General features: G+C 74.0%; 53 protein-coding genes and 1 pseudogene (2 of these 54 cut by a window edge). 21 read left to right on the top strand and 33 right to left on the bottom strand.

The window, feature by feature from the left end:
- Positions 1–334 carry the 5' portion of an STAS domain-containing protein gene (locus AB0L25_RS01695; RefSeq protein WP_500167532.1) on the bottom strand. 128 nt of this gene lie to the left of the window's left edge, so only the first 334 of its 462 coding nucleotides appear in the window; its start codon is at positions 332–334; its stop codon lies beyond the left edge, outside the window.
- A gap of 188 nt (positions 335–522) precedes the next feature.
- Between AB0L25_RS01695 and AB0L25_RS01690 the strand changes: the two genes are divergently transcribed.
- Entirely contained in the window at positions 523–837 is a 315-nt protein-coding gene (locus AB0L25_RS01690; protein ID WP_500167530.1) for a helix-turn-helix transcriptional regulator, read from the top strand.
- Between the two features lie 239 nt (positions 838–1,076).
- Entirely contained in the window at positions 1,077–1,637 is a 561-nt protein-coding gene (locus AB0L25_RS01685; RefSeq protein ID WP_500167528.1) for a hemerythrin domain-containing protein, read from the top strand.
- A gap of 57 nt (positions 1,638–1,694) precedes the next feature.
- On the opposite strand, the gene AB0L25_RS01680 is transcribed toward AB0L25_RS01685, so the two are convergent.
- Positions 1,695–2,036 (bottom strand): hypothetical protein, encoded by a 342-nt coding sequence (locus tag AB0L25_RS01680; RefSeq protein ID WP_500167526.1) that lies wholly within the window; start codon positions 2,034–2,036, stop codon positions 1,695–1,697.
- 145 nt (positions 2,037–2,181) lie between these two features.
- On the opposite strand from AB0L25_RS01680, the gene AB0L25_RS01675 reads away from it, so the two are divergent.
- Both AB0L25_RS01675 and AB0L25_RS01670 read left to right on the top strand, forming a co-directional pair.
- Positions 2,182–2,850: an NAD(P)-dependent oxidoreductase gene (locus tag AB0L25_RS01675; protein WP_500167524.1), complete on the top strand. Its 669-nt coding sequence runs from the start codon at positions 2,182–2,184 to the stop codon at positions 2,848–2,850.
- A 71-nt stretch (positions 2,851–2,921) separates the two neighbouring features.
- Positions 2,922–3,212, top strand: a complete 291-nt coding sequence (locus AB0L25_RS01670) for a Fe-S cluster assembly protein HesB (RefSeq protein ID WP_191327413.1) — start codon at positions 2,922–2,924, stop codon at positions 3,210–3,212.
- A gap of 98 nt (positions 3,213–3,310) precedes the next feature.
- Here the strand turns inward: AB0L25_RS01670 and AB0L25_RS01665 are convergent, their stop codons facing one another.
- Genes AB0L25_RS01665 through AB0L25_RS01655 form a run of 3 tightly spaced genes read right to left on the bottom strand, consistent with a single transcriptional unit; the run spans position 3,311 to position 5,647 of the window.
- Positions 3,311–3,496, bottom strand: a complete 186-nt coding sequence (locus tag AB0L25_RS01665) for a hypothetical protein (protein WP_500167522.1) — start codon at positions 3,494–3,496, stop codon at positions 3,311–3,313.
- Between the two features lie 13 nt (positions 3,497–3,509).
- Positions 3,510–4,595, bottom strand: a complete 1,086-nt coding sequence (locus AB0L25_RS01660) for an Rv3169 family protein (protein ID WP_500167520.1) — start codon at positions 4,593–4,595, stop codon at positions 3,510–3,512.
- Complete coding sequence (locus AB0L25_RS01655; RefSeq protein ID WP_500167519.1) at positions 4,592–5,647, bottom strand: phosphotransferase family protein; 1,056 nt, start codon at positions 5,645–5,647, stop codon at positions 4,592–4,594. The genes AB0L25_RS01660 and AB0L25_RS01655 overlap by 4 nt, the downstream gene beginning before the upstream one ends.
- A 97-nt stretch (positions 5,648–5,744) precedes the next feature.
- Here AB0L25_RS01655 and AB0L25_RS01650 point away from each other — a divergent pair, with 97 nt between their 5' ends.
- The 6 genes from AB0L25_RS01650 to AB0L25_RS01625 all read left to right on the top strand — a co-directional run bounded on the left by AB0L25_RS01650 (position 5,745) and on the right by AB0L25_RS01625 (position 13,137).
- Positions 5,745–6,398: an MBL fold metallo-hydrolase gene (locus AB0L25_RS01650; protein ID WP_500167517.1), complete on the top strand. Its 654-nt coding sequence runs from the start codon at positions 5,745–5,747 to the stop codon at positions 6,396–6,398.
- Complete coding sequence (locus AB0L25_RS01645; RefSeq protein ID WP_500167515.1) at positions 6,395–7,072, top strand: HAD family hydrolase; 678 nt, start codon at positions 6,395–6,397, stop codon at positions 7,070–7,072. The genes AB0L25_RS01650 and AB0L25_RS01645 overlap by 4 nt, the downstream gene beginning before the upstream one ends.
- 139 nt (positions 7,073–7,211) lie before the next feature.
- Entirely contained in the window at positions 7,212–7,412 is a 201-nt protein-coding gene (locus AB0L25_RS01640; RefSeq protein ID WP_500167514.1) for a PspC domain-containing protein, read from the top strand.
- A gap of 99 nt (positions 7,413–7,511) precedes the next feature.
- Positions 7,512–11,309: a hypothetical protein gene (locus AB0L25_RS01635; protein ID WP_500167512.1), complete on the top strand. Its 3,798-nt coding sequence runs from the start codon at positions 7,512–7,514 to the stop codon at positions 11,307–11,309.
- A gap of 61 nt (positions 11,310–11,370) precedes the next feature.
- Positions 11,371–12,459, top strand: coding sequence for a winged helix DNA-binding domain-containing protein (locus tag AB0L25_RS01630; RefSeq protein ID WP_500167510.1), 1,089 nt, complete (start codon positions 11,371–11,373; stop codon positions 12,457–12,459).
- Between the two features lie 138 nt (positions 12,460–12,597).
- Complete coding sequence (locus AB0L25_RS01625) at positions 12,598–13,137, top strand: hypothetical protein (protein WP_500167509.1); 540 nt, start codon at positions 12,598–12,600, stop codon at positions 13,135–13,137.
- Between the two features lie 123 nt (positions 13,138–13,260).
- Here AB0L25_RS01625 and lysX read toward each other — a convergent pair whose 3' ends face one another.
- A complete protein-coding gene (lysX, locus tag AB0L25_RS01620; RefSeq protein ID WP_500167622.1) occupies positions 13,261–16,491 on the bottom strand; it encodes a bifunctional lysylphosphatidylglycerol synthetase/lysine--tRNA ligase LysX in 3,231 nt (1,076 codons plus the stop codon).
- Between the two features lie 308 nt (positions 16,492–16,799).
- On the opposite strand from lysX, the gene AB0L25_RS01615 reads away from it, so the two are divergent.
- From AB0L25_RS01615 to AB0L25_RS01605, 3 genes are read left to right on the top strand one after another with little or no spacing between them, the layout of a single operon-like run.
- Complete coding sequence (locus AB0L25_RS01615; protein ID WP_500167507.1) at positions 16,800–18,629, top strand: serine/threonine-protein kinase; 1,830 nt, start codon at positions 16,800–16,802, stop codon at positions 18,627–18,629.
- A 3-nt stretch (positions 18,630–18,632) separates the two neighbouring features.
- A complete protein-coding gene (locus AB0L25_RS01610) occupies positions 18,633–20,432 on the top strand; it encodes a protein kinase domain-containing protein (RefSeq protein WP_500167505.1) in 1,800 nt (599 codons plus the stop codon).
- A gap of 22 nt (positions 20,433–20,454) precedes the next feature.
- The gene (locus AB0L25_RS01605; protein WP_500167504.1) at positions 20,455–22,113 is read left to right on the top strand and encodes a serine/threonine-protein kinase; all 1,659 of its coding nucleotides are present in this window, start codon (positions 20,455–20,457) and stop codon (positions 22,111–22,113) included.
- Here AB0L25_RS01605 and AB0L25_RS01600 read toward each other — a convergent pair.
- The 6 genes from AB0L25_RS01600 to AB0L25_RS01575 form a co-directional block, all read right to left on the bottom strand.
- Positions 22,020–22,415 carry a hypothetical protein gene (locus AB0L25_RS01600; protein ID WP_500167502.1) on the bottom strand — a complete coding sequence of 132 codons (396 nt, stop codon included), beginning with the start codon at positions 22,413–22,415 and terminating at the stop codon, positions 22,020–22,022. The two genes, AB0L25_RS01605 and AB0L25_RS01600, sit on opposite strands and share 94 nt — an antisense overlap.
- Positions 22,416–22,547: 132 nt before the next feature.
- Complete coding sequence (locus AB0L25_RS01595; RefSeq protein ID WP_500167620.1) at positions 22,548–23,042, bottom strand: DUF6230 family protein; 495 nt, start codon at positions 23,040–23,042, stop codon at positions 22,548–22,550.
- 69 nt (positions 23,043–23,111) lie between these two features.
- On the bottom strand, positions 23,112–23,741 hold the full coding sequence (locus AB0L25_RS01590) for a response regulator (RefSeq protein ID WP_500167501.1): 630 nt from the start codon (positions 23,739–23,741) through the stop codon (positions 23,112–23,114).
- A 115-nt stretch (positions 23,742–23,856) separates the two neighbouring features.
- Positions 23,857–24,522: a response regulator gene (locus AB0L25_RS01585; protein ID WP_500167499.1), complete on the bottom strand. Its 666-nt coding sequence runs from the start codon at positions 24,520–24,522 to the stop codon at positions 23,857–23,859.
- Entirely contained in the window at positions 24,519–25,817 is a 1,299-nt protein-coding gene (locus tag AB0L25_RS01580; protein WP_500167497.1) for a sensor histidine kinase, read from the bottom strand. The genes AB0L25_RS01585 and AB0L25_RS01580 overlap by 4 nt, the downstream gene beginning before the upstream one ends.
- A 58-nt stretch (positions 25,818–25,875) precedes the next feature.
- Positions 25,876–26,226 carry a hypothetical protein gene (locus tag AB0L25_RS01575; protein WP_500167495.1) on the bottom strand — a complete coding sequence of 117 codons (351 nt, stop codon included), beginning with the start codon at positions 26,224–26,226 and terminating at the stop codon, positions 25,876–25,878.
- A gap of 189 nt (positions 26,227–26,415) precedes the next feature.
- Here AB0L25_RS01575 and AB0L25_RS01570 point away from each other — a divergent pair.
- Positions 26,416–26,676, top strand: a pseudogene (locus AB0L25_RS01570) (response regulator); the annotation flags it as partial.
- Between the two features lie 277 nt (positions 26,677–26,953).
- Here the strand turns inward: AB0L25_RS01570 and AB0L25_RS01565 are convergent.
- Together AB0L25_RS01565 and AB0L25_RS01560 are read right to left on the bottom strand one after the other, a co-directional pair.
- Positions 26,954–27,601 (bottom strand): LuxR C-terminal-related transcriptional regulator, encoded by a 648-nt coding sequence (locus AB0L25_RS01565; protein WP_500167494.1) that lies wholly within the window; start codon positions 27,599–27,601, stop codon positions 26,954–26,956.
- Positions 27,598–28,329 carry a sensor histidine kinase gene (locus tag AB0L25_RS01560; RefSeq protein WP_500167492.1) on the bottom strand — a complete coding sequence of 244 codons (732 nt, stop codon included), beginning with the start codon at positions 28,327–28,329 and terminating at the stop codon, positions 27,598–27,600. Before AB0L25_RS01560 ends, AB0L25_RS01565 begins: the two co-directional genes overlap by 4 nt.
- Positions 28,330–29,007: 678 nt before the next feature.
- Here AB0L25_RS01560 and AB0L25_RS01555 point away from each other — a divergent pair.
- Positions 29,008–30,183, top strand: a complete 1,176-nt coding sequence (locus AB0L25_RS01555) for a Rieske 2Fe-2S domain-containing protein (protein ID WP_500167490.1) — start codon at positions 29,008–29,010, stop codon at positions 30,181–30,183.
- Positions 30,184–30,325: 142 nt separating this feature from the next.
- A complete protein-coding gene (locus tag AB0L25_RS01550; RefSeq protein WP_500167489.1) occupies positions 30,326–30,499 on the top strand; it encodes a hypothetical protein in 174 nt (57 codons plus the stop codon).
- 13 nt (positions 30,500–30,512) lie between these two features.
- Here the strand turns inward: AB0L25_RS01550 and AB0L25_RS01545 are convergent, their stop codons facing one another.
- The 9 genes from AB0L25_RS01545 to AB0L25_RS01505 all read right to left on the bottom strand — a co-directional run bounded on the left by AB0L25_RS01545 (position 30,513) and on the right by AB0L25_RS01505 (position 40,585).
- Positions 30,513–31,421, bottom strand: a complete 909-nt coding sequence (locus tag AB0L25_RS01545; protein ID WP_500167487.1) for a hypothetical protein — start codon at positions 31,419–31,421, stop codon at positions 30,513–30,515.
- A gap of 62 nt (positions 31,422–31,483) precedes the next feature.
- Complete coding sequence (locus AB0L25_RS01540; RefSeq protein WP_500167485.1) at positions 31,484–32,326, bottom strand: sugar transferase; 843 nt, start codon at positions 32,324–32,326, stop codon at positions 31,484–31,486.
- 4 nt (positions 32,327–32,330) lie between these two features.
- On the bottom strand, positions 32,331–33,677 hold the full coding sequence (locus AB0L25_RS01535; RefSeq protein WP_500167483.1) for a lipopolysaccharide biosynthesis protein: 1,347 nt from the start codon (positions 33,675–33,677) through the stop codon (positions 32,331–32,333).
- Entirely contained in the window at positions 33,674–35,026 is a 1,353-nt protein-coding gene (locus AB0L25_RS01530; protein ID WP_500167481.1) for an O-antigen ligase family protein, read from the bottom strand. The genes AB0L25_RS01535 and AB0L25_RS01530 overlap by 4 nt, the downstream gene beginning before the upstream one ends.
- Positions 35,023–36,246: a glycosyltransferase gene (locus AB0L25_RS01525; RefSeq protein ID WP_500167479.1), complete on the bottom strand. Its 1,224-nt coding sequence runs from the start codon at positions 36,244–36,246 to the stop codon at positions 35,023–35,025. The genes AB0L25_RS01530 and AB0L25_RS01525 overlap by 4 nt, the downstream gene beginning before the upstream one ends.
- A complete protein-coding gene (locus AB0L25_RS01520; RefSeq protein WP_500167477.1) occupies positions 36,243–37,355 on the bottom strand; it encodes a polysaccharide biosynthesis protein in 1,113 nt (370 codons plus the stop codon). Before AB0L25_RS01520 ends, AB0L25_RS01525 begins: the two co-directional genes overlap by 4 nt.
- 2 nt (positions 37,356–37,357) lie before the next feature.
- Entirely contained in the window at positions 37,358–38,500 is a 1,143-nt protein-coding gene (locus AB0L25_RS01515; protein ID WP_500167475.1) for a DegT/DnrJ/EryC1/StrS family aminotransferase, read from the bottom strand.
- 5 nt (positions 38,501–38,505) lie between these two features.
- The gene (locus AB0L25_RS01510) at positions 38,506–39,849 is read right to left on the bottom strand and encodes a YveK family protein (RefSeq protein WP_500167473.1); all 1,344 of its coding nucleotides are present in this window, start codon (positions 39,847–39,849) and stop codon (positions 38,506–38,508) included.
- 91 nt (positions 39,850–39,940) lie between these two features.
- Entirely contained in the window at positions 39,941–40,585 is a 645-nt protein-coding gene (locus tag AB0L25_RS01505; protein WP_500167471.1) for a response regulator, read from the bottom strand.
- A gap of 204 nt (positions 40,586–40,789) precedes the next feature.
- Here AB0L25_RS01505 and galE point away from each other — a divergent pair, with 204 nt between their 5' ends.
- Entirely contained in the window at positions 40,790–41,791 is a 1,002-nt protein-coding gene (gene galE / locus AB0L25_RS01500; protein ID WP_500167469.1) for a UDP-glucose 4-epimerase GalE, read from the top strand.
- Between the two features lie 37 nt (positions 41,792–41,828).
- Here the strand turns inward: galE and AB0L25_RS01495 are convergent, their stop codons facing one another.
- From AB0L25_RS01495 to AB0L25_RS01480, 4 genes are all read right to left on the bottom strand, one after another.
- The gene (locus AB0L25_RS01495) at positions 41,829–42,410 is read right to left on the bottom strand and encodes a DUF6518 family protein (RefSeq protein WP_500167467.1); all 582 of its coding nucleotides are present in this window, start codon (positions 42,408–42,410) and stop codon (positions 41,829–41,831) included.
- A gap of 229 nt (positions 42,411–42,639) precedes the next feature.
- Positions 42,640–43,371: a polysaccharide lyase family protein gene (locus AB0L25_RS01490; protein ID WP_500167465.1), complete on the bottom strand. Its 732-nt coding sequence runs from the start codon at positions 43,369–43,371 to the stop codon at positions 42,640–42,642.
- A gap of 15 nt (positions 43,372–43,386) precedes the next feature.
- The gene (locus tag AB0L25_RS01485) at positions 43,387–44,760 is read right to left on the bottom strand and encodes a hypothetical protein (protein WP_500167463.1); all 1,374 of its coding nucleotides are present in this window, start codon (positions 44,758–44,760) and stop codon (positions 43,387–43,389) included.
- A gap of 295 nt (positions 44,761–45,055) precedes the next feature.
- On the bottom strand, positions 45,056–47,632 hold the full coding sequence (locus AB0L25_RS01480) for a SpoIIE family protein phosphatase (RefSeq protein ID WP_500167461.1): 2,577 nt from the start codon (positions 47,630–47,632) through the stop codon (positions 45,056–45,058).
- Positions 47,633–47,729: 97 nt separating this feature from the next.
- Here AB0L25_RS01480 and AB0L25_RS01475 point away from each other — a divergent pair, with 97 nt between their 5' ends.
- The gene (locus AB0L25_RS01475) at positions 47,730–48,263 is read left to right on the top strand and encodes a hypothetical protein (RefSeq protein ID WP_500167459.1); all 534 of its coding nucleotides are present in this window, start codon (positions 47,730–47,732) and stop codon (positions 48,261–48,263) included.
- A 13-nt stretch (positions 48,264–48,276) separates the two neighbouring features.
- On the opposite strand, the gene AB0L25_RS01470 is transcribed toward AB0L25_RS01475, so the two are convergent.
- Together AB0L25_RS01470 and AB0L25_RS01465 are read right to left on the bottom strand one after the other, a co-directional pair.
- Complete coding sequence (locus tag AB0L25_RS01470; RefSeq protein WP_500167457.1) at positions 48,277–49,146, bottom strand: LLM class F420-dependent oxidoreductase; 870 nt, start codon at positions 49,144–49,146, stop codon at positions 48,277–48,279.
- Positions 49,143–49,673, bottom strand: a complete 531-nt coding sequence (locus AB0L25_RS01465; protein ID WP_500167456.1) for a nuclear transport factor 2 family protein — start codon at positions 49,671–49,673, stop codon at positions 49,143–49,145. The genes AB0L25_RS01470 and AB0L25_RS01465 overlap by 4 nt, the downstream gene beginning before the upstream one ends.
- A 205-nt stretch (positions 49,674–49,878) precedes the next feature.
- Between AB0L25_RS01465 and AB0L25_RS01460 the strand changes: the two genes are divergently transcribed.
- A complete protein-coding gene (locus AB0L25_RS01460) occupies positions 49,879–50,358 on the top strand; it encodes a nitroreductase family deazaflavin-dependent oxidoreductase (protein ID WP_500167454.1) in 480 nt (159 codons plus the stop codon).
- A 34-nt stretch (positions 50,359–50,392) separates the two neighbouring features.
- On the opposite strand, the gene AB0L25_RS01455 is transcribed toward AB0L25_RS01460, so the two are convergent.
- The 4 genes from AB0L25_RS01455 to AB0L25_RS01440 all read right to left on the bottom strand — a co-directional run bounded on the left by AB0L25_RS01455 (position 50,393) and on the right by AB0L25_RS01440 (position 54,864).
- Entirely contained in the window at positions 50,393–52,561 is a 2,169-nt protein-coding gene (locus tag AB0L25_RS01455) for a hypothetical protein (protein WP_500167452.1), read from the bottom strand.
- 9 nt (positions 52,562–52,570) lie between these two features.
- On the bottom strand, positions 52,571–53,476 hold the full coding sequence (locus tag AB0L25_RS01450; RefSeq protein WP_500167450.1) for an SUKH-4 family immunity protein: 906 nt from the start codon (positions 53,474–53,476) through the stop codon (positions 52,571–52,573).
- Positions 53,477–53,538: 62 nt separating this feature from the next.
- Positions 53,539–54,198, bottom strand: a complete 660-nt coding sequence (locus tag AB0L25_RS01445) for an SUKH-4 family immunity protein (RefSeq protein WP_500167448.1) — start codon at positions 54,196–54,198, stop codon at positions 53,539–53,541.
- A 42-nt stretch (positions 54,199–54,240) separates the two neighbouring features.
- Complete coding sequence (locus tag AB0L25_RS01440; protein ID WP_500167446.1) at positions 54,241–54,864, bottom strand: nucleic acid/nucleotide deaminase domain-containing protein; 624 nt, start codon at positions 54,862–54,864, stop codon at positions 54,241–54,243.
- Between the two features lie 358 nt (positions 54,865–55,222).
- Between AB0L25_RS01440 and AB0L25_RS01435 the strand changes: the two genes are divergently transcribed.
- Entirely contained in the window at positions 55,223–55,861 is a 639-nt protein-coding gene (locus AB0L25_RS01435) for a TetR/AcrR family transcriptional regulator (RefSeq protein ID WP_500167444.1), read from the top strand.
- A gap of 169 nt (positions 55,862–56,030) precedes the next feature.
- Positions 56,031–56,891: the 5' portion of a PucR family transcriptional regulator gene (locus AB0L25_RS01430; RefSeq protein ID WP_500167442.1), read on the top strand. Its footprint extends 354 nt past the window's final position; the window shows 861 of its 1,215 coding nt (coding positions 1–861); it begins with the start codon at positions 56,031–56,033; its stop codon lies beyond the right edge, outside the window.

Here is a 56,891-nt window from a genome sequence, read left to right as displayed (position 1 = left end):
AGACGATGTGCATGGTGCCCCGGGCGGCGTGCACCGCGAAGCGGGCCTTGGCCAGCAGGGCGATCCCGGCGGCGTCGATGCCGGTCAGCCCGCCGAGGTCGAGCACCAGGTGCAGCGGCTCCCTCGTGAGCACGATCGTCGACAGGATCTGCGCCTCGGCCGTGACGGCGGTCGCCGCGTTCAGGACGCCGTCCATGTGCAGGACCTCCAGCGCCCCCTGTCTCGACGTGCGGAGCACCAGTTCGCGACCGGGGCGGTCGCCGGTCGGCGCGGTGGCCGCCGGGGGCTCCGCGTCGGACGAGAAAGGCTGTGGCGCGGACGGCTTGACGAGCACGGGTCACCTGCCTCATCGGACCGAGATCATCATTGACCAACAAACTTTCGGTAAGTCTAATACGCGAAACGAAATTCGCCAAAGGGGCGTCGTATGATTGGGTGGTCAACGGACCCTCCTGCGGGCGGGGAGGCCGCACACCCCGCGTCCGGCGAGGCGGCGACCGAGAGCGATCGCGAGGTGAGCAGATGGAGACCTCATCCGAGCCGAAGAAGACGTGGACCTTCCTCACCAATCACGCCCGGGTGCTCATCCTCATCGCGCGCTCGCCCAGCATCCGGATGCGCGACGCGGCCCAGGAGATCGGCATCACCGAGCGCGCCGCCCAACTGATCATCAATGACCTCGAAGAGGCCGGGTACCTCACCCGCACCCGCGTCGGCCGCCGCAACACCTACACCGTGAACCCCGACCGGCCCTTCCGGCACCCGAGCGAGTCCGACCACGACGTCCGCGACCTGCTCGACCTGTTCACCGAGCGGGTCTCCGGCGCCGCCCGCTGACGTCCGGCCCGCGCGCCCGGCCGAGAAGAAATCCGGTGCCGCGCCGTGTGTGGGACGCGTGCACGGGGGTAGCAGGTCGCCTGCCGGTGGATCACCGCCGGGTTCGTCCCCCCGGTTCCGCCCCAGGTCGTCGGCCGAGTCCGTGACCGGGGCGGCCCCTGCCGGTCTCGTGGAGACCGCGGCCGGGCGGGCGCGGCGGTGGCACCGGCTCGTTCTGGTGGCGGACGTGGAGGCGGAAGATGGCAGAAAACCGGCGGGACGTGATCGAGGTGCTGAAGCACGATCATCGCGAGGTCGAGGAGATGTTCGACGAGCTGACGGCCGAGTCCGACGCGCGGCAGCGGCGGCGGATCCTCGACGACGTCACCATCGAACTCGTGCGGCACTCGGTCGCCGAGGAGATGTACCTGTACCCCTGGGTCCGCCGGTACGTGCCCGGCGGGGACCAGATCGCCGAGAGGGAGATCGGGGAGCACGCCGAGGTCGAGCGGCTCCTGAAGGACCTGGAGTCCATCGACACCGACGAGATCGCCTTCGCCGCCATGGTGCGGCGCCTGATCGACGACGTCGCCGCCCACATCCGGCACGAGGAGACCACGCTGTTCCCCGCGCTGGCCGAGAAGGCCGGCGCCGACGAGCTGTACACGCTGGGCGACCAGGTGCAGGCCGCCAAGAAGACGGCGCCCACCCGGCCGCATCCGGCGGCGCCGCAGACGCCGCCGCTGAACAAGCTGCTGGCTCCCGGCACCGGGCTGGTCGACCGGGTCCGCGACCACCTGTCCGGCCGCGGCGGCCACTGACCCGGGCGAGGCCGGCCGGGCCGCCCCACGGGCGGCCCGGCGGCTTCGCCGGTCCGGTCAGGCGAGCCAAACCTTCAGGTAGGTGGGATCGTCGCCGGCACCGGCGGGCTCGACGCGCAGGCCCGCGGCGGTCAGCGTCCTCCGGTAGGCGGCGAGTTCGGCGGTCGGGCTGAGGGTGCGGCGCCGGGTGCGGCTGGCGCAGGCGACGATGAAGGGCAGTCCGCCGTCGCCCCCGTCGATGACGCAGAATCCGTCGCGGGGCCGGCCGTACTCGCGGTGCCCGGCTCTGCGGAGGACGTCGCGGACGGTCTCGGCGTCGCGGTCGCGGCGGGTCCGCAGCGGCCTCCGGTGGCGTCCGTATCCGAACGCCGGCTCGTCGCTCACGCGGGTGGTGGTCACAGGACTCCTCGGAGGGTTTCCATGGGGTGCCGATCATCGTGTGTGCAGGTGGTGGGGTGCTCGGGGGAGCGAAGCGGGTCTTCCCCCACCGCGGCGTTCCAATCCGGATGTCACACCCGCGCCCCGGGGGCGCCTCTCAGGAGGCATGAAGCTCACGATCTTCGCCGCCACGGGCGGCACCGGACGGATCCTGGTCGATCTGGCCCTCGCGAAGGGCCACGACGTGACCGCGGTGGCGCGCCGGCCCCGCGACCTGCCGGACGAGGTCCGGACCGTCCGGGCGGACATGCTGGACGACCCCGACCTGCGGCCCGCGCTGGAGGGCGCGGACGCGGTGTTCTCGTGCCTCGGCGCCCGGAACAAAGCGGAGGCCCGGGCGCGGACGTGCGCGAAGGGGACCGAGGCCGTCATCGGGGGGATGCGGGCCACCGGCGCGCGCAGGCTCGTCGTGATCAGTTCGGAGTCGATGACCGTCGTGCCGTCCCCGAAGCGGCCGGACCCGCCGAAGCACGATCCGGGCGAGGGGTTCCTGCTGCGGTACGTCGTGGGGCCGCCGGCGCGGCGGTACTTCCTGCGGGAGCACTACGCCGACCTCGGGGTGATGGAGGACGCGGTCCGCGGCAGCGGGCTCGACTGGACGATCGCGCGCCCGGCCCTCCTCGTCGACCGTCCCGCGCGGGGGCGGTACCGGACGGCCGTCGACCGCAAGCCGAAGGGCGGTTTCCGGATCGCCCGCGCCGACCTCGCGGCGTTCATGCTCGGGTGCGTCACCGGGGACGAGACGATCGGGCAGGCGATCACCCTCAACTACTGAGCCGTGTTTAGCCCGCGGCGTCGGCGGGGAGGGAGGGCGGGATCCATGCAGACGACGAGTAGGAGCAGATCGTGCTCACGCTGACGAGCGGCGCGGTGCAGGTCATCCGCAACGTGACCGCCAATCCCGAGCTGCCGCCCGAGACGGGGATCCGGATCGAGTCCGGGATCGACGGTTCGGACGCGCTGCGGCTGTCGGTCGCGTCCGCGCCGGAGGCCGGTGACCAGGTCGTCGAGGAGGAGGGCGCGAAGGTGTACCTCGAGCCGGCGGCGGCGCAGCTGCTGGACGACAAGACGCTCGACGCCCAGGTCGACCCGCAGGGCGACGTGGCGTTCACCATCGCGGAGGGCACCGCGACCTGACCGGACGAACGGACGGCGCGGGGGCCGGGGCACGCGCGACGCGCCCCGGCCCCGCGTGCGTCCGGCCCCGCGTGCGTCCGGACAGCGGGCCCGCAGGGTCACGTCGCCGCGATGACGAGGGCGGCGATGCCGGCGGCGAACCCGATCGTGGTGAGGACGAGGAAGGCGGCGACGACCGCGCAGGCGAGGCCGCGCGGGCGGTCGCGCCAGGTTCCGTAGCGGTCGCGCACCTGCCGGTCCAGGGCGTCGCGGTCCGGTGCCGCGGCCTCGCCGTCGTCGGTCACGTGGGCCAGTGTGTCACTCGAACGACGGGTGCGGGCCGAGCGCCCAGTATTCGAAGAGGCCGTGGCCCGTGGTGCCGTCGGCGTACTCGTAGCGGGCGACGGAGTCGACCATGCCCCACATGCGGGCGGCGTCCTCGGGGTCGCGGGTGTCGAGGGTGACGCCCTGCACCTTGAGGTCGGGGCCCTGGTACATGCCGTGCTTCCAGTCCGGTTCGAGCCCGTAGCCGGTGCCGACCATGAGGTGGACGGGCAGGATCGGCGTCGCGGTGATCGTGAACGGGGCGCCGCCCGGCGGGGCGAAGTCGATCGCGGCGGTGACGACCTCGCGGGTGTCGGGCTTGTAGACCGGACGGTACTCGGGACGCCCCAGGTACTCGGGTTCGCGGGACGGGTCCGCCCAGACGCGCGTGGACTCTTCGAGCACGCGGCGGCCCTTCTCGTCCTCCTGGACGATGCAGAGGATCGAGTGGTCGTCGAACTGCATCGGGGCGTACATCCAGTAGAACGTGCCGGCGTTCTTCGACTGGATGCCGGGCGGTTCGGGTTCGCCGACGGGGCGGATGCCCCAGGAGCGGTCGCGGGAGCCCCACCAGACGTCGGGGGTGACGTCGACGCGTTCGTCGCCGATGGTGATGTGGCCCGTCCAGCGGCCGGTCTGGGCGATGCGCCGGGAGTCGAACATGACGCGGTCCTGCCAGCGCAGGTAGTGCGGCGGTTCGAGCGTCGCGGGGATCGCGCCGTCCCAGGTGAGGTCGAACGAGAGGCCGTGCTCGGTGGGGTCGAGGGCGACGCGGAGCCGCTTGAGCCCTTCGAGGACCTCGACCCGGAACGGCCCGACGGTCGTGTCCATGCGGTCGGCGCCGAGTTCCCGGGAGGCGCGGACGACGCGGTGCAGCGGCCCGCGCCGGACGACGGCGAACGCGTCCGTGACGCCGAGGTTCGGGTACTGGCCGACGCCGATGAGCATCATGAGGTCGTCCGAGCACGGGTGGACGTTGAAGTAGTAGCGGTCGTAGAAGTTGCGGTCGGACGTGGTGACGTGCCGCATCACCTCGGGCGCCTGGTGGACGGGGTAGTCGTCGAGGGGCGAGAGGGTCACGGCGTCTCCTCCAGGATGCGGGCGAGCAGGCGGGTGCAGTTGTTGTCGTAAGGGAACTCGCTGGTCGCGTCGATCCAGCCGAAGTCGATCATCGCCTGCCCGATCCGGGCCATGATCACCGAGAATTTGAAGCCGGACAGGACTTCGTAGTAGGCGAGGTTCCGCATCGGGCGGCCGAGGAGTTCCGCGTAGCGGGCGGCGGTGTCGGCGTACGAGGGGAAGCCGGGCAGGCGGGGGACGCCGATGCCGTCGCAGTGGTGCCGGTCGATGAACATGAACCAGGCGAGGTCCTCCTCGGGGGCGCCGAGGACGGCGTTCTCCCAGTCCAGCGCGGCGACGGGGGAGCCGCCGTCGAAGACGACGTTGCCGATGCGGGAGTCGCCCCACAGCAGGACGGGCGGGTCGGGTTCGTCGGGGCGGTTCGCGCGGAGCCAGCCGAGGGCCTTCAGCGCGACGTCCTGCGGGCCCGGGTAGGCCCAGTGGAGGTAGTGCTCGTAGTAGTTGAGGCGCTGGTCGAGGCCGGGGGCGCCCCACGCGGGCTGGTCGAGGAAGTCGAGGCCGAGGGCCCGGACGTCCAGCCGGTGCAGGCGCGCGAGGATGTCGAGGGTCGACCACCACATCGCGGCCCGCTCGTCCGGCGCGACCTCGGTGACCCAGCCGTCCATGTGGTACGGGGGCATGTCGGTGGGGACGCGGCCGTCGACGCGGCCCATGACGAAGAACGGGGCGCCGAGGACGTCGGGGGACGGCTCCCACCAGTGGACGGGCGGGACGGGCAGCTCGGTGCGGTCCGCGAGAACACGCATCAGCCGGTACTGCTCCTCGAAGCGGGGTTCGGGGAACACCTGGTAGTGGACGGGCGCGACGCGCGCGACGCACGGGTGCCGGACGCCGTCCGGCGTCTCGGCGTCGAACATCAGCGTCTCGCTGGAGAAGCCGCTGGTCTCGGGGGTTTCGAGGTGGGGGACGCGGGCGCCGGGCAGGTGCCGGTCCAGCCAGCCGGACAGGGCCAGCCGGGTCGCCTCCGGGTCGCGCTGGGTCGGAACGGGCATGGCCGCCTCCTGGCTCGCAACCAAAGTGAAACGTGTTCTATCAACGCGCCCGGGGGTGGTCAATGGGGTGTCCCGGCAGGCGTGAAAAAATCGGACGATGCGCCTCACCAAGCTCGGGCACGCCTGTGTCCAGATCAGCAAGGACGACCGCACGATCGTCATCGACCCCGGCGCGTTCAGCACCGGGGCGGAGGAGGCCCTCGCGGGCGCCGACGCGGTCCTGATCACCCACGAGCACTTCGACCACTTCGACGCCGACGCGCTGCGCAAGGCGATGGCCGCGCGCCCGTCCCTGGAGGTGTGGACGTCCCGCGTGGTCGCCGAGAACCTCGCCGACCTGGGCGGACGCGTGCACCAGGTGGGGCACGGCGACGCCGTGGCGATCGCCGGGTTCGACGTGCACGTGTACGGCGAGGACCACGAGATCCTGCACCCGGACGTCCCGCCGATCCCCAACACCGGGTTCCTGATCGACGGGGAGGTGTTCCACCCGGGCGACGCGCTGACCGTGCCGGGCGAGCCCGTCCGGACCCTTTGCCTTCCGGGTAACGCGCCGTGGCTGAAGGCGGCCGAGCTCTTCACCTACGTCCGCGAGGTCCGCCCCGAGCGGGCGTACGCCATCCATGACGGCCTGCTGAACGACATCGGCCTCACGGTCATGAACAAGAACGCGAGCAAGGCGCTCGAAGAGATCGACAGGACGTACACCCGGCTGGCCCCGGGCGAGTCCGTGGAGCTGGACGGCGCGTGACCGAGCACCCCCCGACCCCCCGGGCCGTCCAGGCCGTCTTCTTCGACATCGGGGAGACGCTGATCAACGAGGGTGAGATCTACGGGCGCTGGGCCGACTGGCTGGGCGTGCCGCGGCACACGTTCCTCACCAAGCTCGGCGCGTACCTCGCGACCGGCAAGACCCACATGGACCTGTTCGAGTACTTCCGCCCCGGTTTCGACCTGGAGGCGGAGGAGAAGGCGCGCCGCGCGGCCGGCGTCCCCAACGGGTTCGGCCCCGACGACCTGTACCCGGACGCGCGCGCGTGTCTGGCGGGCCTGCGCGCCCAAGGCCTGTTCGTGGGGATCGCCGGGAACCAGCCGGTCGAGGCCGCCGAGCAGACGGAGGCGCTCGGGCTGGACGCCGACGTCATCGGCATCTCGGACGTCTGGGGCGTGCAGAAGCCGTCGCACGAGTTCTTTGAACGCTGCGCGCAGCTCGCGGACGTCCTGCCCGAGCACGTCCTGTACGTGGGCGACCGCATCGACAACGACGTCCGTCCCGCCATCGCCTTCGGCATGCGCGCGGCGTTCCTCAGGCGCGGCCCGTGGGGGCACATCCAGGAGGACGACGGCATCTTGCGCGAATGCCAGTTCGTCTTGGACGACCTCACCGACCTCCCCGAACTCGTCCGCGACGCGAACAACCCCTAAGGGACTCCCCCTACTCCGCGAGTAGGGGGAGTGAACCGCTCCAACGGCTGATGTGGGGCACGGTGTCCGGTTTCTAGCGTGGTGGGTAACGGGCAAGGCGCCCGTGTTCACGACTCCAGGAATCGGGGAGAGAGAACCCATGAACGGCCTTTACCGACCGCGCAACCGCATGATCGCGGGGGTCTGCGCCGGGCTCGCCCGCAGGTTCGGCATGTCCGCCTTCACGGTGCGGCTCCTGTTCGTCCTGTCCTGCCTGCTGCCCGGCCCGCAGTTCGTCGTCTACATCGTCCTGTGGATCATGATGCCGAACGAGGACCGCCACCTGGCGCGGAGCCACTGACCCACAAGATCATCGAAGATCATCGATACCGCTCGACCAGCCCGGCCCGGGCAGTGTTAGATCGGTGGACACGAATCCACGGGCAGGGAGGGGACGGCGGTGTCGCAGGACGACCCGGACTCGGGCCGGGTCACCGCGCGGGACCCGGCCGGCGAGCGCGCCGCCCGCCTCCTGGGCTTCCTGCGCGACCTCGCCCGCGCCCGCCGCGACCCGGCCGCGCACCGCCGCGTCCACTGGCTCGCCGACCTGCCCGGCGACGTCTACGTCGAGACCGACGCCGGGCCCGGCGACGTCCTGTTCAGCCTCCCGGTCATCCCGCCGACGCCCCCGGCGGTGCTGGAGGAGTTCGACGGCTGGCTGGCCCTGCGCCACTGGTACCGGCTGCTGCGCGACCTCGCCGAGGACGCCGGCGACGACGAGGTCGTCCTCGGCGCGGGCCTGCTGTCGTGGCGTCCCGCGCACGGCCCGCCCGTCCGCGACCACCTGCTCGGCACGCCCGTCCGGGTCGCCCTGGACGAACGCACCGAGCGGATCGACGTCGTCCTCGCCGGGCCCGTCGCGCTGCGGGACGGCGACCTGCTCGGCGGCCGCCCCGGCTTCCGCGGCGCGGAGCGCGCCGCGGCCGCGGTCCGCGCGGGCCGCGGGTTCGGGCTGCACCCCTCGGCCGGGGACGTCCTGCGCGACTGGTGCGACGCCGCGCTCGTCGGCGCCGTCGACTACCGCGACGACTGGACGCCCGACGAGACCGGCACGCCCGTCCCGCAGGTGCGGCTCGCGCCCGCGCTGATCGTCCGGCCCCCGTCCCGCGAGCCCGTCGCCCGCTACCACCAGCGGATGATCGACCTCCTCCCGGACCTGCCCGCCGGCTTCGCCCGCTTCGTGACCGGCCGGTCGCCGCAGGTCATGCGCGTCCCCGAACGCACCCCCGCGACCGTCCCCGACCTGCTGGAAGGGCTGCTCGTCCGGGGCCGCCGCGTGCTCGTCGCCGCCCCCTCCGTGCCGGCCGCCGCCGCCCTGCACGCCGCGCTCCCGCCCGGCCTCGCCGCCCTCGCCGCCACCGACCCCGCGTCCGCCCGCACCGCCGTCGAGTGCCTGCACGCCGCCCCGCCGGACGACCTCGACACGCTCGCCGAGCACGCGGCCCGGGCCGAACGCGACGCCGCCGAACTGCGCGACCGCGCACCCCGCGCCGCCCCCCGCGAACCCGACCCCGAACTCGCGTGGATGCCCGCACGCGCCGCACTCCCGCCCGACCCGCCGATCACCGCGCGGGAGGCCGCCGATCTCGTCGCGCTCCTCGCGAGCGAGACGCCCGAACGCCGCGCCCGTCCCGAACAGCGCGACGTCGATCCCGGCGCGCTGCCCAGCGCCGCGTACGTCCGCACGCTCGTCGAGGCCGAACGGACGGCCGCCGAACGCGCCGGACGCGCCGACACCGAACTGTCCCGGCTGCTCCGCGACGCCGACGTCACGCTCGTCGCACGCCTCGACGGCGCGGCCGCCACGGTCGGCGCGGCCCTGCACGACCTCGGACTCGACGGGCACCCCGGCGGCTGGAACCCCGCCGACCTGGCCGTCCGCGCGTTCGCCGACGCCCTCGCCGAGCGCCGTCCGGCCGTGTGGGCGCGCGTCACCGAGATGACGGCCCGCGCCGAATGGGCCGACCGCGCCCTCGCCGGCATGGGCGGCCGCCGCGTCGAACTCCCCCCGGGCGAACTGCACCTGCGGCGCCTCGCCGGCGTCGCCCAGGAGCTGCGCACCTACCTCGCCGACGGCGGCACCCTCAAGCGCGGCCCGCTCCGCTCCCAGCCCCAGCGCCAGGCCGAGATCCTCCTGCAGTACGCGACCGTGGACGGCGAACCCCCCACCACACCCGAACTGCTCGACCTCGTCTTCACCGACCTCATGGTCCGGATGACCTGCCAGGAACTCCAGTACGTGTGGGAGGCCGCCGGGATCTCCTTCCCCGCCGACCTGCCGCCCGCCGAACGCGTCGACCGCTTCGTGCGCGCGCACACACGCCTCGCCCGCCTGCACGAGATCCTCCCCGCCATCAACGAGACGAGAGAACTCCTCGACCGGGCGGGCCTGACCGTCCCGCTGAACCACCCCCTCCAGTGGCACGCGTACGCGACCGCCCTGCAGGGCGCCCTCGAGGGCCTCGGCGTCAACCGCGCCGCCGCGGACCTCGACGCCCTCCGCGACTCGATCGGCCCCGCCGACCCGGCCGACCCCCCGGAACTCGCCGCCGCCCTCGCCGCGATCGACGCCCGCGACGCCGACGCCTACGGCCGCGCCCTCGCCGCCCTCGCCGAGGCCCGCCACGAGCGCGCCCTCCAGCTCCGCTGCGGCGAACTCCTCGACCGCGTCCGCGCCGTCCACCCCGACCTCGCGCACCTCCTCCTCGCGACCGACGGCGACGAGGCGTGGCGCACCCGCGTCCGGCGCTGGGACGACGCGTGGACGTGGGCGCGCGGCGCGGGCCTCACCCCCGCCGAGGAACGCCACCGCGCGGCCGTCGCCGAAGCCGAGGCCGCCGCGTCCGCCGCCCGCGCCGAACTCGCCGCCGCCCGCGCCCGGACCGCCGCCCGCGCCCGCCTGCACGCCGCCGCGTCCCCTCCGATGGACGTCGTCCCCGCGTGGATCCTCCCGCTGTGGCGCATCCCCGAGACCCTGCCGCCGCACGCCGACGCGTTCGACGCGGTCATCGTGGACGGCGAACACGGCGCGGGCGCCGAAGCCCTGTTCGTCCTGTGGCTCGCCCCCCGCGCGATCCTCGTCGGCGAGGCCGCCCGCGAACTCCCGCCCCCCGACGCCCCCGCCCCTCCCACCGCCCCCCTCGACGACCTGGCGGCCATCGTCACCCCCACGACCCCCCTCTTCACGATCCTCACCGGCGACCCCCCACCCGCCCCCGAGGCCACCACCCCCCACGAGGCAGCACCCCCCGACGCCCCCGACCCACAGGACGACCCGCCGCCACGTGCCGACGCGGGACCTCCCGGCGGGACGCCTCCACGAGAGCACTCGCCCCCACGAGGCGCCGCCACCTCCCACACAGCGTCCGAGCCCCCCGGCGCCCCCGAGCCGCACGGAGGCCCGGTGTCGCGCGTGGACGCGGCGCCTCACGGCGGGACGCCCGCCCGTGAGGGCTCGGTCCCGCGAAGCGGCGCCGCCCCCCGCGCGGAGTCCGCGCCCCCCGGCGCCGCCGGGCCGCACGATGGCTCGGCGTCGCGTGGGGATGCGGGGCTTCACGGCGGGACGTCCTCGCGCGAGAGCGGCGCTTCGCGTGCAGAACACGCGGGGCGCGGTGCGGGTGAGGCGCGTGGCGGTCCGGCTGGACGTGCGGATTCGGAGGCGCAGGGAGGGGCGGGCGCTCGTGAGGGCGACGCCTTCCGCGAGGCGGCTCGCGGTGACTGGGTGCCGCATGAGGACGTTGCATGGCGCGAGGGGTGGGGGCCGCGGGAGGCGGCCGGGTCTCCTGGGGCGCGCGACGATCTCGGTTCCCGTGGGCGGACGCCGCGGGGTGGGAGCGCTTCCCCGGGCGGGGACGCCGCGCCGGATGAGGGGGCCGGGGCGGGCCCGTTCCGTGGGGAGTCGCCTTCGCGGGCCGGGGCGGGAACCGGTGCGGGTGCTTCCCCCGAGCAGGCGGCCGGGGGGCGGGCGGCCCCGGAGAGCGGGGGGCCGCGGGTGCGGCGGGGGCGGTCGATCGCCACGTACAAGCGGCCCGAGTTGCTCGAGATCATCCGGCATGTCGCGGGGCGGGAGCCGGAGTTGAGCGACGACCAGCTCATCGATCTGGTGGGGCGGCTGCTGGGGTGTCCGGAGGACGAGGCGCTGCTCGTGGGGGCGCGGCTGCGGTACGCGGTGGAGGCGTTCCGGGAGGAGTCGGCGTAGTGGAATGAAGCGTTCCGTTTGGCTAATATGGAACGGAACGCTTCATTCTGTGGAGGTCGACATGTCGCGCATCCTCGACCGGCGGACCCTAAACCGGACGACGCTGCATCGGCAGCTCCTCCTGGAGCGGTCCGGCATGGCGGCGCCGGAGGCGGTCGAGCGGCTCGTGGCCGTGCAGGCGCAGGAGCCGAACGCCCCGTACGTCGGGCTCTGGAACCGGCTCGCGGGGTTCCGCCAGGACGACCTCACCGGCCCGCTGCACGACCGGGCGATCGTCCGCACCTCGCTGCTGCGGGGCACGCAGCACATGGCGACGACGCCGGACTTCCGCTGGTTGAAGCCGCTGCTGCAGCCGATCGCCCTGCGCGCGTGGCGGGCGGGGTTCGGGCGCGCCGCCGCCGGGTGGGACCTGGACGAGCTGGCCGCGGCGGCACGCGGGGTGCTCGCGGGGCGCACGCTCACCCGTCCGGAGATCGCGCGGGCGCTCGCCGAGCGGTGGCCGGACCGGGACCCGCTCGCGCTCCGCTGGTCCCTGCAGGCCCTCGTGTCCGTGGTGCACCCGCCGCCGAGCGGGACGTGGAACACGTTCGGCGCCACGAGGTTCGCGCTCCCCGAGGACTGGACGGGCGAGTCGCCGCAGGAGCGGGACGCGGACGAGCTCGTCACCCGCTACCTCGCGGCGTTCGGCCCCGCGTCGGCGCGGGACTTCGCGGTCTGGTCGGGCCTTCGGCGCAAGGACGTCGACTTCGATCGGCTTCGTCCGCGCCTGCGGGTGTACCGGGACGAGAACGGGGTCGAGCTGTTCGACGTCCCGGAGGGCGAGCTCGTCGAGGACGCCGCGGCGCCCGTCCGGTTCCTGCCCGAGTTCGACAATCTGGTGCTCGCGTATGCAGACCGGACGAGGGTGATGACGGACGAGCGGCGCAAGGTCGTCTGCGTCGGTTCGGAGACGAAGCCGACACTGCTGATCGACGGTCGCGTCCACGGGGTGTGGAGGCTGGTGAACGACCGGGCGGCGGAGCGGGCGACGCTGACGATCGAGGCGTTCGAGCCGCTTCCGGTGGGTTCGGCCGTCGAGGAAGAGGCGGCGCGGCTGCTCGACTTCGCCTCCCCGGGGTTCGCGCACGAGGTCCGTGTGGTGCCCGCATAATCCGATGGGCGCCGTGAGACCCGGATGCCATGATCGTCCCCATGACCGGGAGTTGACGGTCGTCCACGTGGAGGACAGGCGGCGGTGATTTACCGGATCCCGTCCGTCGCGTCGTAGCCGGAATGTAGAAATGTCCGTGTGATCGGGTGGGACGAGGACGCGCTGGCGGTGCTGCGCGCGGCGGTGGCGCGGGGCGACGGCGCCGCGGGGGCCGCGGTGCTGGCCGGGCGTCCGCTCGCGCCCGTCCTGCAGTACGCGGGGGACGTGCTGGTCGCGGCGCTCGCGCAGGGCGTTCCCGGGGCGGACGAGCGTGCCCGTGCGTGCCTCGCGGAGTTGCGCGCGCGGTGCGGGCCGGGGGACGCCGAGCTGGCCGCGGAGGTCGCGGCGGCGCTCGGCGACGGCCCCGGCCCCGGTTTGGAACCGCTCCCGGTCGATCTGGGGGCCGTCGCCGCGGCGCTCGACGCCGATCCGGCGGGCGGGCCCTGGCTGCTCGACCTCGAACGCGGCGACGTCCTGCCCGCCGAGGAGGCCGACGACGGCGCGGAGTGCGGCGGCGACGCGGGCCGCTGGGCGCCCGTCCCGCCGGTGGGGGCGCCGGGGGGCGAGGACGCGCGGCGCGGCGCCGCCCGGCGGTGGCTCGCCGAGCAGGGGCGCCAGCCGGTGCCGCGCACGCTCTAGTCACACCGGCGGGTCGGTGCGGAGCAGGCCGTAGGTGACCCCGTCGCGCCAGGCGGGCCGCAGCGCCAATTGATCGTCCATGTCGGCATCATGCACGCATCCCGGCGGTTCCGGGCGGCGGTCTCACGATCCCGGACGGACGAGCGGGAACGGGATCGTCTCGCGGATCGTGCGGCCGGTGAGCGTGATCAGCAGCCGGTCGATGCCCATGCCCATGCCGCCCGCGGGCGGCATCGCGTACTCGAGGGCCCGCAGGAAGTCCTCGTCCAGCTCCATCGCCTCGGGGTCGCCGCCGGCGGCCTGGAGGGACTGCTCGGTGAGGCGCCGCCGCTGCAGGATCGGGTCGATCAGCTCGGAGTAGGCGGTGCCGAGTTCGAGGCCGAACACGATGAGGTCCCACTTCTCCGCCAGCCGCGGGTCGTCGCGGTGCGGGCGGGTGAGCGGGGACGTCTCCGCGGGGTAGTCGCGGACGAACGTGGGCGCCTCGAGGCGCTCCTCGACGAGCGCCTCGAACAGTTCCTGGACGAGCTTGCCCTGCCCCCACTCGGGGTCGAAGTTCAGCCCGTGCCGTTCGGCGTACCCGAGGACGGTGTCGCGCGGGGTGTCGGGGGTGACCTCCTCGCCGAGGGCGTCGGACACGGAGCCGTAGACGGTGATCTCCCGCCAGGGCGCGGCGAGGTCGTGCTCGACGCCGTCGCGGACGACGACCGTGGTGCCGAGCGCGGCGTTCGCGGCGGCCACGACGAGGGAGCGGGTGAGCTCGGCCATCGTGTCGTAGTCGCCGTAGGGCTCGTACGCCTCCAGCATCGTGAACTCGGGGTTGTGCCGGTTCGACACGCCCTCGTTGCGGAAGTTGCGGTTCAGTTCGTAGACGCGGCCGACGCCGCCGACGAGGAGCCGCTTCAGGTACAGCTCGGGCGCGATCCGCAGGTAGAGCTGCATGTTGTAGGCGTTGATGCGAGTGGTGAACGGGCGGGCGGTGGCGCCGCCGTGCACCGGCTGGAGCATCGGCGTCTCGACCTCCAGGTAGCCGCGGTCGCGCAGGCCGTCGCGGACGGCGGCGATCGCGTCGCCGCGCATCCGCAGCATCCGGCGGGCCTCGTCGTTGACGATGAAGTCGACGTACCGCTGCCGGACGCGCGCCTCCGGGTCGGACAGGCCGGACCGCTTGTTCGGCAGGGGGCGCAGGCACTTGGCGGTCAGCGTCCAGTCGGCGGCCAGCACCGACAGCTCGCCGCGCCGGGACGCGACGACCTCGCCGCGCACCCCGACCTGGTCGCCGAGGTCGATGAGGGACTTCCAGCGGCCGAGGGACTCGCCGCCGAGGGCGTCCTCGGTCAGCATGACCTGCAGGTCGCCGGTCTCGTCCCGCAGCGTGACGAAGATGAGGCGGCCGTGCTCGCGGGACAGCACGACACGCCCGGCGATCGCGACGGACGCGCCGGTGCGCTCGTCCGGCGGCAGGTCGGGGAAGCGGCCGCGGACGTCGGCGACGACGTCGGTGCGGTCGAAGCCGAGGGCGTACGGGTCCATGCCCGCTTCGCGGATCTGGTCGAGCTTGGCGTGCCGGACCCGTTCCTGCTCCGACAGGCGCCGCTGCGGCGCGCGCGCGGCCTCGGCCTCCTCCTCGATCTTGCGGACGGCCTCGACGAGGTCGAGGGTCGGGACCATCGCCGCCGCGCGGTCGAGCTTGGGCCGGTTCAGGCTCGGCACGAAGCCCTCGGCGCGCGCGTACGCGAGTCCGAGGCGGATCAGGTCGCGGCTCTGCAGGTAGCAGATGAAGCGGGGACGCCAGCGCGGCATGTACTTGGCGTTCGACAGGTACAGCGATTCGAGCTGCCAGAAGCGGGACGCGACGGACAGCAGCCGGTAGTACCCGCGCGCGACCGGGCCCGCGCCGATCTGCGAGCCGCGCTCGAACGCCGACCGGAGCATGGCGAAATTCAGCGAGAGCTGCTGCGCGCCGACCAGCGCGGCCTTCTCCGCGAGCTTGGCGACCATGAACTCGTTGAGGCCGTTCTCGGCGGCCCGGTCGCGGCGCATGAGGTCGAGGGACAGCCCGGTGCGGCCCCACGGCACGAAGCTGAGCAGGCCGCGCAGCTTCCCGTCCGCGTCGAACGCCTCCACCATCACGCAGCGCCCGTCGGTGGGGTCGCCGAGCCGGCCGAGCGCCATCGAGAACCCGCGCTCGGTCTCCTCGCCGCGCCAGTCGTCGGCGCGGCGGGCGAGGCGGGCCATCTCCCAGCCGGGGATCTGCGCGTGCCGCCGGATCCGGACCGTGTACCCGGCGCGCTCGACCCGCCGCACCGCCTGCCGGACCTGCCGCATCTCGCGTCCGTCCAGGCTGAAGTCGGTGAGGTCGATGATGGCCTCGTCGCCGAGTTCGAGAGCGTCGAAGCCGTGCCGCCGGTAGATGTGCGCGGCGCGCTCGCCGACGCTGACGGCGCCGGGGATCCACGCGTGCGCGCGGCACTCCTCGAGCCACGCGTCGATCGCCTGGTCCCACGACTCGGGGTCGCCGAGCGGGTCGCCGCTGGCGAGGGAGACCGATCCCTCCACCCGGTAGGCGATGGCGGCCTTACCGTTCGGCGCGACGATGACGTCCTTGTCGCGGCGCAGCGCGAAGTAGCCGAGGGAGTCCTGCTCGCCGTACTCGGCGAGCAACGCGCGCGCCGACAGCTCCTCCTGCGGGCTGAGGACGGGGTCGCGGCGTCCCGGCTTGAACAGCGCCCAGAACGTCGCGAGCATGAGGCCGGTGCCGAGCACCCACAGGATGACGTCCACCCAGAACGCGACCGAGATGTCGATCGGCCCGCCGGTGACCCGGGGCCCGAGGACGGTCTGCGAGATCGCGTAGACGGGGTGCGTCCAGAACCCGCCGCCCTCGTCGCGGTCGGTCGCGGTGACCAGGCAGGTGCCGATCCCGCAGGTCACGACCAGGCTGGTGGCGAAGACGAGCGCGGCGAGCCGCCGGTTGGCACGGTCCGGCAGGGTGGTGAACTCGCCGCGCGCCGCGACCAGCAGGGCGATCGCCGCGAGGTACAGGACGGACGCGACGGCCACGCCCGGCGGGACGTCCAGGCCGGGGTCGAGCAGCTTCGCCAGGAACGCGGTGACGTGCAGTGCGGCGGGCAGGCACAGCACCAGCAGCAGGATGCGCCAGGCGGCCTTCTTGCGCCGCCGGACGCCCATCGACAGCAGGATCCAGACGAGGCCGATGGGCACGCTGGGGAACCAGCCGAGATAGCCGATCCACCGCAAGGCCCAGATGTCGGCCAGCTCGAGGATGAGACCATAGGAGATCCAGGCGAGCAGTGACAGGATCCCGGAGAGTCGGGTGTACCAGAAGAAGATCGTCGGCGCGGCCTGGACGAGGCGGCGCCACTCACCGGACGGCCAGGTCCCGGCCGGTCCCGGCGCCGCCTCCTGGGCGGTCGCCGCCTCCGGCCGGCGGTCCGGGCGCCCGTCCGGGCGTTCCCCGGGCGGCGGCGTCCGGAGTTCTTCCTGGTCCGGTCTCGTCGGCGGTGACACCTCAGTCACCCTCCCCGGTCCTGCTCATCCGTGCGCGAACCCCGGCGCCGCCTCGGGCGTCGTACGGGTGGGGGGATGTGGCTTGCAAGCTTGGTCCAAGATTGTCAGCAAAAGTGGATATGGTCGCGGATATGCCAAATGAGCCCAACGGCGAGCGGTTGCTCGCCCGCCGCTACCGACTGGTGACCCAGGTCGGCCGAGGCGGCATGGGGACGGTCTGGCAGGCACACGATGAGGTCCTCGGTCGTGATGTCGCGGTGAAGGAGGTCATCCTCCCGCATGGTCTCACCGATGAGGAACGCGCCGTCCACCACAAGCGCACGTTCCGTGAGGCCCGTACCGCCGCGCGCCTCGGCCACCCCGGCGTCGTCACCGTCTACGACGTCGTCGAGGAGGACGGGCGGCCCTGGATCATCATGGAGCTCATCCGGTCGCGCTCCCTCGACCAGGTGATCAAACACGACGGGCCGCTCGACCCGCTGCGCGCCGCCGAGATCGGCCGGCAGATGCTCGCCGCCCTGCACGCCGCGCACCAGGCCGGCGTCCTGCACCGCGACGTCAAGCCCAGCAACGTGCTCATCACCGGCACCGGACGGACCGGCGAACGCGCCGTCCTCACCGACTTCGGCATCGCCATCGCCGCCGGCGACGCCACCCTCACCCAGACCGGCCTGGTCATGGGGTCCCCCGCCTACATCGCGCCCGAGCGCGCGCGGGGCCGCAAGGCCGGGCCCGCGTCCGACCTGTGGTCGCTGGGCGTCGCCCTTTACGCGATGGTGCACGGCAAGTCGCCGTTCGAGCGCAGCGAGCCGATGGCCGCGCTCGTCGCCGTCATCTCCGAGGAGCCCGACCCGCCGGAGAAGGGCGGCCCGCTCGTCCCGATCATCGAGGGCCTGCTGCGCAAGAACCCCGACCAGCGGATGGACGCCATCGAGGCCGGGGCGCTGCTGGACGAGCTCGTCCGCCAGGAGACCATCGACACCCAGCACACGATGGCCGTCGACTCCGCCGGGGCGGCGCCGGAGCCCGCCCGCGGCGCCCCGTCCCCCGACGCGACCCGCGTGGCCGCGCCCGCCGCGGCGTCCGGCATGGACGGCGGGCAGGGCGGCGGGCAGGGCGGCGGCGCGGCCGACACCGCACGCGACCCGTGGCGCGCCGAACCCGACACGCGCGGCGTCGGCGGGGCGGAGACCAAGCTCGCGGGCATCCCCGGCCTGCCGCGGCTGCCCGGCAACCGGACGTCCGGCGGCGGACCGTCCGGGACGGGCCTCGCCGCGAACCGGAACCTGATCGTCGTCGCGGTCGTCGTGCTGATCGTCATCCTCGTCGTCACCGGCATCGCGCTCGCGAACGGCGGCGGCGACGAGCAGCCCGCCCGCAACGAGAGCGCGAACAGCGCGACGCAGGGCGGCCGGGCGTCGCAGAGCCCCGGCGGCGGCGCCGCGCCCGCCACGAGCGGGCCGGAGCAGACGCCGGAGCCGTCGCCGAGTTCGAGCGTCGCGCCCGGCTTCCGCGTCCATCGGGACGACAGCGGCTACAGCGTCCAGATTCCCGATACCTGGTCGGGCCCCGAGTCGAAGCAGGGCGGCGACTTCTTCTACTCGCCCGACCGCAGCGAGTACGTCCAGATCGACCAGACGGACAACCCCGGCGACAGCGCCCTCGAGGACTGGCGGAACCTCGAGAACGGCGGCGCCGGATGGCCCGGGTACGAGCGGCTCAAGATGGGCCCGACCGGCGACCAGCCGCCCGTCCCCGACACCGGCGACGGCGACGACTCCGCCGACTGGGAGTTCACCTACGACGGCAAGGGCGGCACCCGCATGCACGTCCTCAACCGCGGGTTCGTCGCGAACGACCGCGGCTACGCCATCCTGCTGAGCGCCCCGCACGAGGGCTGGGACGGCCTGTTCGCCGAGCTGCAGCCGGTCTACCGGTCGTTCACCCCGGCGGAGGACTGATACGTGGCGGGACGCTTGCTGGCCGGGCGGTACCGGCTGCTCTCGGTCGTCGGGCGCGGCGGCATGGGCACCGTCTGGCGGGCCGTCGACGAGACCCTCGACCGGGAGGTCGCCGTCAAGGAGGTCGTGCTGCCGCACGGCCTCGCCGACGACGAGCGCGAGAACCGGCACCGCCGGACGCTGCGCGAGGCGCGGGCGTCCGCGCGGCTCGGGCATCCCGGCGTCGTCACCGTCCACGACGTCGTCGACGAGGACGGCCGCCCGTGGATCGTGATGGAACTCGTCCGGGGACGGTCGCTGCAGGACATCATCGACGAGGACGGGCCGCTCGCCCCGGCCCGCGTCGCCGCGATCGGCCGGCAGGTCATCGGCGCGCTGCGCGCCGCGCACGCCGTCGGGATCCTGCACCGCGACGTCAAGCCCGCGAACGTCCTCGTCACCGGCGACGACCGGGCCGTCCTCACCGACTTCGGCATCGCGCAGGTCGCCGGGGACGCCACCCTCACCGGCACCGGCATGGTCATGGGGTCGCCCGCCTACATGTCGCCCGAGCGGGTCAAGGGCGACGCCGCCCTCCCCGCCTCCGACCTGTGGGCGCTCGGCGCCACCCTCTACGCCGCGTGCGAGGGCAAGGCCCCGCACCACCGCAGCGACGCCATGGCCGTCCTCGCGGCCGTCATGACGCAGGACGCGCCGCCGCCGCGCAACGCGGGCCCGCTCGCGCCCGTCCTCGTCGGGCTGCTGGAGCGCGACCCGGCCGTCCGGACGAACGCGCAGCGGGCCGAGGAGGCGCTCGCGGCGGTCGCGGGCGGCCACGCCGCGTCCCTCGCCGCGGCCGCGGTCGACGGGACGGCCGTCGACGGGACGGCGATGAGCGGTGCGGCGGCCGGGCACGCGGGCGCCGCGACGGCCGTGGACGCGGGGCCGCCGGTCCCCGGGCCGATCCCCGTCCCGGACCCGCCCGGCCGGACCGGAACGATCCACCTCCCCGACGGCCCGAACCCGCACCCGCACTTCGCGGGGACGGCGCAGCAGCAGGTCAACGGCACCGGCGGCGTCGGCGGCCCGGCCGCCGCGGGCGGGACGGGCGGCGGACGGGCGCGGACACCGCTGATCATCGCGGGCGCCCTCGCCGTGGCGGCCGTCGTCGCCGTCGGCGCGCTCTTCCTGCGGCCGGACGGCGGCACGTCCGGCACCGGGGCCGGAACCGGCCAGGAACGGCCCCAGGCGCAGAGTTCGGGCGATGCGTCCGGCGGACCGCAGGCACCCGGAGCCGGATTGGCGAACGCACCGTCGGGCGGACCGTCGGGCGGGCCGTCGTCGCAGGTCACGCAGCGTCCGAACACGCCCGCCCCGGCCGTGATCCCGCCGAACTTCAAGCGCGCGAAGGGCCCCGGCTACACGATCGGCGTCCCGCAGAACTGGACCCGCAAGGAGCAGGGCCGCGGCATCGTGTGGACCGACCCCGCGTCCGGCGGGTACGTCCAAGTGGACCCCACGCCGTGGCACGGCGACCCCTACCGGCACTGGGAGGTCTGGGAGCAGCAGGCCATCGCCGACGGCAATCTGCGCGCCTACGAGCGGGTTTCCCTCACCCGCAGCACGGTCGCCGGGCACCCCGCCGCCGACATCGAGTTCACCTGGATCCGCGCCGGCGAGACCACCCGCGCCCGCGACCGCGGGGTGATCATCGACGGACGGTCGTATGCGATCGTGGTCGCGCTTCCGGCCTCCCGGTGGAACGCGAACACGACTCTCGTGAACAATGTCCTCGACACGTTCCGTCCCACGGGGGTGGGATGAACGACGGGGGGACCTTGACGACATGGCACAGGGACGGCTGCTCGGCAACCGCTACCGGCTCGACTCGGTGGTCGGGCGCGGCGGCATGGGCACCGTCTGGCGCGCCCACGACACGATGCTCGACCGCGAGGTGGCGGTCAAGGAGGTCGAGCTCCCGCCGGGCCTGACCGAGTCCGAGCACGCCGTCCTGTACGAGCGGACGCTGCGCGAGGCGAGGGCGTCCGCGCGGCTCAACCATCCCGGCGTCGTCACCGTCCACGACGTGGTGGAGGAGGCCGGGCGCCCCTGGATCGTCATGGAGCTCGTGACCGCGCCGTCCCTGCAGGACATGCTGGAGCGCGGCCCGGTCGGCCACCGCCGCATCGCCGAGATCGGCCTGCAGATGCTCGGCGCGCTCCGGCACGCGCACGAGAAGGGCATCCTGCACCGCGACGTGAAGCCGAGCAACGTGCTGATCACCGGCGCCGGACGCGTCGTCCTCACCGACTTCGGCATCGCGCAGATGGAGGGCGACTCCACCCTCACCCAGACCGGCCTCGTCATGGGGTCGCCCGCCTACATCCCGCCCGAGCGGGCGGCGGGGGAGCGGGCCGTGCCCGCCTCCGACCTGTGGGGCCTCGGCGCCACCATCTACGCCGCCGTCGAGGGCCGCTCCCCGTACGAGCGCCCGGACGCGATGGCGTCCCTGCAGGCCGCGCTGAGCGAACCCGTCCCGCCCGCGCGCAACGCCGGACCGCTCGCGCGCGTCCTGGAGGGGCTGCTGGCGCGCGAGCCCCGCGTCCGGATGACCGCCGCGCAGGCGCAGCCGCTGCTCACGCAGGTCGCGACGATGCCGGAGCCCCGGCCGCCCGCACCGCGCCCCGCGCCGCGGGTCACGCCGTCCCCGCAGCCGCAGCCGCAGCCGCGCCCCGGGCGACCCGGCCCGCCGTCGCCGTCGCCGTCGAAGGCCGGGCCGCCGTCGCGCCCGTCCGTCCCGGCCCCGCCCCGGACCCTCACGGACGAGACGGTGACCGACCAGCCGTCCAGCCGCTTCCTGCCCGGCCCCGGCCCCGGCCCGGCGCCGAAGCCGGTGCCGTCCCGACCGGTCGACGACGAGACGCGCGAGGACGCCGCCGAGACCGTCCTGGACCCGCGCGTCCTCGACCCGCACGACCCCGACGTCACCGAGACCGACGACGACCGGCGGAGCGAGCCGCGCACCCTCGTGGAGACCGAGTGGGCGCCCCCGCCGCCGCAGCCGTCGCCGTCCGCGCAGCGGCCGTCGCCGTCGGCGTCGCAGGCCCGGCCGTCCGCGACGCCGGCCCCGCCGTCGCCGTCCGCCTCGCAGCCGCGCCCGTCCTCGACGCCGCCGCCCGCGCCGCCGCCGGGACCGTCGCCGCGGCAGTCGGCGCCGCCCTGGGGGCTGCCGCAGTCGAACTGGCAGCAGCAGCCGCCCCCGCCGGTCTCGCGGCCGTCCCGCAACACCCCGAAGGCCCGCGAGCGCCGCAAGACGATCATCATCGTGACGATCGCGGCGGTCCTGGTGGCCGCGGCCGTGATCGCCGGAGCGCTCATCCTCCGCGACCGGATGGGGACGGGCGCGCTGGATCAGGCGCGCGTGGAGATGCCGAGCCCGTCGATCGCCGCGCCGTCCGCCCGCACCGACGGCCGCTCCGACACCACGTCCGTCATCACCATGTAGGGCGGCGTCAGCGGCGGCGGGTGCGCGGGCGTGAACGTCACCGGCACGCCGAGCAGCTTCGCCGACATCTTCGTCGTGTACATGACGACGTGGCCGTCCAGCGCCAGGCCGCCGGTCGTCGTGCGGGACGCGACGCCGCCGCGTTCGGCGACCTGGTCGACGTCCTTCAGCACGGCCTTCGACATCGAGAACTTCAGCGCCTCGACCGTCCCGGCCGCCGCCGGCAGCCGCGCGACGCCGTCGTAGCTGAGGCCCGTCATCGTCAGGGAGGCCGCGCGCAGCGTCGCCGCCCCGAGGTACACGCGCGGCCCCGCCCCGGCGTCCTTCGCGGGGGCGGGGGCGAGGAGGTGCGCGCCCAGGAAGGCGGGCAGCGCAGAAGGGGCGCGTTCGCCGCCAGCGGCGGAACCCGTGCGGTGCGGAGGCGTTCACGGCGCTCAGAAGCACTCGTCGCCGAGCGTCATGTGCAGGTCGCTGAGCTTGAACGTCCCGGCGGTGGTCGCCCACGCCGTCTGCCGGACGTTCCGCAGCTCGATGCGGTCGGCCTGCTGCCCGAACATCCCGGCCGCGCCCGTCGAACCGGACGGGCCCTTGTCGAGCGTGCCCGCGTCCCGGCCGATCTCGATGTTGGAGAACGTCGCGTCCGCCTCGAGCTGCGCGACGTCCAGCACCAGGTCCGTCGCCTCGACCGGCGTGTCGCCCGTCCCGGCCGTCAGCCGCAGCGTGAACGGCCCGACCTTCACCGACTGGCACATGTTCGAGATCTTCGCGTTCTTGATGCCGGACACCTGCACCGGGTGGTCACCGCCCTTCCCGTCGGTGTCCACGCCGCCGTACTGCACGAACCCGGTCCCGACGAGGCGGTCGGCGCTGACCTTGAAGCTGCTGCCGGAGACGGCGAAGGACGACGCGACGGAGCCGCAGTAAGTGATTACTGAGCGCGCCTGCCGGAGGCGTGCTCGGGAGCCGCCCCGGCAGGCGGGGCGGCGGCGCGGGGCGGGTCAGTTGCCGGCGGTGAAGGCGTCGAGGGCGAGGCGGAGCTCGCCGACGTGGTCGGCGAGGTCGTGCAGGGCGTCCGGGACGTCGGCCGCCGTCTCGTCGGGCCGCAGGTGCGCGACGTCGTCCTCGACCCGGGTGAGGCGCTCGTCGAGGGCCTTGACCAGCCGGTCGCAGCGCGCCGACGTCTCCTCGCCGTCCTCGCCGAGAGTCCGCTGCAGCAGCGCCGCCTGCCGCCGCAGCTCCAGGTTGCGGCGGTGCAGCTCGATGAACACCGACACCTTGGCGCGCAGCAGCCACGGGTCGAACGGCTTGGTCAGGAAGTCGACGGCGCCCGCCGAGTAGCCGCGGAACGCCACCTCACCGGTGTCGCCCGCCGCGGTGAGGAAGATGATCGGTACGTCCCGGGTGCGGGCCCGGCCCTTGATGTGCGCGGCCGTCTCGAACCCGTCCATCTCCGGCATCACGACGTCGAGCAGGATCAGCGCGAAGTCGCCGTCGAGGAGCTCCTTGAGCGCCGCCGGGCCGGACGTCACCGTCACGACCTCCACGGGCAGCGCGTCCAGCACGGCCGCGAGCGCGGTCAGGTTCTCCTCGCGGTCGTCGACGGCGAGGATCCTCGTGTCGTTCGGCACCGGACTCCCTTGCTCGCCGACGGCGTCGCCGCGGCTCCTCCGCTTCCCATCCTGCTCGCTCCACACTGCCACGTCGTCGCGGTGGGGCGACAGCCAATCTCCAGGAAGTGAGAATTTACGGCAGCCAGCCCGGCTTGACGATCCCCGACTCGTAGGCGAACACGACGAGCTGCGCCCGGTCGCGCGCGCCGAGCTTCACCATCGTGCGGCTGACGTGCGTCTTCGCGGTCGCGGGACTGACGACGAGCCGCGCGGCGATCTCCTCGTTCGTCAGCCCCTCCCCGACGAGCGCCATGACCTCGCGCTCGCGGTCGGTGAGCGAGTTCAGGTGCGGCGACGGGGCCGGCTCCTTGGCGCGCGCGGCGAACTCGGCGATCAGCCGCCGCGTGACGCTCGGCGACAGCAGCGCGTCCCCCGCCGCCACCGCCCGCACCGCGTGGATCAGCTCCACCGGCTCGGTGTCCTTCACCAGGAACCCGCTCGCGCCGCCGCGCAGCGCCTCGAACACGTACTCGTCGAGCTCGAACGTGGTCAGGATGACGATGCGGACGCCGTCCAGCCGCTCGTCCTCGGCGATCCGCCGCGTCGCGGCGAGCCCGTCCAGGCCGGGCATCCGGATGTCCATGAGGATGACGTCGGGCCGCAGCCGCTTCGCCTGCGCGACGGCCTCCTCGCCGTCGCTCGCCTCGCCGACGACCTCGATGTCGGCCTGCGCGTCCAGCAGCGCCCGGAACCCGGCGCGGACGAGGATCTGGTCGTCGGCCAGCAGCACCTTGATCACGGGGCGTCCCTCTCGTCCGGCGCGTCGCGGGGCAGCGTGGCGCGGACCGCGAACCCGCCGCCCGGCCGCGGACCCGCCTCGAACGTACCGCCCAGCGCCGCGGCCCGCTCCCGCATCCCGCGGATCCCGCTGCCCGCCGGACGATCGTCCAGCAGCGACACCCCGCGCCCGTCGTCCTCGACCCGCACTTCGATCTCCTGTTCACGGTAGGCGATGCGGACCCGCGCCGTCACCGGGCCGGGCCCCGCGTGCCGCGTCACGTTCGTCAGGGCCTCCTGGACGATCCGGAACGCGGCCAGGCTCGTCCCGGCGTGCAGCGTCCCCCGGTCGCCGGTGACCTCGGAGTCGACGGTGAGCCCCGCCGACTCGGCCCGCGCCAGCAGCTCGTCCAGCCGGTCGAGCCCGGCCGTCGGCGAGCGCGGCGCCGTCTCGCCCTGCGCCCGCAGCGCCCCGATCACCGACCGCATCTCGGTCAGCGCCTCCTTGCTGGCCTCCTTGATCGCCGCGAGCGCCGTCCGCGCCTGGCCCGGATCGTCGTCGATCAGGTGCAGTGCGACGCCCGCCTGCACGTTGATCATCGAGATGTTGTGGGCCAGCACGTCGTGCAGCTCACGGGCCATCCGCAGCCGCTCCTCGCTCGCCTGCCGCCGCTCCTCCTCGGCGCGCGTCCGCGCGCTCTCGGCCGCCCGCTGCGCGCGCATCCGCACCAGCTCGCCGCCGATCAGCACCACGAGCGCCCACCCGATGAAGATCGTCATGCCGCCGGCGGTCGGCTCCTCCACCGGGAACACCGGGCCGGGCGCGCCGCGCTCCGCGAGCGGGACGCCGACGAGCGCGGTGAGCGTGAAGAACCCGGCCAGCCCGACCGCCGACCCCGCCCACGCCGCGAGCCGGTGCCCCGCCATGACCGCGCCGAACGCCGCCACGCCCAGCGCCGTCGGCGCGGGCCCGTAGGTGTAGGCGCGCAGGAAGTACAGGGCCGTCACCGCGCCGACCGCCGCCAGCGTGAACACCGGGTACCGCCGCCGGAACAGCAGCAGCGCGGGCCCGCCGACGAGCAGCGCGAACCCGAGCGGGTCGAGCGGCGTGTTGCCGATGTCCATCGACCCGTCCGCCCAGGGCGGCCCCTGCTCGCTCCACGGACCGCCGTTCCGCTTCCCCTCCGGCGGCCCGTTCTGCGCCCCGAGCGACCCCACGACCTGGAAGAACGCCAGGAACAGGGGCACGACCCACACCGGCCACTCCCTCGGCCGCGGCCACTGCCCCCGAACCGGCGCGTGCGGCTGAGTGCTCATGCCTTGAACAGTAGGTCAGCGCCTCCGCCCCCACGTCGCCCACCGGGAGACACCCCGCCTACGCCCCCGGACGTACCGCGTCCCGCGCCCGCCACGCCGTGGCGGCGGCCGCGCAGAGCAGGGGAGTCGCCGGCAGCAGGCAGCGGTAGTCGAAGTCCGTGGTCGCGGGCGGGATCGCCAGAAGCGCGAATCCGGTCGTCCACAGCAGCCCCGCCTCCAGGGACGCCGAGCGGCGCCGCAGCAGCCCCACCGCGCCGGCGGCGGTGACGAGCCCGAGGACCGTCCCGGGCGGGCGGACGTTGCGCTGGTACCAGCGCAGCGGCGCGGCGAACGGTTCGACGACCCGCGTCCCCGCGGGGCCCTGTCGCCGACGGCCAGGAGCACCGCGAACAACGCGTCGCGCCGCCACGATCGCCGGGACTGCGGCCGCACAAGGGTGATCGCCATATCTCCCGCCCCTCGCCGCCGGGGGCGGTCCCCGGCGGATCGCCGGGAGTACAGCTCGTGATCGTTGAACTCGGCGTCACCGATTCCGGTTACGTCCGCGTTATCCGCCGGGGGCCATACTCCGGACCGGCGAGCGCCGGAAGGGGACGGCATGCGGATTCTCATCGCCGAGGACGAGCGCATCCTCGCCGACTCGATCGCGGACGCGCTGCGCACGGAGGCGTTCGCCGTCGACGTCGCCTATGACGGCGACGGCGCGCTCGAACGGCTCGGCTGCAACCGGTACGACGTGCTCGTCCTCGACCGCGACCTGCCGGTCGTGCACGGCGACGACGTCTGCCGCCGCGTCGTCTGGTCGGCCGCCCCGGTACGGGTGCTGATGCTCACCGCGGCGGGCCGGGTCCTTCGACGGGCAGCGCCGGTTCGTCGCCAACGCCTCGCACGAACTGCGCACTCCGCTCTCCATCAACCAGACGCTGGTCGACGCGGCGGTCCGGAACCCGGCCGCCTCCGAGGACGTGCGCCGCCTCGGCGAGTCGTCCTGGTCGTCAACGCCCGCCACGAACGGCTGATCGACGGCCTCCTCACCCTCCGAGCGCACCGTCCTCGACCGGAGCCCCCTCGACCTCGTGGACGCGGTCGAGCACGCCCTCGACCGCTCGCCGGAAGAGGCCGCGTCCAAGCACGTCCTAGCCCGCTATCCACTCTCCCGTCTCGACGCTGACGAGGCCGTGGCGGGCGGCTTCGATGACGGCTTCGCGCTGCGAGTGGACGCCGAGCTTGCTGAGGACGCTCTGCACGTGGCTGCGCGCGGTGCTGCGGGTCACGCCCATCGCCTTGGCGAGCGCCTGGGTGGACTCGCCGCGGGCGAGGCGGGTGAGGACCTCCCGTTCGCGGGGGGTGAGGAAGCGGGCGACGCGTTCGGCGTCGCCGCGGGGGCGGGCGTCGGGGCGGCCGAGCCCCTGGTCGACGACGGTCTCGCCGGCGGCGACGCGGCGCAGGACGTCGAGGACGTCGCCCGCCTGCTGCCCCTTGTGCGCGAAGCCGCGGACGCCCGCCGCGACGCCCGCGTCCAGGACCGGGCGTTCGAGGAAGCCGGTCAGGACGACGAAGCGGGTGTGCGGCGCGGCGGTGCGCAGCCGCGGCATCCAGTCGAGCGCGGTGCCGGACGGGAACCGCAGGTCGATGAGGCAGACGTCGGCCCCGCCGGCGCGCAGCAGCGGCAGTGCGTCGGCGGGGGAGTAGGTCACGCCGACGACGGTGTGCCCGGCGTCGGTGAGGACGAGCGACAGCGAGTCGGCGAAGACGGCGTGGTCGTCGCAGATCAGCACTCTCATGGGTGCGGCCGCCAGTCGTCCGGGTCGGGGGCGGCGGGCAGGAGCATGCGGACGCGGGCGCCGCCCATCTCGCAGGTGCGGATCTCGAGGCTGCCGCCGTACCCGGAGATGAGGTCGTGGACGATGCCGAGGCCGAGGGACGCCAGGCCGCGGGACGCGGTGCCGCGGGAGCCGGCGGCGCCGAAGCCGGGGCCGTCGTCGTCGATCTGGACGGTCACCCAGCGCTGGTCGGTCGAGACGTGCACGTCGACGCGGCCGCCGGCGACGCGGCACGCGTTGTCGAGGACGTTGCGGACGGCGCGCCACAGGGCGACGGGGTCCATGTGGGCCCACGCCTCGCCGCCGGTGTAGCAGACCTCGTGGGTGGTGGCCAGCTTGATCCCGGTGACGACCTCGGCGGTGAGCTCGTCGACGCGGATGCGCTCGGGGCCGGGGAGGCGGTCGTCGTCGTCCCCGTCGAGCCGGCGCAGGAGGTGGTCGAGCCAGCGGGTCTCGCCGAGCAGCTGCTCGACGCGGGCGCGGCTGGCGTCCCCGATGTCGTCGGCCACGGCGACGGCCGAGGCCAGCATGATGATCGTCCCCAGTTCGTGCCGGATGTCGTGCCGCAGGCGTCGCCGCCACAGCGCGTCGCCCTCGGCGGACGACGCCGCGCGCGGGCGCGCGGAGCGGGAGGCGAAGTCCCGCACCTGCGCGCCGGTGAGCGTGGCGACGCCCGCGGGCGCGTCCATCGGAATTCCCCGCGACCGCCCGTCGTTCATGAAGGACCCCCGTCCGTTATCACCAGCACCGTATCGACGGTCACCCGGTGTACGCGCGGTGTCCAGTAATTTGGCCGCAACCGTCCCCTACCTGACCGGTAGTGGTCATGCACATCTGTCGGTAAACGCGGCACTTTGGACCGGCGTCTCGGACAAGATTGTCGGTTACCCGTGTGACATTTCCGTCATGCCTACGGCGTAGCCGTATTGCGCATTACGCCGGGTGCGGGCGGGCGGCGCCGGGGGGACAGTCGCGGTATGCCGACGGTCACTTTTCTCGGACATGCGGGCGTGTCGCTGGACGCCCGGGCGTTCCGCCTGCTCGCGGACCCCTGGCTCGCACCGACCGGGGCGTTTCTCGGGGCCTGGCACCAGTATCCGAGAAACGATCACCTGGACGCCGACCGGTTCCTGGACGCCGACTGGGTCGCGGTCTCGCACGAACATCTAGATCATTTCGACCCGTGGGTCATCGGCCGGCTGCCGGGGCGGACCAGAATCCTCATTCCGCGCTACCCCGGACCCGCCTTCCGTGAACGGATGGCGGCCGTCGCGGGTGACCGTCCGGTAATAGAGATAGAACCGTGGGCGAAATTTCCGCTCGACTCGCATGGGTCCTGGATGACGGTCATTCCGGAACTTTCGCCGATGTGCCATGACGCGGCTTTCCTGTTCGTCGTGGACGGACGGTCGGTGCTGCACGGCAACGACGCGCGGCTCACCGCGGCGCAGGTGCGCCGGGCGAAGCACCTGGCGGGGGACCGGCTGGACGTCATGGCCCTGCAGGCGTCCGGGGCGTCCTGGCATCCGATCTGCTACGAGTACCCGGACGCCGAGATGGCGGAGATCTCGATGAGCAAGCGGCTGTCGAAGCTGCGGTCGGTGCAGCGGCTCGTCCGGCAGGCCGCGCCGGAGCTGGCCGTGCCGTTCGCCGGCCCGCCCTGCTTCCTGGACGCCGAGGTCGCGCCGCTGAACTGGGTGCTGGACCAGAAGGACGGCGCGTTCTGCGACCCGGAGGCCGCGACGGTGTGGCTGCGCGAGCACCTGCCGGCGCAGCGGTTCGACCACTTCAAGCCGGGCGACTCCCTCGACCTCGACACCGGCGCGATCGTCCGCGACCCGGTGTCGGCGGAGTTCTCGTTCGCGGACGGCGCCCGCGCCGAGTACCTGGAGCGGTACGCGGCCGACCGCGCCCCGCACGTCGCGCGGGTGTTCGCCGAGAACCCCGAGCCGGAGCCGGGCCTGTTCGACCGGTTCGCCGCCCACTTCAAGTACCTGGGCGGGCTCAGCGACTACTTCCTGCGGCAGATCGCGATGGTGGTGCGGTTCGAGGTCACCGGCCCGAACGGCGGGACGTGGGACGTGGACCTGTCCCCGGACGGGGTGTCGGTCGCCGAGGCCGCCGCGGACGTCCGCCCGCACTACCGGATCACGACGGCGGGCCGCTGGGTCGAGTCCGTCCTGGCGGGCCGGATGGCGTGGGAGGACCTGCTGATCTCGTTCCGGCTCAGCCTGTACCGGGACCCGGACGTCTACAACGACCACCTCGTGGGGCTGCTCAAGCACGCGAACGCGCCCGCCCTCGACGCCGTCGAGGAGTACGAGACGGGGCGCGACTGGAGCGAGCGGATCACCGTGGAGTGGGACGGGGGCCGGTACGACATCCCCCGGTACTGCCCGCACGCGGGGGAGGACCTGGCGGTCGGCGCGATCGTCCGGGACGGGCGGGTCCACTGCCTCGCGCACAACTTCGCGTTCGACCTGGCGACCGGCGTGTGCGTCAACGCCCGCGCCGCGAACCTGACCAGCCGCCGCATCGGCTGACGTCCAGGGCTCGCGCGCCCCGGACCCCTTCCGTCCCGGGGCCCGCGTCGAGGGCCGGGCCCGGACGCTCATCCGAGTGAGCATCCGGGCCCGGCTTTGCCACTATTGTGGTGCTTTCGGTGATCGTTTGGGGGTTGATAGGGTGCGCGGCCTTAACCGCACCAGGCTCGGCCTGCTCATCGTCGGTCTCGTCGTCGTCATCGGTCTGATGGAGTGGGCGGCCGTGACGATCGGCTCGGTCGAGGTCCCGCTGCCGAGCAACGCGCCCGAGGGCGCGGTGACCGACACCAACGGCGCCCCGGAGGCCGCTCCGTAGCCCGCCGTCCGCGCTAAGAGCGTCCGGTGTTGCGGGCCTTGATGATGCTCTGCAGGTCGGGATGCTCGCCGCCGGACGCGTCCGCGAGGGTGGGGCACGCCCACTGCTCCTGCCGGCCCCACGTGTAGGTGATCTCCAGCGTGGGCGCCGGGACGAGCCGGTCCCAGCGGCGCAGCAGGGCGCGGAACTGGTCCTCGGTGGGCAGCCAGTACTGCTCGTCGCCCGACGAGCACTCCTGCCCGAACGCCTGCAGGACGGGCGCGACGCGCCCGCGCGGGATGCCCGCGCGGTCCGCCATCCGGACCATCCGGTCGATCGCCCCGATGTCGCACGTCTTCTTCGGCTCGACCGCCCCCCGGCACGGGTACGGGTCGAGGCCGACGATGTCGACGTTCACCTTCCGCGGCGTCACCGGCCCCATCGGCCAGTCGGTGAGCGAGATGAACGAGATCTGCCCCGGCGCGTGCTCCTCCAGGAAGTCGGCGCGCCGCTCGATCTCCGCGGCGATCTCCGGGCACTCGCTCGTGTTCGGCTCGTCCGACAGGTACCAGCCGTAGACGCGCGGGTCCCGCCCGTACGTCCGGACGGCCCGCGTGAACGCGTCGTAGTCGAGCGTGAAGTCGTCGCAGTGGAAGTTGCCGACCCACATCAGCGCCTGCATGCCGTGCGGGATCCCGGCGACCAGCGACGGGTCCGGCCGGATGTCCACCAGGTCGTAGCCGAGCTCCCGCAGCCGCGGGTAGTCGGCCGGTTCGGTGTTGAGCGCGATGCGGCGGGTCGGGTCGGGGTCGGCGGGGGACGTGCCGGGCGTCGCGGGCGGCCCCGTGTACGGGTCGTGGCCGTCCGCCGCCCGCACCGCCAGCAGCAGCCCGGCCGTCCCGATCGCGGCCGCGGCCACGGCCGCCCCGATCTTGTACCGCACGTCCATTCCTTCTCCCCCGGAGAGTGTTGAGCGGCAGTCCGCGCGCGTCGTCGCGCGGGTCGTCACGCGGCCGGGCCCGGTTTCTCCGCGGCCTCGGCCGGCCGCGCCAGCTCGGCGAACGGTGTCGCGAGCGGTTCCGGTGTCGCGAGCGGTTCCGGCGCGCGGTCGTCCGGTGGCGGGACGGCGCGCGGGCGCCCGCCCTCCGGGGCCTCCTCGACGGCGCCGTCCGCGCGGACCTGGAGCGGCGGCAGCGTGAACCCGAGGATGTGCCGGACGGTGTCCCACAGCGCCCGGAACGTCGCCCGCATCGACGGGTCCCGCAGGTAGACCGCGTCGACCGCGACCCGCGCGGGCACGATCTTGCGGATGTAGTTGACGAGGTCGACCTCCTCGCCGGGCGGGAGCACGTCGAAGTCGCGGAACCGCACCTCCGACAGGCCCGTCAGCCCCGGCCGGTGGTCGAAGATCCACCGGCAGTGCGCGTCGTAGTGCACGGCGAGGTCGTAGGTCTCCGGGCGCGGCCCGACCAGCGTCATCTGCCCGCGCAGGACGTTCACGAGCTGCGGCAGCTCGTCCAGCGACCACTGCCGCAGCAGCTTCCCGATCCGGGTCAGCCGCGGGTCGCAGGTCGCGGTCACGGTGAGCCCGCCGACGCCCTGCCGCATCGTCCGGAACTTGTACATCGTGAACGGGCGCCCGCCCTGGCCCACGCGGGTCTGCCGGAACACCCCCGGCCCCTTGCTCGACAGCCGGACGAGCAGGTAGATCAGCAGCAGCGGGACGCTGAGGAGCAGCAGCCCGGCGAGCGCCCCGGCGACGTCCAGCACCCGGCGGGACCGGGACGGCGCGACGCCGTCGGACGGGTCGACGGGACTGCTCGGCAGGTCGGTGCGGTCCTCGGACATGGGATCACCCCTTCTCTCCGGCGGCCCGCCGGTCCCGGGCGTCCAGATCCCTGACGTGCCGGAACCAGAGCAGCAGCGCGGCGGTGGTGGCGACGAAGGAGACGGACGTCGCGATCGCGGCGCCCGTGGCTCCGTGCGACGGGATCAGCAGCACGCCGAGCAGCACCGTGACGGCCAGGCCGATGGCCTGCCCGGTGGACGCGGCGCCGGGCCGTCCGACCCCGTACAGGTAGGCCATGACCAGGCCGGTCACGCCGAACGTGACGACGCCCGCGAGGCGGATGTGGGTGGGGACCACCGCGTCGTCGAACACGTCGCCGAAGACCCACGGCAGCGCCGTCCCCGCGACCAGCGCGAGCGGCAGCGCGGCCAGCGCGGACACGCCGAGCACGGGCAGGATGAGGCGGGCGGTGCGCCGCGTGGCGGTCGCCCGGTCGTCCTTGGCGAAGTCGGGATAGAGGACGTAGTTCACGGCGAGGCCCGGGAGCTGCACCAGCTCAGCGAACTTGCTCGCGACCGTGTAGACGCCGAGGACGCTCGGCCCGGCGATCGCGCCGAGCAGCGCCATGTCGAACCGGAGCTGCAGCAGGTCGATGAGCTGCCCCACGTACCCGCGGAACCCGTACCCGGCGATGCGGCGGCCGAGCCGCGCGTCCGGGCGGCCCCAGCCGGCGAAGAACCCGCCGCGGGCGAGCCGCCGGACGATCCACGCGGCGGCGGCGACGTCGGCGAGCACCAGCCCGGTGATCAGCGCGCCCGGCCCGTACCAGCCGATCAGGATGATCCCGTAGATCGGCAGGAACACGAACTCCTCGACGGCGATCGCGAGGCTCGCGCCGGCCTGGTCGCCGGTGCCCTGCAGCAGGCCCTTGCCGACCGACACGAACGTCTGCGTCACCGCGGGCACGGCCGCGACGAGCGTGATCCAGAACCCGAACGACTGGAAGAACACCAGGTGGATCGCCGGGCTGAGCAGCAGCCAGGCGGCGCCCGCGACGACCGCGCCGAGCACCGTGAGCGCGGCGAGCGTCGGACGGACGCGGCGCTGGTCCTCGGCGTCGCGGGCGAGGAAGTACGGGGCGGCGCCCGGCAGGCCCGCCGAGGCAAGCTGGCACAGCAGCCCCGGCAGGATCCGGACGAGCGTGAACGCGCCGACGAGCGCGGGCCCGCCGATCCGCGCGACCATCACCGTCGCGACGCCGAGGGACGCGAGCGCCCCGATCCGTCCGGCCATGTTGCCCGCGACGAGCGCGACGAGCCGCCGCCGCAGCCGTCCGGCCTCCGCCGCGGCCGCGTCCGCCGGGACGGGGTCGGGCGGGACGGCCGGTCCGGGCTTGCGGGTGTCGGTCATCGGCCGTCCCCGGTCGCGGCGAGCGGACGGTCCGCGGACTCCCGGCGCCCGAACAGGTGCAGGGCCGCGATCAGCCCGAACACCGCCCAGCCGTGCCGGTAGTGCAGCGTCTCGTAGAACATCCCGGAGATCAGGAAGACGGCGACGAGCGCGCCGAACATCTCCGGGCGCGGGACGAGCCGGGCGTACTCGCCCGTCAGCGCGCCGCGCCGCGCGATCCGCGCGCACGTCAGCAGCAGCGCGAACACCAGGACGATCAGGGCGACGCCGCCGAGGAACCCGCGTTCGAGCGTCGAGGCGATGTAGTCGTTGTGCGCCTCGCGGACGTACGTCTCCTGCCGGTCCATCATCGCGGCCTCGGTCTCGCCGGGCCCGATGCCCCACGGGTGCGGCTGCTCGGCGATCATGTCGGCGGTGGTGGCGAACACGGTGCTGCGCGTCGCGGTGCTCGAGTCGGTCGTCCGGCCGATCGAGTCGCGCAGCACCGGATGGACCGCGCTGATCCGGTGCAGGTACGGCTGGACGTCGACGGTCGTGACGACCGCGACGCCGGCGCCGCCGACGAGCGCGGCGAGGGCGCCGGTGGCGACCGCCCGGTACGCGCGGCCCTCGCGGAACAGTCGGAACAGGTGCCCGAGGACGAGCGCGACGAGCAGCGACAGCAGGCCGCCGTTGGAGCCGGTGAGCAGCTCGGCGACCAGCAGGATCCCGAGCACCGCGTACCGCCGCCGTGCGGTGCGCGGCGTCCGCGTGGCCCGGACGATGAAGAAGACGCAGATGAACCAGTTCGACGCGTAGTTCGCGTCGCCGAACGTGAACATGGCGCGCATGCCGTCCGGCTGCTTGCCCGACATCGCGTCGATGCCGAGGACGAACCCGGTGATCATCACGATCGCGTAGAACGTCCCGAAGCCGATGAAGGCGCGGAAGGCGACCCGCAGGAGCCGCGGGTCGCGGCTGAGGTTCGCGACGCACACGCCCCAGAACAGGACGAACAGGTCCTTGGCGAGGGTGAGCAGCCCGGCCTGGTTGACGTACGCCGCGATGCCGCCCGCGATGATCGTCAGCAGGGTCGGCAGCAGGAACGGCCACCGCACCGGCACCTTCCGGGTGCCCGCCCACAGCAGCGTCACGACCGTCAGGACGACGAGCACGAGGTCGGGCAGTCCGGTGTTGCCGGGGCCCGGCGGCAGCCCCGCCGGCATCAGCATCGGCAGCGACGCGATCCCGAGGGACAGCAGCACCGCCTCCGGCCGCCACCGGTTCCGCAGCGGCGCGGGCCGACCCGGAGCAGCGCCCCGCTCGTCCGGCGCCGCCTCGGCCCGCGGCCTGTCGGTGATCGTCGTCATGGGCGCCGCGAGCCCCCTCGGTAGGTCTCGTCCAGCACGGTCCCGAGGTGCGCGGGGGAGAACCAGTCGCCGACCCGGTCGCGGGCCCGCGCCGCCATCCGCGCGGCGGCGACCGGATCGTCCAGCAGCACCGTGACCGCCGCAGCCAGCCCCGCCGGGTCCTCCGGCCGGACGAGCATCCCGGTCTCCCCGGCGAGCACCAGGTCCTGGTTGGACGGGACGGCCGTCGCGACCAGCGGGATCCCCGCGCCGATCGCCTCGACCAGCACGCACGGCAGCCCCTCCCAGCGGGACGCCATCGCCAGCACGTCGAACGCGGGCAGCACCGCCGCGACGTCGTCGCGGTGCCCGAGCCAGCGCATCCGCTCGCCGATCCCGAGCCGCTCGGTGAGCCGTGCCAGCTCCTCGGCCATCGGCCCGCCGCCGACCCACAGCCCGAACACGTCGCCCGGCAGCCGCGCGATCGCCTTCGCGAAGACCTCCGGGCCCTTCTGGAAGGTCAGCCGCCCCACCGACCCGACGACCTTCACCCCGAGCGGCAGGTCGAGGCGCCGCCGCGCCTGCGCCCGCGACCCCGGCGCCGCCGCGTACGCCGCGACGTCCACGGCCGGCCACGACAGCCGGACCCGCTCCGGCGTCGTGAGCCCCAGCCGCAGCGCCGTCGTCACCGTCTCGGACCCGATCGCGAGGAACGCGTCCGTCCGCTTCGCCGCGATCCGCTCCAGACCTATATACGTGCGGCGCCGCGCCCACGACTGGAACTCGTTGAACGGAAACCCGTGCCAGGTGTGCACGATGCGCGGCACGCCCGCCCGCGCCGCCGCGACCCGCCCGATCACGCCGCCCTTCGCGCTGTGCGTGTGGACGACGTCGTACCGGCCCTCGCGCAGCACCGCCTCCAGCGTCCGCAGCGCCGCCAGGTCGTCGCGCGGCGAGATCTGCGGGACCAGCGGCCCCACCTGCACGATCTCCATCCCCGCCTCGTGGGCGCGGGGCGTCAGGTCGCCCGCCGCCGCGTTCGCGACCGCCTCGTCCCCGTGCAGCACCGCGCCGCGCCCGCCGCCGGACGCCTTGCTGTCGATGCCCACGCCGCCGGTGACGATCGCGCGCTCGTAGGCGCCGTCCGGCAGCGCCAGCATCCCGTTCAGCGCGACCTGCCCGGCGCCCCCGTTGAACCGGGTGATCACCGTGGCCACGCGCAGCTTCCGATCCGTACTCACGGGCACCTCACAGCCGACGAGGGTCGGTACTCCGGCAGCAGCCGCCGCAGCAGCAGCCGCACGCGGCGCGCGTCGCCCGCGCCCGCCGCCGCCTCCAGCGCGTCCAGCAGGGCGGGAAGCCCGGCCGGAGGCGGCGCCGGCCGGGTCGCCCAGATCTTCGGGTGCACGGTGCGGATCCGGCGCTCGGAGTCGGCGAACGCCTTCTCCGCGAGCTTCTCGCCGGGGCCGAGGCCGCTGAACCGGATCGTCACCTCCGGCAGCCGCAGCTGCTCGGCGTACCGGTGCACCAGGTCCACGACCGGGACGGGACGGCCGACGTCCAGCGCGAACGTCTCCGCCTCCTCCGCCAGCGCCGCCGCCTCCAGCAGCAGCCCCGCCGCCTCCTCCACCGTCATGAAGTTCCGCGTCGCCGCCGGATGCGGGACGGTCACCGCCTCGCCCGCCGAGATCCGCCGGGCCAGCCGGCGCAGCGGCGGCCCGCCGTCCAGCACGCTGCCGACGCGGACCGAGGCGAAGCGCGTCGGGGTGCCCGTCGCCGCGTGCGGCAGCAGCTCCGCGAGCCGCAGCGTCGCGCCCAGCACCGACGTCGGGTCGGCGGCCAGCTCCGACGACACCAGCACCAGCCGCTCCACCCCGTGCCGCACCGCGCTGTCGACCGTGTGCCGGGTGCCGAGGACGTTCTCCGCGACGCCGCCGCACGGGTCCCGCTCGACCGCCGCCAGGTCCCGCCGTCCGGCCGTGTGGAACAGCAGCTCCGGGGCGGCCATCGCGACCACCCGGTCCACGCGGGCCGCGTCGCGCACGCCGGCGCGCGCGATCGTCACCGTCCCGTCCGGCAGCCCGGCGAACTCGCGGCCGAGCCGCTCCAGCCCGCCGCCGTCGGTGTCGACCAGGCACAGCGCCGCCGGGCCGTACCGCCCGATCCGCCGGCACAGCGCCGCCCCGACCGGCCCGCACGCCCCGGTCACCAGCACCCGCCGGCCCCGCACCAGCCGCCGCCCGCGCGGGCCCGCCAGCACCACCTCGTCCCGGCCGAGCAGCAGCGCCATCGGGCTGGCCGGTTCCGGGACGGCGGGGACCGGACGGCGGCGCGGCAGGAAGCGACGCACGGTCAGCCCCGGGCCCGCAGCGCCTCGGTCAGCGCGGACACCACCCGATCCACCTGGTCGGCGGTCAACCCCGGGTACAGCGGCAGCGACAGCAGCTCCCCGGCGATCCGCTCCGTCACCGGCACCGACGCGCACTCCTCGACGCCCAGGATCTCCTGGTACGCGGTCATCTGGTGCGCCGGGATGAAGTGGACGGACGTCGCGACGCCGGCCTCCTCCAGTTCGGCGCTCACCGCGTCCCGGTCGGGCACCCGCACCTGGTACAGGTGCCACGCGTGCGTGATCCCGTCGAGGTCCCGCTGCGGCAGCGTCAGCCCCGGCAGCCCCGCGAGGGCCGCGTCGTACGCGGCGACGATCTCCGCGCGGCGCCGCTGCCAGCCGGGCAGCGCCGCGAGCTGCGCCCGCCCGATCGCCGCCTGGACGTCGGTCATGTTCGCCTTCAGCCCGACGGTCTTCACGTCGTAGCGCCAGCTCCCGCCCGGCAGGTAGCGGCGCCACGAGTCCTTGGACATGCCGTGCAGCCGCATCGCCCGCACCCGGTCCGCGAACTCCTGGTCGCTCGACGCGACCGCCCCGCCCTCCCCGATCGGCATGTTCTTCGTCGCGTAGAAGCTGAAGCACGCCGCGAACGACTCCGAACCGACCGGCGCCCCGTCGCGCGCCGCGCCCGGCCCGTGCGCCGCGTCCTCGACGACCCGCGTCCGGTCCAGTCCCGCCGCCTCGGCGAGCGCCGCGACGTCCACGGGATACCCGCCCTGGTTCTGCACGATCATCGCCGCCGCGTCCACCCGTGACGCCGCCGCCGCGACCGTCCGCGCACTCGGGACGAGCGTGTCCTCGTCCACGTCCACCAGCACCGGACGATGGCCCGCGTGCAGGATCGCGTTGATCGCACCGCAGAACGTCAGGCTCGGCGTGAGCACCGCCGAACCCGGCGGCAGCCCCAGCGCCCGCAGGCACAGCTCCAGCGCCGTCGTGCACGACGCCACCGCCACCACGTGCGACGCGCCCAGGTGGTCGGCGAACTCCTGCTCGAACTGGCCCGTCTGCGGACCCGTGGTGATCCACCCCGAGTCGAGGACCTTGACGACGGCGTCGGAGACCTCTCCGGCCAGCGACGGAACGGTGAAGGGAACGGAACTCATCTGCCCTACCTCTTGATCTTCCGGGTACCGACGACCCCCAGCAGCGGCCACCCCGACGCCGCCACCAGGTCACGCACCGTCTCCAGCCCCGACACCGCGGTGACCGGACCGACCACGACGACGACACCGGCGGACGCGTCCGCGCCCGGGTCGACGTCCTCGAACGCGTGCACGTGGCAGGGCTCCCGCGACGGCACCGGCGTCCGCCGCGCGACCTCGCCCGCCTTCTTCGCCATCACCGCGGTGCCCGCCCGCACCACCGACGTGCTCGTCTTCGCCGCGGCGGGACCGCTGCTGTTCGCCGCCGGCCCGTCGGCGCCGCCGTCGTCCTCCGGCCGCTCGTCCGTGCGCTCCTCCGTGCGCGCGTCGACGAGCTTCGTCTCGTCCCCGTACACCGCGGACGCGACCGTCGACACCAGCTCGGCGGGCAGCGGGCCGGGCGCCCCGACCAGCGTGATCTGCCCGACGCCCTCCCGGCGCGCCGCGAGCCGCGTGCGCCGGCCGAGGTCCGCCAGCTCCGCCGGGCCCCGGTCGGCCCAGCCCAGCAGCGGCACGCCCAGCCGCCGCGCCACCCGGCGCTGCCCCGGCACCGTCGGCCGCAGCATCTCCCACACCACCGCGATCAGGATCGCCAGCACCAGCCCGACGAGCCCCGCGATCGCCGCCAGCATCACCATCGGGTTCGACTCCGGCGCGAGCACCGCCGGCTGCACCACCGACGCCGAACCCGCCGACGTCAGCTCCGACGTCAGCTCCGACCGGCTCGACCGCAGGTCCGTCAGCTCCGCCTGGACGCGCTCCCGCTCGTTCATCGCCCCGACGTCGGGCACCGGCCCCGACGCCTCCCGCGCCAGCGGCGCGAGCTTCTCCTCCAGGTCGCGGATCCGGTCGTTGATCTCGTCGATCCGCTCGTTCAGCGCGCCCCGGTTCGACTCGTTGATCCGCCCGACCACCGCGTCGCCGATCGCGTCCGCCAGCTTCCGCGCCGTCTCCGGGTCGGCGTCCTCGACCGCCAGCTCCACGATCGTCGCCGTGCCGAGGCCCGTCACCTCGATCCTCTTCGCCAGCTCCCGCGGGTCGCGGTCGATCTTCTGCTCCTTCAGCACCGCCGTCAGCAGGTTCCGGCTCGTCGCGTAGGCCGTCACCTGGCTGACCACGATGCTGACGCCCGCGTCCCCGACGGCCGCGTCGGTCACGCTGCCGCTCGCCTCGATCCGGGTCTGCGCGACCGCGGGCGGCTCCCGCCCGTTCATCGCGAACCCCACGACCAGCACGGGGACAACGGTCAGGACCAGCAGGAGCGCCCAGTAGCGGCGACCCACCCGCGCGGCGACCTCGTCGAGTTCCACGATCTTCCCTCCGCCCTCGTCAGGCCGAGCGTAAGAACGTCGTAACCGCGCGAAATCGCCCAAAAGACGACCCCGGCCTACGCCGTTTGCATCAGTCCCGCGGCCGCATCCCCGCCCGCATCGCGAGCGTGATCGCCTCCAGCGCCGAATGCATCCCGAGCTTGGCCAGCAGGTTCTGCGTGTGCGTCCGCACCGTGTTCGCCGACAGCCCCAGCCGGTCCGCGATCTCCGCGCGGCCCAGGCCGTCCACCATGCACTGCAGGACCTCCCGCTCCCGCGGCGTCAGCTCCGGCAGCCGCTCCTCCTCCGCCCCGCCCACCAGCCGGCGCAGCACCTCGCCCAGCACGTCCGGCGGGATCCACCCGCCCTGCCGCGCCGCCGACCGGATCACCCGCGCCACCAGCTCCGCGCTCTCCGTCTTCGACAGCCACCCCACCGCGCCCCGCCGCACCGCCTGCACCAGCACGTCCAGCTCGCTCATCGCCGTCAGCACCACCACCCGCACGTCCGGATGCGACTCCCGCAGCCGGTCCAGCACGTCCAGGCCGCTCTCCGCGCCGAGCGTCATGTCCAGCACCACCACCTGCGGACGCTCGGTCGCGGCCAGCGCCAGCGCCCGCCGGGCGTCGGCGGCGACCGGCAGGATCACCAGATCAGGCTCCCGCCCCAGCCGGGCCGCGAGCGCCTCGGCGAACAGCGCGTGATCGTCCACGATGAGGACGCGGATGGGTCGCATCCCACGACCATGCCGCCTCCGGCGCCCGTCCGGATCCTGCAAACGCTGTACTCGCACCGCCTCGCGCGCCCGGAGGAACCGTGCGCGGACGCCCGCCGCCCCGCCCCGGTTCACGCCCGTCCGAACTTGGACACCGGCGTTGACCGCCCCCGTGACCCTGCGGATTCTGTGCGTGTCCAGGCACTGGCGGCAGGGGGATGCCACATGAAAGTCCTGATCACCGGGGGAGCCGGCTTCATCGGCAGCACGATCGCGTCGGTCTTCGCCGAGCGCGGCGTCACGCCCGTCGTGCTCGACAGCCTCGTCACGGGGCGGCCGGAGTTCACCGAGGGGAAGATCTTCTACCAGGGCGACATCGGCGACGGGGACCTCATCGACGCGATCTTCCGCGAGCACCCCGACGTCATCGCCACCGTGCACTGCGCGGCGCTCATCGTCGTGCCCGACTCCATGCGGGACCCGCAGCGCTACTACCGGGTCAACCTCGCCAAGACCCTCGACCTCGCGGGCCACCTCATCCGCAACGGCGCCGACCGGATGATCTTCGCGTCGACCGCCGGGATGTACCGCCCCGAACCCGACCTCTCGGTCACGGAAACCTCCGCCCTCGACCCGCAGAACCCCTACACGCGCTCGAAGATGATGGCCGAACTGCTCCTGCAGGACCTCTGCAAGGCCCACGGCCTCCGCGTCATCTCCCTCCGCTACCTCAACCCCATCGGCGCGGACCCCCAGCTCCGCTCCGGCCTGCAGAGCAGCAAACCCACGCACGCCCTCGGCAAGATGATCGAGTGCTACGAGCACGGCACCCCGTTCCAGATCACGGGCGTCGATTGGGACACCCGCGACGGCACCGCCGTCCGCGACTACATCCACGTGTGGGACATCGCCCGCGCCTTCCACGAGGCCGCGACCCGCTTCGACGCGGTCGTCCCGCCCCTGTCCGACCACCCCGGCTACGAGGTGATCAACCTCGGCACCGGCGACGGCACCACCGTCCGCGAACTCGTCACCGCCTTCCGCGAGGTCGTCGGCGACGCGTTCCGGGCCGAGGACGCACCCGCACGCCCCGGCGACGTCGTCGGCGCGTTCGTCCGTCCGGACAAGGCGTGGGACCTGCTCCGCTGGAAGCCCGAGTACACGATCGAGGACGCGATCCGCCACTCCCTCAAGTGGGCCGAACGTCGCCGGACCCTGGCGTCCTGACCGCCTTCGTGGCCCGTCCGGCCGCGGCCGGGCGGGCTCACAGCCGCGCGAACCGCCGCACCACCAGGACGAACGCGACCGCCGCGGCGGCGACCAGCACGATCCACCGGGCGACCTGCTCGGCGGGCGTCAACGGGAGCAGCGGGTGGGGCGCACGGAACACGAGCATCTCCAGGGCCGCCCCCGCGGGAACGACGAGCCCCGCGAGCAGCCCGAGGGGCCCCGGACGTCCGATCTGGCTCCCGAGCGCGCCAAGCAGCGGCCCGAAGAGGACGGCGGCGACGGCCCAGTAGACCAGCGCGCCCGAGTGCATGCCGAACGGCTCGTCGCGAAGCACCGGATCGAGCACGTAGTACCCGGTCGTGGCCGCGAGGAGAGCCCCCGTCCCGGCCAAGGCCCCGTGCAGCGGACGACCGGCGAACCACCCGACGGCCACGGCGAGCGCGGCCCACGCCCACCCCACCCCCACCAGCCGGCTCACGACCTCCACCACCGGCGCGACCACCGTGTCGGCGACCGGGGCGCCGATGGCGGTGTAGGGGCTCGACAGGGCGTTGAGCAACGAAGTGACCGCACCGAACACGATCCCGATCGGCACGGCGACGACGACTCTGATCACGGGACGACTATCCCAAATCCCCGACCACGCGGCCTTCCCCGTCCACCGTCCGAAGCCCGAGCCACTGCCCGTCCTGCCCGACGTTGAGCCCGAACTCCTCGACACCGGGACGCCCGCGCCCGACCCACCAAGCGTGTGCAGCGCGTCCGCCCCGACCTCGCTCGTCCGACTCCGCACGACGTCGCGTCGATATGCACGGCGCCAGCGGTGCCGAGCGCGGTGGGTGGGGTCAGGTCACGTCGGTGTGGGTGGTTCCCATTCGTAGGCTGTCCACTCGGTTGACGATCTCGGTGGTGGTGTTGCCGCGGTCGTAGGCGCCCCATTTGGGTTCGTTCGCGCTGTCCCAGGTGCGGCCCGCGTAGCGGGTGGAACCGTCGGTGAAGGTCTGCTTGGCGCCGTTGTAGTAGAGCTCGACCCAGCCCGAGGACGCCGAGGTCGACGTGTGGACGCCGATCGCGACGCGGTTCCAGTCCCAGGCGGCGACGGGGGCGGACCAGATGGTGTGCCAGACCTCGCCGGGCGCGACGTACTTGAGCTGGAGCCTTCCGGCGCCGACCGTCATCAGCAGCGGGTAGTTCTGGCTCGCGTTGGGATAGGACTTCCACTGCCAGGGCACCCAGTCCGAGCCGCTGCCGGGCACGGTGGAGAACTTCTGTTCCCAGCCGAACCAGTACGTCCGGTTCTCGGCGAAGGTGTGGCGCGTCCCGTTCACGCGGATGCCGCGGGACTCGCAGCGGTAGACGCCGACGGCCTTGGTGTAGCGGAAGACGGTGCCGTGCCCGTCCTGCTGCGCCGCCGGGACCAGGCTGCCGGGCGACGTGCATTCGACGTTGCCGAAGACGGCGGTGCCGCGGGCGGCGTCACCGTCCCAGACGACGGCGGCCCGCGCGGCGCCGGGGTCGAGCAGGACGAGCGCGGCCGCCGTCGCGGTGGCGAGCGACGGGTGGAGACGGACGGGCACGGGGCACCTCCGGTGTTACTTCGGGACGTAGAGGCGGATGTCGTCGATCAGCGCCGAGCCCTCGTAGTAGTTGAGGTGCGGGTCGCCGATGATGAAGGAGTCCGGGTAGGCCGACCCCTTGGGCCAGGTGTGCTCGGTGGTGTAGGTGCCGGACGGGCCGGTGTGGGTGAGGCTCCGGTCGAACCGGCCGTCGTACTCGCCGGGCGTCTGGTTGTAGTGCCAGATCGGTCGGCCGTCCTCGACGAAGTCGTGGTGGAAGCGCAGCGTCGCCTGCCCGATGTGCCGGAACGGGCCGCTCATCTCGACGGTGTAGCCGGTGGCGTCGCGTTCGACCGCGAACCGGTAGCTCGCCTCGGGGAGCAGTTCCGGGCGGAGTTCGGCGCCGGTCAGCAGGTCGTCGTGGGCGCCGTCGGCGCCGAACGGCTCGTCGCCCGACCAATTGCCGCAGGCCGTCTTGAAGTAGTACTCGTTGCTGACGTTGTTGTTCTGCGCACGGAACTTGTCACCGCGCACGAAGATGGCGTTCACGCCGTTGAACGTGCCGTCCATCGTGCTGTAGATCTCGCCGGTCGCGGGGTTGCAGATCCCGTTGCTCTCCGACCAGGTCTGGTTGCTGTTGTAGCCGTCCATGATGACCTTGCGGCGGTAATGGATGCCGGGGTTGCCGTGGGGCGCGGGCGTGGCGTAATCGAGGATGGTCATGTAGTAGAAGCCGTTCTCCCGCTTGACGTCGCCGTATTCACAGCGCGTCTTGCCGGGTAGGGCTCCCTTGAACGTCCACGGGAAGCCGGTCTTGCAGTCGCCTTCGGTGTAGCCGTTGTACTTGCCGTCGTACTCGAAGCTCCCGTCGCGCTTTCCGCCGAAGTCGATGCCGCGCAACGTCATTTCCACGCGGTAGCGCGGCGGCAGCGGCCGGGTCGGCCGGATCAGCACCCCGGCGTCCCAGCTCGGTTCGTGGATCCGCGCGACCTTCGCGCCGTCCGGCAGCCGGGTGCTGGAGAGCCCCGGCTGCGAGTCGGGGCGGCCGTCCTTGTCCTTGTCGACGGCGGCGATCTCGGCGGTGAGCCAGCCGCCCCGGCCGAACGGCACCCGCTTGCGGTACACGTCGAACGTCTGGAGACGTTCGGTGAATTCGGGGCCGCTGATCGTCTTCCAGACCTCGCCGTCGTCGTCGAGCGGGCCGACGTGCCATGGGCTGTCCGGCCCGTGCGGATCGCGCTGCCACCTGGCACGGTCCACCGTGAGCGGGCGTTGGAACCCCTCGTGGGCGACCAGCCGCCAGCCGTCCCGCGCGGCTCCCCGGTCGGGGGCGGGGGCGGCGACGGCGGGGGCGGCGGCGACGGTCGCGGCGGCGAACGCCGCCGTGGCCGCTATCCAGCGTCGTCTCATTGACCTGTCTCCCTTCTCCAGCGCCCCCGGACGCCGCCTCCCGTGCGTGGGACGGCCGCTGTCAGCCGATGTGCGTCACCGAACGTCGACGGAACATCGGCCTGGCAAGTGGTAAAGACCTCTTGGGTCTACTTGCTGCCTTCGTGGCTTGGTCGTCAGGGCGATGTCCCGGTTCTGGTGGTGATCGACGTTCACCCTACGAACCGCTCGGACAATTGGTCAATACCAATCTGCCGAAATGCTCCGACGTCCCCGCGGCCCCGCACCGACCGGACGATCTGGCCGCCGGCCGGTCCTACGGGGTGGGGCGGAGGGCTATGAGGGCTATGTCGTCGGTGCCGTCGGCGCCGAGCCTGATGAGGAGTTCGTCGCAGAAGACGCCGAGGGGTGCTCGGGCGAGGGCGCCGGCGTGGTCGCGGAGGCGGGCGAGGGACGCGTCGATGGGTTCGTCGCGGCGTTCGATGAGGCCGTCGGTGTACAGCAGGACGGTCGAGTGCGGGGGGAGCGGGGTGCGGGCGGAGGGGCGCGGCAGGTCGACGCCCGTACCGAGCATGAGGCCGGAGCCGCCGTCGAGGTAGCGGGTGACGCCGTCGGGGGTGGTCAGCAGCGGCGGGAGGTGGCCCGCGGAGGAGTGGACGAACTCGCAGTTCGCCCCGGCGCCCTTGACGACCCCGTAGATGCAGGTCGCGGTGGCCTCTTCGGCGAGGAGGCGGTTCGCGACGTCGAGGTGGTGCAGGACGTCCTCGGGGGGTTCCCGGCAGACGACGGCGGCGCCGCGCAGCATGCTGCTCAGCCGGCTCATGGTGGCGGTGGCGTTGATGTCGTGGCCCGCGACGTCGCCGATGGCGAGGGCGAGGTCGCCGTTCGGGAGGACGAAGCCGTCGTACCAGTCGCCGCCGGCCTGCGCGGTGATGGCGGACGACGCGTAGCGTGCGGCGAGTTGCAGGTGCTCGGGGGACGGCAGGGGCGGGAGCAGGGTCTGCTGCAGGCTTTCGGCGATCCGGCGGGCGTGGTCGTACAGGCGCGCGTTCTCCACGCCGAGGGCGATCCCGTGGGCCAGGTCCTGGACGAACGCCAGTTCGTCCTGCGTGGGCGGGGCGGGGGTGACGCGGCCGAGGGTGAAGGCGCCGAGGACGTCGCGGCGCGCGCGCAGCGGGACGAGGACGGCGTTGTTCGCGCCGAGCTGGTCGAACAGTTCGGCGTACCGGATGTCGAGGGGGCCGTCGCCCTGGACGGAGGCGCCGGTGAGCAGGAGGGGGCCCGCGCCGCGCAGCGCGCGGGCGAGGGGGCCGCGCGCGGCCTGGGTGAGCGGGGGGAAGCGGCCCTCGTAGACGGCGGGGGACGGCAGGTCCGGGTCGTGGTGGACGACGACGACGCGTTCGACCTCGCCGCGCTCGTCGAGGAGGTCGATCGCGCACCAGTCGACGAGCCGCCGGGTGAGGGCGCGGCCGACCTGGCGGAGGCCCACCGTGAGGTCCTGGGCGCTGCTGAGCGCCCGCTCGCATTCGGTCAGGAGGGACAGTCGTTCCAGCGGCGACAGGTCCATGCTCGGACGGCGGCCCCGGCGTGCGGGTTCGCGGGGGCCTTCCGGCCAGCGGGTCTCGCCGGGTTCGGGGGCCTCGGGGAGGGGCGCGGCGGTCCGGGGGAAGAGCTGGGCGACGAAGACGGTGCGTCCGTCGTCCTTCTCCTGGCTCTGGATGAGGAGGCGGACCGGGACGGTGCCGCCGTCGCGGTGCAGGGCCGGGAGGGGCACGGCCCGGCCGAGGATGCGGGGACGTCCGGTGAGCAGCAGGGACGTGAACGCGGCGACGTGCCGGTCGCGGAGGTGTTCGGGGATGATCACGGTGAGGCGGCGGCCGACGAGGTCGTCGGCGTCCCAGCCGAGGAGGTCGGCGGCGGCCTCGTTCACGGCGGTGATCCGGTTCCGGTCGTCGGTGGCGACCGTCGGGAGCCGGCTCTCCCGGATCTGGTCGGCGTCCCACGGCATGGGGGTCGGGTCGCGGGCCGCGACGGTCCACGCGGTGGGCGGCCGGTCCTCGTCGAGCTGGCCGATGATCTCGTTGAGCAGCCATTGCTGCAGGTCGGTGCTCTGGGGGAGGGACGGGCGGCTCAGCAGGGCCTCGGTCCGGGTGGCGTCCTCGGCCCGGTCGAGGACGCGGCGCAGGGTGGCGAGCGCCGGGGCGGCGTCCGCGGGGACGGACAGGGCGAGCGTGCGGATGTCGGCGTCGGGGCCCCGGTCGGCCGCGGCGAGCCAGGCGCTGAGCATGTTGTTGGCGTCGTGGGCGGTGTGGAGGGCGTCCGCCTCCGCCTCGAGGAGGTCTCCGGCGGCGGCGGCGAGGAGGAGTTCGCGCAGGATCGCGTGCCGGTGCTGCCGGCCGGCCATGCAGAGTTCCCACGGCACGTCGACGAGGGTGACGGTGCGGCGGGCGCCGCCGGGCGGGTCGGGACGGCCCCAGCCGGACGGGGCGGGCGCGGGGGCGCGGGGGCGGCCGAGCTCGAACCACACCGTCTTGCCCCGCTCGCCGGTGTCGACCCCGTACCGGGACGTCAGCCGCTCGATCATGTACAGGCCCCGGCCGGTGTCGGTGTACGGGTGGCGGCGCTGCGGCACGAGCCCGCGGTGCGGGGCGCGGTCGGTGACGCGGGCGTGGACGGTGCCGTCGACGGCGCGGACCGACACCTGGATCTCGGTGCGCGCGTGGAGCACGGCGTTGGTCACCAGCTCGCTGACCGCGAGGACGGCGGAGTCCACCGTGTCCGGGGCGGCCTTCCCCGCCAGGCGGTCGCGTACGAACCGCCGGGCCAGCGCCGGGCTGTCCGGCCGCGGCGGGAGCGCCCGCCGTGTCGTCTCCGCGGTGTCGGCATCGTGCATAGGCCCGATTCCTGCCCTTCGGCACGGGGGTCATGCGCGGGCGTTCCCGGGGAACCCGGCCCGGACCTGCGGCGTCCCAGTGGACGGGACGGCCGCCGTGCGGCGAGGGGATCGTGCCGAGGAGAGCGCCATCGAACCCGTGGTGAAGATCGCCGGACTGGTGATCTCCGTGCTTTTGGCCTGTTTCTTCTTCAGCGTCGTCTACGAGGTCTCGAGCCACGGCGGACGGTCCGTGGGCGCGGCCTACGGCCGGGCGGGGGAGCCGGGCACGCTGACGGTGACCGGCGAGAAGCGCGTCGGGGGCCGGACGAGCGGGCGGCAGTGCGTCGGGACGTTCGTCCCCGCCGGCGGCGGTCCGCCGGTGACGGACGTGCACGTGGACGTGTCCGGGAACGGCTGCGCGGTGGGGCGCACGGAGCGGGCGCGGTTCGTCCCCGGGTACGACAGCCGGCTGCACACCGAGCCGGACAAGGCATTCGGACGGTCCGCGGGTGCGGGCGCCATGATCGTCGCGATCGTCTTCGTCGACGTCTTCTGCGGCCTTGTGGGGCTCCTGTTCGCCGTGTTCGCCTACGCGTTCGGCCGTTCGCTCCGCACCGGCGCGCGGCGACGGGACGAGCCGTCCCCCTGAGCCGGCCGGAGCCCTACGGCTCGATGTCGAGGCCCGCCGTCTCGGCGAACGCCTCCAGCTGTTCGAGGTAGTGCGCCAGGGACTCGTGCCGGACCGTCAGGTTGATGTGCGTCGCGCCCGCCTCCTCCGCCGTCGCGATGATCTCCCCGACCCGGCCGGGGGCGTCGACGGGGTCGAGGCGTTCGCCCGGCGTCAGGACGACGTCGAAGCCCTCCGGCGGTTCGTGCCGGTCGAGCATCCGGCGCATCTGCTCGGGTGTCGGGCCGCGGAAGGACTGCGGCGCCGGGGACCAGCCGTCGCCGAGCGCGACGGCGCGGTGCAGGGCGCGGTCGCTGTGGCCGCCGATCCACAGCGGGACGCGCGGCTGGACGGCGTGCGGGTCGACCACCATGTCGCGGAACGCGTAGTACGGGCCCTCGTACGACACGGTCCGGCCGGACAGGGCCGCCCGCAGGGCCCGGAGGGCGTCGTCGGCGCGCGGCCCGCGGTCGTCGAAGGGGGCGCCGAGCATGTCGAACTCCTCCTTCAGGTTTCCGACGCCGAACGCGAGGATCAGCCGCCCGTCGCTGAGGTGGTCGAGCGTCCCGTACCGCTTGGCGATCTCCAGCGGGTGGTAGAAGGGCAGGACGAGCACGTAGGGGAGGAAGCGGATCCGGCGCGTCCGTCCCGCCAGGAAGGCGAACGTCGCCAGCGGGTCGTAGAAGCGTTCCCCGCGCGGCAGGCCCGGGGGGACGGCCACGTGGTCGGGGCACGTCATGAACGTGTAGCCGAGCCGGTCGGCGGCCTGCGCGACCCGGACCAGTTCGGCCGTGCCCGCCGCGGCCTCCCACGCCGGGCGCCTGCCGGCGAGCGCCACGATGGGCGAGCTGATTCCCACTTTCACGCGTCCGTCTCCGTTCCGTGCAGCTTCCGCTGAAGCCGGATCAGCGGGTCGTCGTCGTCCCTGGTGCCGGCCGGTCCCGGGGCCTCGCGGGGCATCAGGCGTCCGGCGTCGGAGCGGGTCCACTCCCGGACGGCCCACCGTTCGGCGATCGCCCACCGGCCGTCCCGCAGGGTCATGTGGTCGACGAACCGGACGCCGCTGGTGAAGTTGACGCGCGGGTCGTCGGCGGGCTCGCCCCAGTGCACCGACGTCCCGTACGTCTCGCTGATCGCGGCGTCGCCGAGCAGGTCGACCAGGTGGTTGGCGACGATGTGCATCGTGCCGCCGCGCCGGGCGCGCAGCCGGGGCTCGACCCAGGCGAGGTACTCGTCCACGGTGCCGTCGAAGCCGGTGTGGTGGTCGACGGCGTCCGGGTGGTACGCCGACCGGACGAGCGCGAAGTCGAGCCGGTCGATGCCCCGGCAGTACCGGAGGACGACATCGTGGATCTGCCGGCGGTCGGACCATTCGTCCCGTGGGGAGCCCATGGTGGGCGAGCGTGCAGCACCCGGCGCCCGTCCGGCGGCCCGGTCCCGCTGGACGGGACGGCCGGGGCCGCGCCGTCGCGTTCCGTCCCGCCCGTCCCGCGAGCTTGTGGGCCGCCGACGACTATTACGCCGACGACACGGCGCTGGGCGGATCGGTCAGGAATCGAGAAGCGCCCATGACCGTCGCCTGCCTACCGTTCCGGTCATGGACGAGAAGCCGAACGGCGGGAGCGGAGCGATGGCGGGGGGCACGAGCGGCGGCGGTCCGGGCGCGGTGTCGCGCTGGATGCAGCACAGGGCGAACGCCCGCGTGAACCGCAAGATCCGGAAAGGGCGCGGCCGGACCATGGGGATGGACGTGCTGATCCTCAACACCGTGGGCCGCCGGAGCGGCGAGCCCCGGGAGACGCCCGTGGCGTGGTTCGCCGACGGCGACGCCCGGCTGGTAGTCGCGTCGGGCGGCGGCAGCCGGCACCCGGACTGGTTCGTCAACCTGATGGCGCACCCGGACCGCGCGACGATCGAACTGGCCGGCGAGGGCGCCGTGCCGGTCGCGCCGGAGCGGCTGGAGGGTGCCGACCGCGAGGCGGCGTGGCAGGTGATCGCCGCCGCGCAGCCGCGCATCGCGAAGTACCAGAGCAAGAGCGACCGCGAGTACCCGGTGGTGCGCCTCACCCCGCGGTGACCGGCCGACACCGCGGGTCGGGCGTCGCGGCGGCTCAGGCGGCCCGGGCGTCCGGTGCGGGCAGGACGAGCCGCAGCGCGACGAGCCCGTCCAGGTCGCCGGCGTAGAGGGTGCCGTCGCCGTCCAGCAGCAGCGCGGTCGGGACGAACCCCGGACGGACGACGGTGTCGTGCCCGGTCGACACGTCCCACACGTGGACGTCGCCGTTGTTCCAGCCCGCGGCGATGACGGGCCGCTCGCCGACGAGGGCGCCGGCGAGCGCGTGGACGGAGCCGTCGCGCAGGTCGGCGGGGTCGGGCGGCGGGTCCTCGCCCGGGGTCCAGTACCGGACGGTGCCGTCGGCGCCGCCGCTCACCACGAGGTGGCCGCCGCGGGGGCCGCGCAGGCAGGCCACGGCGGTGACGGGCCCGTCGTGGAGGTCGAGGGAGACCGCCTCGGGCAGGTGCGGGCCGAGCCGCCACGTGTGGACGGTGCCGGCGCGGTCGCCGAGGACGAGCAGCGAGCCGTCCCGGGCGGCGCCGAGCGCGGTCGGCTCGGACGCGCGTCCCCGCACCGTCCGCAGGACGGCCTCGGAGTCGATGCCCGCGCCGGTGCCCGGGCCGGCGTTCAGCAGGCTGCCGATCTGCTCGGTCCGGCTCTGCGCCTTGCGGGGCGGGACGAGCCCGAGCACGCCGTGCGGGTCCAGGTGCAGAACGCCGCCGTCGGCGAGGCACACCAGCCCCCGCACGGCGGGCGTCGCGTTGACGAGGCGGCCGAGCGGGGCGCCGTCCGCCGGGTCCAGCAGGTGGAGGGGGCCGTCGGCGGTCGCGGCGAGGAGCCGCCCCTCCCGCTCGCCCGCGCCGAACGCGAGGGCGGTGACGGGGCCCGTCCACGGCGCGGAGTGCGCGGGGTCCGGGCGGGCGACCGTCCAGGCGAGCGACCAGCCCGCCCCGGCGGTGTAGGGGGCCAGCGCCGCGGCGAGCGGGTCGCGCCGCCTGGACGCGGTCAGGTGCAGGATCGCGGCGCGCTCCGCCGGGCCGGCGGCGGCGAACGGCGCCGGGCCCGCGGCCCGCCAGACCGCGCCGAGCGGCACGGCGTCGCCGGACGCGTCGAGCGCCGCGGTGACCGCGGGCGGGTCGCAGTGCAGCGCGCAGCCGAGGTCGGCGAGGAGCCGCGGCGCGGTCCCCGAGGCGACGGCGTGCCGGAGCAGGTGCCGGGTCAGGTAGGGCGCGGCCCGGCCCCAGTCCGGACGTCCCCGCTCCTTCGGCAGCGACTCGTAGAGCATGTACCCGAGGGAGTTGCCGATCTGCGCCGCGAGCTGCGGCGTGCGCGCCGCGAGCATGGCCTCGCGCAGCGGGCGGCAGACGAGGGAGAAGCCGTTCGCCGACCGGGCGGCGAGCGGCGCCGCCGCGGCGAGGGACCGCCGCGCGCGTTCGGCGTCGCCGGTCAGCGCGACCGTCCACGACTCCCACGCGGCCGCGTCGAGCGGCTCGTAGGCGCTCGCGAGCGCTTCGAGCGCGGGACGCGCGGCGGCCGGGGCGCCCGCGGCCCAGCGCGCCGGGACGTCCGGGCCGGGCCCGGCGTGCAGGGCGAGCTCGGCCAGTCCCGCGTTGGGGAACAGCGCGGACGCCGCCTCGACGGCCCCGGGGGCGGTGATTCCCCGGGCCGCGGCGACCTGGTGGAGCCAGCCGGTGAACGCCTCCGGGTCGGTCATGTCGGGGGAGTCGAGGTGCACGACGTCGGCCGGGGTCGTGAACCCGGCGAGCGCGTCCGGGCGCCCCTCGACCAGCAGCCGGACGTGCTGCGACGCCAGGAGGGGGTCGAGGAGCGCGGCGACGATCTCGGCCGCGGCGGCGCCGTCGCAGTCCACCCCCGACTCGTCGAGTTCCGCGATGACGACCGTCGCCGGACGGAGGTCGGCGGCGACGCGCGCGACGAGTTCGGCCGGGTCGCCGCCGGGCAGCAGCAGCTGTTCGGCGAGGGCCCGGGCCGCCGCCCGCACCGTCATGCCGCGCACGCTGAGCAGGGCGTGCACGGCCCGGTCGCCGGCGAGGTCGGCGGCCGACCAGGCGAGCAGGCGGCTCTTCCCGGCGCCCGGCGCCCCGGTCACGACGCACAGCCGGGGGCGGAGCCGGTCGGCCGCCCACCGCCTGATCGCCGCCGCGGCGGGCGCGCGTCCGGCGCCGAGGGGCGGCAGCCCGGTCTCGTTCGGTGTCGATGTCATCGGGAGCCTTCAGCGGTTCTGTGCGGCGGCGTGGTGCATGAGGGCCAGCAGCCCGGCCTCCCTGCTCGCGGCGGTGTCACCGTAGTCGAAGCCGTGGCTGCGGGCGGCGTTGGGAAACCGCTCCAGCAGCCGGGCGCAGTGGTTCCCCGGCAGGGAGCAGGGTTCGAGGTCGGTGTGGATCCGGGTGACCTGGGCGGGACGCACGCCCGCGGCGGCGAGCCGCGCCCACAGGACGCGCTCCGGGTGGGGCGCTCCCGGACGCGCCGTCTCCGTCTCGATGCGGGAGCCGCCGCGCCCGTCGTCGATCCGGAACGCCGCCGCGAACGGGAAGCTCAGCGCGTGCCGGATCGCTTCGAGCACGCGGGGCCACCACGCCTCGGCGTCCCGCAGCGCGGGGCCGTCGATCTCCAGGAGCCGTCCGCGGAGCCTCCGGAACACGGCGGCGGCGTCCTGCTCGCCGGGCGCGGCGATGACGGGCAGGTGCGCGTCCAGCTCCAGCAGCGACGCGGCGAACGCGGTCACGTCGGCGTTCACGTGCATGGGCGGCGCGGCCGGGACGGGGGCGGCCGGGACGGCGCCGTTCGGGGCGGCGCCGGGGCCGAGGGTGACGGCCCGCACGGCCCCGGTCGGCGTGACGCAGAGCTCGGCGCCGCGGTCGGTGCCGAGCCGGCACCACGAGAACTCGTCCGGGCCGACGTCCGGGAAGCCGACGGACGCGCCGTACTCGCCGAGCGGCAGCGGTTCGCCGGCCGTGGCGGTGAAGTACGGGCCGACCTGGACCGGCAGCCCCATGCCGACGAGCTCCCGCGCGGCCGGCTCGGGAAGCGCGAGGCCGTGCAGTTCCGCCGGGGCGAACCGCCGCAGCCCCTCGGGGCCGAAATGCGCGGCGAGCCGGCCGCCCATGTTCGCGTTCATCGTTTCTTCGCGTTCATCTCTTCGCGTTCATCGTCGCCTCGGGACCGGCCCGTGCGCGGGCGTCAATCCCATTCGCCGGCGGAGAGGTCGATGAACGCGCCCGTCCACGGACCGGCGAAGTCGCGGGGAAAGAGTTCTTCGTCCGGGTCGCCGATTTCGGTCGGCAGTTCATCGACGGTGAACGGCGTCGGATCGGCGTCCATGAGTTCGCGTGCCAGTTTCAACGCCGTTTCCAGGAGCGCCTGTTCCCCGTCCCGTTCGTCGTCGGGGTCGTCGTCGACCTGGTCCGCGTACTCCTGGCTGTAGTAATAGGTGTCCCGCTGGAGGGCGTACATGTAGTACGCGAGGGCGTCCACGCCGCTGTGCAGCGGCCGCGGGGGCTCGTCCCCGTCCGGGATGAAGGAGATCTCCCCGGTGGCGCCGTCGAGCGCCACGTCGCCGCCGAAGAAGCCGCCGAGCACGTACCACTGGTCGGCGTTGGCGGGGAGCGCCCAGGTCCAGTGCCCCTTCGCGGACCGGGCGGCGTGCCGCTCCGGCAGCGGCTCGAACAACGACAGGTTGAGGAAGCCGTTCTTGAGGTCGGTCGGGACACCGACCGCGGTGAGGAAGCGGCGGGTGCCCGCGTGCGCGACGCCCGCCGGAACCTCGCCGTCGTCGAACCGCCGGACGTCCTCCTCGCCGAATGCGTCGACGAGGGCGCTCGTCGTCAACTCCGGAACCATGCCCATCTCCTCGTGCCGCCCCCTGAGCCACGGAAGTCAAGCTCAGAAGAGCCCGTTTCGGTACGTCCTGTGGAAGCCGTTGGCCTGACTTCTGGTGGTGCCATTGATACCATAGTCGAACCGGTGTGAAACATCTGCGCCGGGGATGTGCATCTTCATCCATTGATCGCAATAGGACGCGGAATAGTCACATGGTGATCGTTCCGTGTAAACGGCTTTGATGTTCTTCGGGTCGATTCCCTGGTCCAGCAGGAAGTTGGCGCCCATTCTCTCGGAGTGGACGCCGTCGCTGCGGGTGACGAGGATCCGCTCCTGGCCGTCGGAGTCGATGTACCGGAGCGCGGCGAAGTTCCGGCCGCCGTCGTTGCCCAGTTGCCGGCGGGCGTCCTCGACGGCGTCCATCATCTCCCGATCCTCTTTTTTGAGGTTCGGGTCGTTGGGGTCGAGTTTGCGCGAGTTCACCGGTTCGCCGTCGGGGGGCACCCTGGACGGGCGATCGGTCCGCCATCGCTCCCGAGTCGGCTTGTCGATCTTCGTCGGGTCGAGATAGTTGACCCGGCCGTCCTTGTACTTGGTGACCCGGAACATCTTGCCGGCGGATTTGCCGAAAATGCCGCCGGCCTTCCCGGCGGCGCCGTTCGTGCCGTTGTTCTTCTTGTTCGTCACGGCCGAACCGGGTTTCCCCGACCGAACGGAGTACTGATCATCCCGGGCGCTCCCGTCGGTGGGTTCGGTGTGAACGCGGACGGCCTCCGGCGGAGGGGGCGGCCGCCCGGGCGCGCCCCGCGGACCCGGCGGGGGAAGACCCCGCGGACCGGAGCCGAGAGAGCCCGTGCGTACCGGCGAACCTCGCCTGTAGGGCGATTTCGGATGATAGCGAATATCGGCGACAAACAGAATTGCCGCTGGTAAGCGCGGGGACGGGCGCGGCGGCCCGTCCCGCCGCCTCCCGGACGGGAGGGCCGGTGATCGCGGCGGAACGTGATCTGCGGAACAATGGGGGCGATCTCGGCGAGGAGGCGTTGTGAGCGCGGATGTGCGGTTCACGGTCACGCGGACGCTGACCAAGGACCAGCAGGCGCGGCGGGAGCGGCTGATCGACGCCGCGTGGACCCTGGCGGTGGAGGGCGGCTACCCGGCCGTCACCATGCACGACGTCGCGGACCGCGCGGGCGTCGCGCGCGCCACCGTCTACCGCTACTTCGCCACCAAGGACCACCTGCTCACCGAGGTCGCCGCGACCTGGGCGCACCGGGTCACCGACGACATCGACGCGCTCGCGGTCGGCGACACCCCGGTCGAGCGGCTCACCGCGCTGCTCGAGCGGATCGTGCACGTCGCGGCCGACAACGTCACGCTGACGTCGGCGATCATCCAGGCGGTGACGGCGGACGACTCCAGCGTCGACGACTCCCGCAACGTCGTGTTCCTCTTCCTGCGCGACCGGCTGTCGGCGGCGATCGGCGATCCGGTGCCGCAGCGCGAGGACGTCGAGATCGTGCTCGGGCACGTGCTGCTCGCCGCGCTGGTCAGCGTCGCGTCGCTGCACCGCCCGGCGGACGAGGTCGCGGCGATCGTCCGCACGTCGGGACGGCTCGTGCTCGCGGGCGCCCTCGCCGGCGGGGAGCGGCCCGCCGAGGCGGACGGGACGGACGGCCAATAGCGCGCGCGGGCCGATCGGCGCGGCGGTACGGGGTTTCGCGGCCGGACCGATTGTCACTGAGGTGACAACCGTCGCGGCGCATTGCGTCGCCGATGGTGAAGCCCGTTCCGCGTGTGATCGGTAGCTTCCGGAGCGTCCCCTAGACACCGTGGGGGCGGGAGGTGGAACCGTGACCACGACCCTGGAGGAGCGCTCGCCGCTCAAGCCCTGGGTGGGCGTGCCCAGCGAGCTCTCCGAGATCTTCCGGCCGCACCTGGACGGCCTGGCCAAGGAGATGATCGAGGAGATCCTGGCCGGGATCCCCGAGTACTCCCGCCCGCAGGACGAGGAGTACGCGCGGCTCGTCCGGCTCGCGGTGGAGGGCGCGCTGCGCCAGTTCGTCGACCTGATCATGGACCCGAACAGCTCGTGGGAGCAGGTCGCGGCCGTCTACCGGGAGATCGGCTGGGCGGAGGCCCGGGAGGGGCGCAGCCTCGACATCCTGCAGACGTCGATGCGGCTCGGCGCGCGCGTCGCGTGGCGGCGGCTGGCGGCGGAGTCCGAGCAGTACAACATGTCGCGGCACACCCTCGCCAGCCTCGCCGAGGCGATCTTCGCGTTCCTGGACGAGATCGCCCGCGCGGCCACCGAGGGCTACACCAAGGCCCGCGAGCAGGAGGCCGGCGAGCTGGAGCACCGCCGCCGCCGGCTGCTCGACATGCTGCTGGCCGAACCGCCCGCGTCGCCCCAGGCGGTCGCCGACCTGGCGCGGCTCGCGCAGTGGCGGGTGCCGCGCACGGTCGCCGCGGTCGTCCTGTACGAGCGGGGGCGGCAGCCGTTCTCGCACCCGTCGCTGCCGCCGGACGTCCTGTCCGACGTGAACCGCCGCGAACCGTGCCTGCTGGTGCCCGACCCCGAGGGGCCGGGGCGGGGCCGGATGCTGGAGTCGGCGCTGCGCAACTGGGTGGCCGCGATGGGCCCGACGGTCCGCACCGAGGACGCCGCGAAGTCGCTGCGCTGGGCGCGGGAGGCGCTGCCGCTCGCGCGCCGC

The organism is Spirillospora sp. NPDC052242, assembly GCF_040679555.1.
In the GTDB taxonomy this organism is placed as follows: Bacteria; Actinomycetota; Actinomycetes; order Streptosporangiales; family Streptosporangiaceae; genus Spirillospora.
The sequence above is the reverse complement of the archived record's forward strand: the minus strand, read 5'-3'. Positions and strand labels throughout refer to the sequence as shown.

Excerpts from the sequence above, each read along its gene's own strand:
- AB0L25_RS01690 (WP_500167530.1), top strand. The coding sequence starts at position 523 with ATGGAGACCTCATCCGAGCCGAAGAAGACGTGGACCTTCCTCACCAAT.
- AB0L25_RS01685 (WP_500167528.1), top strand. The coding sequence starts at position 1,077 with ATGGCAGAAAACCGGCGGGACGTGATCGAGGTGCTGAAGCACGATCAT.
- AB0L25_RS01675 (WP_500167524.1), top strand. The coding sequence starts at position 2,182 with ATGAAGCTCACGATCTTCGCCGCCACGGGCGGCACCGGACGGATCCTG.
- AB0L25_RS01655 (WP_500167519.1), bottom strand. The coding sequence starts at position 5,647 with ATGCCCGTTCCGACCCAGCGCGACCCGGAGGCGACCCGGCTGGCCCTG.
- AB0L25_RS01650 (WP_500167517.1), top strand. The coding sequence starts at position 5,745 with ATGCGCCTCACCAAGCTCGGGCACGCCTGTGTCCAGATCAGCAAGGAC.
- AB0L25_RS01640 (WP_500167514.1), top strand. The coding sequence starts at position 7,212 with ATGAACGGCCTTTACCGACCGCGCAACCGCATGATCGCGGGGGTCTGC.
- AB0L25_RS01630 (WP_500167510.1), top strand. The coding sequence starts at position 11,371 with ATGTCGCGCATCCTCGACCGGCGGACCCTAAACCGGACGACGCTGCAT.
- AB0L25_RS01615 (WP_500167507.1), top strand. The coding sequence starts at position 16,800 with ATGCCAAATGAGCCCAACGGCGAGCGGTTGCTCGCCCGCCGCTACCGA.
- AB0L25_RS01605 (WP_500167504.1), top strand. The coding sequence starts at position 20,455 with ATGGCACAGGGACGGCTGCTCGGCAACCGCTACCGGCTCGACTCGGTG.
- AB0L25_RS01580 (WP_500167497.1), bottom strand. The coding sequence starts at position 25,817 with ATGAGCACTCAGCCGCACGCGCCGGTTCGGGGGCAGTGGCCGCGGCCG.
- AB0L25_RS01565 (WP_500167494.1), bottom strand. The coding sequence starts at position 27,601 with ATGAGAGTGCTGATCTGCGACGACCACGCCGTCTTCGCCGACTCGCTG.
- AB0L25_RS01560 (WP_500167492.1), bottom strand. The coding sequence starts at position 28,329 with ATGGACGCGCCCGCGGGCGTCGCCACGCTCACCGGCGCGCAGGTGCGG.
- AB0L25_RS01555 (WP_500167490.1), top strand. The coding sequence starts at position 29,008 with ATGTGCCATGACGCGGCTTTCCTGTTCGTCGTGGACGGACGGTCGGTG.
- AB0L25_RS01540 (WP_500167485.1), bottom strand. The coding sequence starts at position 32,326 with ATGTCCGAGGACCGCACCGACCTGCCGAGCAGTCCCGTCGACCCGTCC.
- AB0L25_RS01535 (WP_500167483.1), bottom strand. The coding sequence starts at position 33,677 with ATGACCGACACCCGCAAGCCCGGACCGGCCGTCCCGCCCGACCCCGTC.
- AB0L25_RS01530 (WP_500167481.1), bottom strand. The coding sequence starts at position 35,026 with ATGACGACGATCACCGACAGGCCGCGGGCCGAGGCGGCGCCGGACGAG.
- AB0L25_RS01515 (WP_500167475.1), bottom strand. The coding sequence starts at position 38,500 with ATGAGTTCCGTTCCCTTCACCGTTCCGTCGCTGGCCGGAGAGGTCTCC.
- AB0L25_RS01505 (WP_500167471.1), bottom strand. The coding sequence starts at position 40,585 with ATGCGACCCATCCGCGTCCTCATCGTGGACGATCACGCGCTGTTCGCC.
- galE (WP_500167469.1), top strand. The coding sequence starts at position 40,790 with ATGAAAGTCCTGATCACCGGGGGAGCCGGCTTCATCGGCAGCACGATC.
- AB0L25_RS01485 (WP_500167463.1), bottom strand. The coding sequence starts at position 44,760 with ATGAGACGACGCTGGATAGCGGCCACGGCGGCGTTCGCCGCCGCGACC.
- AB0L25_RS01480 (WP_500167461.1), bottom strand. The coding sequence starts at position 47,632 with ATGCACGATGCCGACACCGCGGAGACGACACGGCGGGCGCTCCCGCCG.
- AB0L25_RS01465 (WP_500167456.1), bottom strand. The coding sequence starts at position 49,673 with ATGGGCTCCCCACGGGACGAATGGTCCGACCGCCGGCAGATCCACGAT.
- AB0L25_RS01460 (WP_500167454.1), top strand. The coding sequence starts at position 49,879 with ATGGACGAGAAGCCGAACGGCGGGAGCGGAGCGATGGCGGGGGGCACG.
- AB0L25_RS01455 (WP_500167452.1), bottom strand. The coding sequence starts at position 52,561 with ATGACATCGACACCGAACGAGACCGGGCTGCCGCCCCTCGGCGCCGGA.
- AB0L25_RS01450 (WP_500167450.1), bottom strand. The coding sequence starts at position 53,476 with ATGAACGCGAACATGGGCGGCCGGCTCGCCGCGCATTTCGGCCCCGAG.
- AB0L25_RS01445 (WP_500167448.1), bottom strand. The coding sequence starts at position 54,198 with ATGGTTCCGGAGTTGACGACGAGCGCCCTCGTCGACGCATTCGGCGAG.